The 55636-nt window shown below is 69.7% G+C and carries 57 protein-coding genes and 2 tRNA genes (2 of these 59 running past the window's edge); 19 read left to right on the top strand and 40 right to left on the bottom strand.

Annotation, left to right across the window (positions count from 1 at the left end):
• A protein-coding gene (locus AB0P08_RS06155; RefSeq protein ID WP_259954571.1) for a MurR/RpiR family transcriptional regulator crosses the window boundary here: on the bottom strand, positions 1–459 show its 5' portion. It extends 231 nt beyond the left edge of the window; the window shows 459 of its 690 coding nt (coding positions 1–459); its start codon is at positions 457–459; its stop codon lies off the left edge, out of view.
• Positions 456–1232 carry a hypothetical protein gene (locus tag AB0P08_RS06150; protein ID WP_259954569.1) on the bottom strand — a complete coding sequence of 259 codons (777 nt, stop codon included), beginning with the start codon at positions 1230–1232 and terminating at the stop codon, positions 456–458. The genes AB0P08_RS06155 and AB0P08_RS06150 overlap by 4 nt, the downstream gene beginning before the upstream one ends.
• Positions 1233–1325: 93 nt before the next feature.
• Here AB0P08_RS06150 and AB0P08_RS06145 point away from each other — a divergent pair, with 93 nt between their 5' ends.
• The 8 genes from AB0P08_RS06145 (at position 1326) to AB0P08_RS06110 (ending at position 10870) form a co-directional block, all read left to right on the top strand.
• Positions 1326–2474: a M20 family metallopeptidase gene (locus tag AB0P08_RS06145; RefSeq protein WP_363588805.1), complete on the top strand. Its 1149-nt coding sequence runs from the start codon at positions 1326–1328 to the stop codon at positions 2472–2474.
• Positions 2475–2788: 314 nt separating this feature from the next.
• Positions 2789–4594, top strand: coding sequence for an ABC transporter substrate-binding protein (locus AB0P08_RS06140; protein ID WP_363588803.1), 1806 nt, complete (start codon positions 2789–2791; stop codon positions 4592–4594).
• Positions 4595–4666: 72 nt separating this feature from the next.
• A complete protein-coding gene (locus AB0P08_RS06135; RefSeq protein WP_363588801.1) occupies positions 4667–5710 on the top strand; it encodes an ABC transporter permease in 1044 nt (347 codons plus the stop codon).
• Positions 5707–6621 (top strand): ABC transporter permease, encoded by a 915-nt coding sequence (locus tag AB0P08_RS06130; RefSeq protein ID WP_363588799.1) that lies wholly within the window; start codon positions 5707–5709, stop codon positions 6619–6621. Before AB0P08_RS06135 ends, AB0P08_RS06130 begins: the two co-directional genes overlap by 4 nt.
• Before the next feature lies 1 nt (position 6622).
• Positions 6623–8272 (top strand): ATP-binding cassette domain-containing protein, encoded by a 1650-nt coding sequence (locus AB0P08_RS06125; RefSeq protein ID WP_363588797.1) that lies wholly within the window; start codon positions 6623–6625, stop codon positions 8270–8272.
• The gene (locus AB0P08_RS06120; RefSeq protein WP_363588795.1) at positions 8269–9231 is read left to right on the top strand and encodes a S66 peptidase family protein; all 963 of its coding nucleotides are present in this window, start codon (positions 8269–8271) and stop codon (positions 9229–9231) included. The genes AB0P08_RS06125 and AB0P08_RS06120 overlap by 4 nt, the downstream gene beginning before the upstream one ends.
• Positions 9228–10061: a serine hydrolase gene (locus tag AB0P08_RS06115; protein WP_363588793.1), complete on the top strand. Its 834-nt coding sequence runs from the start codon at positions 9228–9230 to the stop codon at positions 10059–10061. The genes AB0P08_RS06120 and AB0P08_RS06115 overlap by 4 nt, the downstream gene beginning before the upstream one ends.
• A complete protein-coding gene (locus AB0P08_RS06110) occupies positions 10058–10870 on the top strand; it encodes a serine hydrolase (protein WP_280564040.1) in 813 nt (270 codons plus the stop codon). Before AB0P08_RS06115 ends, AB0P08_RS06110 begins: the two co-directional genes overlap by 4 nt.
• Positions 10871–10966: 96 nt before the next feature.
• Here the strand turns inward: AB0P08_RS06110 and AB0P08_RS06105 are convergent, their stop codons facing one another.
• Positions 10967–12016, bottom strand: a complete 1050-nt coding sequence (locus AB0P08_RS06105; RefSeq protein ID WP_363588791.1) for a P1 family peptidase — start codon at positions 12014–12016, stop codon at positions 10967–10969.
• Positions 12017–12173: 157 nt separating this feature from the next.
• Between AB0P08_RS06105 and valS the strand changes: the two genes are divergently transcribed.
• Both valS and AB0P08_RS06095 read left to right on the top strand, forming a co-directional pair.
• Positions 12174–14768, top strand: a complete 2595-nt coding sequence (gene valS, locus AB0P08_RS06100) for a valine--tRNA ligase (RefSeq protein ID WP_363588789.1) — start codon at positions 12174–12176, stop codon at positions 14766–14768.
• Positions 14768–14977: a hypothetical protein gene (locus tag AB0P08_RS06095; protein ID WP_363588787.1), complete on the top strand. Its 210-nt coding sequence runs from the start codon at positions 14768–14770 to the stop codon at positions 14975–14977. Before valS ends, AB0P08_RS06095 begins: the two co-directional genes overlap by 1 nt.
• 85 nt (positions 14978–15062) lie before the next feature.
• Here the strand turns inward: AB0P08_RS06095 and AB0P08_RS06090 are convergent, their stop codons facing one another.
• From AB0P08_RS06090 to tdh, 4 genes are read right to left on the bottom strand one after another with little or no spacing between them, the layout of a single operon-like run.
• Positions 15063–15281 (bottom strand): hypothetical protein, encoded by a 219-nt coding sequence (locus tag AB0P08_RS06090; RefSeq protein WP_363588786.1) that lies wholly within the window; start codon positions 15279–15281, stop codon positions 15063–15065.
• A complete protein-coding gene (locus AB0P08_RS06085; protein WP_187661728.1) occupies positions 15278–15892 on the bottom strand; it encodes an ArsR/SmtB family transcription factor in 615 nt (204 codons plus the stop codon). Before AB0P08_RS06085 ends, AB0P08_RS06090 begins: the two co-directional genes overlap by 4 nt.
• A gap of 55 nt (positions 15893–15947) precedes the next feature.
• A complete protein-coding gene (locus AB0P08_RS06080; protein ID WP_292796601.1) occupies positions 15948–17126 on the bottom strand; it encodes a glycine C-acetyltransferase in 1179 nt (392 codons plus the stop codon).
• The gene (gene tdh, locus AB0P08_RS06075) at positions 17126–18169 is read right to left on the bottom strand and encodes an L-threonine 3-dehydrogenase (RefSeq protein ID WP_187661729.1); all 1044 of its coding nucleotides are present in this window, start codon (positions 18167–18169) and stop codon (positions 17126–17128) included. The genes AB0P08_RS06080 and tdh overlap by 1 nt, the downstream gene beginning before the upstream one ends.
• A gap of 81 nt (positions 18170–18250) precedes the next feature.
• Between tdh and AB0P08_RS06070 the strand changes: the two genes are divergently transcribed.
• Genes AB0P08_RS06070 through AB0P08_RS06060 form a run of 3 tightly spaced genes read left to right on the top strand, consistent with a single transcriptional unit; the run spans position 18251 to position 21761 of the window.
• On the top strand, positions 18251–19183 hold the full coding sequence (locus tag AB0P08_RS06070) for a LysR family transcriptional regulator (RefSeq protein WP_363588784.1): 933 nt from the start codon (positions 18251–18253) through the stop codon (positions 19181–19183).
• A 9-nt stretch (positions 19184–19192) separates the two neighbouring features.
• On the top strand, positions 19193–21244 hold the full coding sequence (locus tag AB0P08_RS06065; protein ID WP_363588782.1) for a M3 family metallopeptidase: 2052 nt from the start codon (positions 19193–19195) through the stop codon (positions 21242–21244).
• A gap of 19 nt (positions 21245–21263) precedes the next feature.
• A complete protein-coding gene (locus AB0P08_RS06060; RefSeq protein ID WP_363588780.1) occupies positions 21264–21761 on the top strand; it encodes a GyrI-like domain-containing protein in 498 nt (165 codons plus the stop codon).
• A 65-nt stretch (positions 21762–21826) separates the two neighbouring features.
• Here the strand turns inward: AB0P08_RS06060 and clpX are convergent, their stop codons facing one another.
• From clpX to AB0P08_RS06005, 11 genes are all read right to left on the bottom strand, one after another.
• Positions 21827–23095: an ATP-dependent Clp protease ATP-binding subunit ClpX gene (gene clpX / locus AB0P08_RS06055; protein ID WP_187661733.1), complete on the bottom strand. Its 1269-nt coding sequence runs from the start codon at positions 23093–23095 to the stop codon at positions 21827–21829.
• A 117-nt stretch (positions 23096–23212) separates the two neighbouring features.
• A complete protein-coding gene (locus AB0P08_RS06050; RefSeq protein WP_363588778.1) occupies positions 23213–23737 on the bottom strand; it encodes a hypothetical protein in 525 nt (174 codons plus the stop codon).
• A 103-nt stretch (positions 23738–23840) separates the two neighbouring features.
• Positions 23841–24692, bottom strand: a complete 852-nt coding sequence (locus AB0P08_RS06045; protein WP_259954546.1) for an aldehyde dehydrogenase family protein — start codon at positions 24690–24692, stop codon at positions 23841–23843.
• Positions 24689–26131 carry an aldehyde dehydrogenase family protein gene (locus AB0P08_RS06040; RefSeq protein WP_363588776.1) on the bottom strand — a complete coding sequence of 481 codons (1443 nt, stop codon included), beginning with the start codon at positions 26129–26131 and terminating at the stop codon, positions 24689–24691. The genes AB0P08_RS06045 and AB0P08_RS06040 overlap by 4 nt, the downstream gene beginning before the upstream one ends.
• A 10-nt stretch (positions 26132–26141) precedes the next feature.
• Positions 26142–27143 carry a deoxyribose-phosphate aldolase gene (gene deoC / locus AB0P08_RS06035; protein WP_025105015.1) on the bottom strand — a complete coding sequence of 334 codons (1002 nt, stop codon included), beginning with the start codon at positions 27141–27143 and terminating at the stop codon, positions 26142–26144.
• Positions 27140–28075, bottom strand: coding sequence for a sugar-binding transcriptional regulator (locus tag AB0P08_RS06030; protein ID WP_060921184.1), 936 nt, complete (start codon positions 28073–28075; stop codon positions 27140–27142). The genes deoC and AB0P08_RS06030 overlap by 4 nt, the downstream gene beginning before the upstream one ends.
• Positions 28076–28229: 154 nt before the next feature.
• On the bottom strand, positions 28230–28871 hold the full coding sequence (locus AB0P08_RS06025; protein ID WP_025105017.1) for an ATP-dependent Clp protease proteolytic subunit: 642 nt from the start codon (positions 28869–28871) through the stop codon (positions 28230–28232).
• Positions 28872–28888: 17 nt separating this feature from the next.
• Positions 28889–29476: an ATP-dependent Clp protease proteolytic subunit gene (locus AB0P08_RS06020; protein WP_025105018.1), complete on the bottom strand. Its 588-nt coding sequence runs from the start codon at positions 29474–29476 to the stop codon at positions 28889–28891.
• A gap of 81 nt (positions 29477–29557) precedes the next feature.
• The gene (locus tag AB0P08_RS06015; RefSeq protein ID WP_025105019.1) at positions 29558–30052 is read right to left on the bottom strand and encodes a tetratricopeptide repeat protein; all 495 of its coding nucleotides are present in this window, start codon (positions 30050–30052) and stop codon (positions 29558–29560) included.
• A gap of 72 nt (positions 30053–30124) precedes the next feature.
• Positions 30125–31588 carry a trigger factor gene (tig, locus tag AB0P08_RS06010; protein ID WP_363588774.1) on the bottom strand — a complete coding sequence of 488 codons (1464 nt, stop codon included), beginning with the start codon at positions 31586–31588 and terminating at the stop codon, positions 30125–30127.
• A gap of 60 nt (positions 31589–31648) precedes the next feature.
• Positions 31649–31722, bottom strand: a tRNA-Pro gene (locus tag AB0P08_RS06005).
• 94 nt (positions 31723–31816) lie between these two features.
• Here AB0P08_RS06005 and AB0P08_RS06000 point away from each other — a divergent pair.
• Both AB0P08_RS06000 and AB0P08_RS05995 read left to right on the top strand, forming a co-directional pair.
• A tRNA-Gly gene (locus AB0P08_RS06000) sits at positions 31817–31890 on the top strand.
• 71 nt (positions 31891–31961) lie between these two features.
• The gene (locus AB0P08_RS05995) at positions 31962–33191 is read left to right on the top strand and encodes a hypothetical protein (RefSeq protein WP_363588772.1); all 1230 of its coding nucleotides are present in this window, start codon (positions 31962–31964) and stop codon (positions 33189–33191) included.
• A gap of 56 nt (positions 33192–33247) precedes the next feature.
• Here the strand turns inward: AB0P08_RS05995 and AB0P08_RS05990 are convergent, their stop codons facing one another.
• From AB0P08_RS05990 to AB0P08_RS05910, 17 genes are all read right to left on the bottom strand, one after another.
• Positions 33248–33601 (bottom strand): RNA polymerase-binding protein RbpA, encoded by a 354-nt coding sequence (locus AB0P08_RS05990; RefSeq protein ID WP_025105022.1) that lies wholly within the window; start codon positions 33599–33601, stop codon positions 33248–33250.
• A complete protein-coding gene (secG, locus tag AB0P08_RS05985; RefSeq protein ID WP_025105023.1) occupies positions 33601–33849 on the bottom strand; it encodes a preprotein translocase subunit SecG in 249 nt (82 codons plus the stop codon). Before secG ends, AB0P08_RS05990 begins: the two co-directional genes overlap by 1 nt.
• Positions 33850–33929: 80 nt before the next feature.
• Positions 33930–34721 (bottom strand): triose-phosphate isomerase, encoded by a 792-nt coding sequence (tpiA, locus tag AB0P08_RS05980; protein WP_025105024.1) that lies wholly within the window; start codon positions 34719–34721, stop codon positions 33930–33932.
• Positions 34712–35926, bottom strand: a complete 1215-nt coding sequence (locus AB0P08_RS05975; RefSeq protein WP_363588770.1) for a phosphoglycerate kinase — start codon at positions 35924–35926, stop codon at positions 34712–34714. Before AB0P08_RS05975 ends, tpiA begins: the two co-directional genes overlap by 10 nt.
• A gap of 10 nt (positions 35927–35936) precedes the next feature.
• On the bottom strand, positions 35937–36947 hold the full coding sequence (gene gap / locus AB0P08_RS05970; protein WP_363588768.1) for a type I glyceraldehyde-3-phosphate dehydrogenase: 1011 nt from the start codon (positions 36945–36947) through the stop codon (positions 35937–35939).
• Between the two features lie 115 nt (positions 36948–37062).
• Complete coding sequence (locus tag AB0P08_RS05965) at positions 37063–37689, bottom strand: superoxide dismutase (protein WP_025105027.1); 627 nt, start codon at positions 37687–37689, stop codon at positions 37063–37065.
• Between the two features lie 164 nt (positions 37690–37853).
• The gene (whiA, locus tag AB0P08_RS05960; RefSeq protein WP_187661744.1) at positions 37854–38831 is read right to left on the bottom strand and encodes a DNA-binding protein WhiA; all 978 of its coding nucleotides are present in this window, start codon (positions 38829–38831) and stop codon (positions 37854–37856) included.
• Between the two features lie 63 nt (positions 38832–38894).
• Positions 38895–39767 carry an RNase adapter RapZ gene (rapZ, locus tag AB0P08_RS05955; RefSeq protein ID WP_187661745.1) on the bottom strand — a complete coding sequence of 291 codons (873 nt, stop codon included), beginning with the start codon at positions 39765–39767 and terminating at the stop codon, positions 38895–38897.
• 35 nt (positions 39768–39802) lie between these two features.
• Positions 39803–41707 (bottom strand): excinuclease ABC subunit UvrC, encoded by a 1905-nt coding sequence (uvrC, locus tag AB0P08_RS05950; protein ID WP_187661746.1) that lies wholly within the window; start codon positions 41705–41707, stop codon positions 39803–39805.
• Entirely contained in the window at positions 41707–44595 is a 2889-nt protein-coding gene (uvrA, locus tag AB0P08_RS05945) for an excinuclease ABC subunit UvrA (RefSeq protein ID WP_187661747.1), read from the bottom strand. Before uvrA ends, uvrC begins: the two co-directional genes overlap by 1 nt.
• Positions 44596–44604: 9 nt before the next feature.
• A complete protein-coding gene (locus AB0P08_RS05940) occupies positions 44605–45180 on the bottom strand; it encodes a hypothetical protein (RefSeq protein WP_363588766.1) in 576 nt (191 codons plus the stop codon).
• Positions 45177–46484, bottom strand: coding sequence for a DUF58 domain-containing protein (locus tag AB0P08_RS05935; RefSeq protein ID WP_363588764.1), 1308 nt, complete (start codon positions 46482–46484; stop codon positions 45177–45179). The genes AB0P08_RS05940 and AB0P08_RS05935 overlap by 4 nt, the downstream gene beginning before the upstream one ends.
• Positions 46481–47452: an AAA family ATPase gene (locus AB0P08_RS05930; RefSeq protein WP_363588762.1), complete on the bottom strand. Its 972-nt coding sequence runs from the start codon at positions 47450–47452 to the stop codon at positions 46481–46483. Before AB0P08_RS05930 ends, AB0P08_RS05935 begins: the two co-directional genes overlap by 4 nt.
• Complete coding sequence (locus AB0P08_RS05925; protein ID WP_363588761.1) at positions 47449–47922, bottom strand: hypothetical protein; 474 nt, start codon at positions 47920–47922, stop codon at positions 47449–47451. The genes AB0P08_RS05930 and AB0P08_RS05925 overlap by 4 nt, the downstream gene beginning before the upstream one ends.
• 2 nt (positions 47923–47924) lie before the next feature.
• On the bottom strand, positions 47925–48140 hold the full coding sequence (locus AB0P08_RS05920; protein ID WP_363588759.1) for a DUF4129 domain-containing protein: 216 nt from the start codon (positions 48138–48140) through the stop codon (positions 47925–47927).
• Between the two features lie 6 nt (positions 48141–48146).
• The gene (locus AB0P08_RS05915; RefSeq protein WP_363588757.1) at positions 48147–48671 is read right to left on the bottom strand and encodes a hypothetical protein; all 525 of its coding nucleotides are present in this window, start codon (positions 48669–48671) and stop codon (positions 48147–48149) included.
• Between the two features lie 62 nt (positions 48672–48733).
• Positions 48734–49177, bottom strand: coding sequence for a MarR family winged helix-turn-helix transcriptional regulator (locus AB0P08_RS05910; RefSeq protein ID WP_187661752.1), 444 nt, complete (start codon positions 49175–49177; stop codon positions 48734–48736).
• Between the two features lie 45 nt (positions 49178–49222).
• On the opposite strand from AB0P08_RS05910, the gene AB0P08_RS05905 reads away from it, so the two are divergent.
• Positions 49223–49465, top strand: coding sequence for a hypothetical protein (locus tag AB0P08_RS05905; protein ID WP_187661753.1), 243 nt, complete (start codon positions 49223–49225; stop codon positions 49463–49465).
• A 10-nt stretch (positions 49466–49475) separates the two neighbouring features.
• Here the strand turns inward: AB0P08_RS05905 and AB0P08_RS05900 are convergent, their stop codons facing one another.
• The 3 genes from AB0P08_RS05900 to coaE all read right to left on the bottom strand — a co-directional run bounded on the left by AB0P08_RS05900 (position 49476) and on the right by coaE (position 52575).
• The gene (locus tag AB0P08_RS05900; RefSeq protein WP_363588755.1) at positions 49476–49820 is read right to left on the bottom strand and encodes a TfoX/Sxy family protein; all 345 of its coding nucleotides are present in this window, start codon (positions 49818–49820) and stop codon (positions 49476–49478) included.
• 11 nt (positions 49821–49831) lie between these two features.
• Positions 49832–51904 carry an excinuclease ABC subunit UvrB gene (gene uvrB, locus AB0P08_RS05895; RefSeq protein ID WP_187661755.1) on the bottom strand — a complete coding sequence of 691 codons (2073 nt, stop codon included), beginning with the start codon at positions 51902–51904 and terminating at the stop codon, positions 49832–49834.
• A gap of 71 nt (positions 51905–51975) precedes the next feature.
• Positions 51976–52575 (bottom strand): dephospho-CoA kinase, encoded by a 600-nt coding sequence (gene coaE, locus AB0P08_RS05890; RefSeq protein WP_363588753.1) that lies wholly within the window; start codon positions 52573–52575, stop codon positions 51976–51978.
• Positions 52576–52701: 126 nt separating this feature from the next.
• Between coaE and AB0P08_RS05885 the strand changes: the two genes are divergently transcribed.
• The 3 genes from AB0P08_RS05885 to AB0P08_RS05875 are packed head-to-tail and all read left to right on the top strand — an operon-like array spanning position 52702 to position 54340.
• Positions 52702–53259: a hypothetical protein gene (locus AB0P08_RS05885; RefSeq protein WP_363588751.1), complete on the top strand. Its 558-nt coding sequence runs from the start codon at positions 52702–52704 to the stop codon at positions 53257–53259.
• 35 nt (positions 53260–53294) lie between these two features.
• On the top strand, positions 53295–53810 hold the full coding sequence (locus tag AB0P08_RS05880; RefSeq protein WP_315637577.1) for a signal peptidase I: 516 nt from the start codon (positions 53295–53297) through the stop codon (positions 53808–53810).
• On the top strand, positions 53807–54340 hold the full coding sequence (locus AB0P08_RS05875) for a hypothetical protein (RefSeq protein WP_280564107.1): 534 nt from the start codon (positions 53807–53809) through the stop codon (positions 54338–54340). The genes AB0P08_RS05880 and AB0P08_RS05875 overlap by 4 nt, the downstream gene beginning before the upstream one ends.
• A gap of 25 nt (positions 54341–54365) precedes the next feature.
• Here AB0P08_RS05875 and AB0P08_RS05870 read toward each other — a convergent pair whose 3' ends face one another.
• Complete coding sequence (locus AB0P08_RS05870; RefSeq protein ID WP_363588749.1) at positions 54366–54938, bottom strand: CoA-binding protein; 573 nt, start codon at positions 54936–54938, stop codon at positions 54366–54368.
• On the bottom strand, positions 54935–55636 hold the 3' portion of the coding sequence (locus AB0P08_RS05865) for an O-acetylhomoserine aminocarboxypropyltransferase/cysteine synthase family protein (RefSeq protein WP_187661761.1). 603 nt of this gene lie beyond the right edge of the window; only the last 702 of its 1305 coding nucleotides appear in the window; the start codon falls outside the window, past its right edge; its stop codon occupies positions 54935–54937. The genes AB0P08_RS05870 and AB0P08_RS05865 overlap by 4 nt, the downstream gene beginning before the upstream one ends.

Below are 55636 nucleotides of genomic sequence, written 5' to 3'. Positions count from 1 at the left end.
CTCACTGTCCGTGATGACGACGAGCTGGCCGCCCGCCTCGTGGAAGAGCCGCCCGAGCCGCACGGTCTCCTCGCGGTAGCGCCGCAGGGAGAACGCGATGAGCACGTCGCTGGCCCGCACGTCCGTGAGCACGGTGAGCGGCTGCAGCGCGTGCCCGTCGACGAGGAACACGTTCGACAGCGTCGCCGAGAGATCCGCATTGAGCAGTTGCGCGTACGCCGCCGCCTTGCCCTCGCCTGCCACATACCGTCGTCGGGCACCGAGCAGCAGCGCGGCGGCCTGCGGGACCTGGGCCGATCGGCTGAGCTCCTCGAAGGTCTGGGCGAGCGTGCGCTGCTCGGTCTCGATGATCCGCGCCTGGATGCTCTCGGCGGAGAGGTTGGTACGGATGCGCTCGCCGTAGCGGTCCCGCGGAGAGACGAGGTCGCGATCCTCCTGGTCGTGGTCGTGGTCGTTCATGCCGTGCCCTCCCCGGGTGTCGCGCGGTAGACCGCCGTGTCGTCGTCGAGGCGCACGGCCCCGACGAGGACGTCCCCGCGGCGGAACGCCGCAGTCATCGTCCGCTCCAGATCCCGCCGCAGCACCGCACGATCCTCGGCGTCGAGCTCGCCGGGGCGGGTCGGGATCGCGATCCAGGTGCCGCCGTCCGCCGCCACGGCTCGCCCCCAGTCGTCCGGCCCGAGCTCAGGCGGGACCGGGAGGGTGCGGCGGGTCGGGTGATCGGCGGCGTCCAGATCCCAGGAGACCACCAGGCGGTCGGTGTCGGGACGGGCGTAGTAGTCCCGTTCGTACGCGATGCCGACGGCGCCTAGCGAGCTCAGGTTGAAATGGGCGTTGCGCGAGAGCAGCGGATCGAACGTCCACCGCATCGTCCGCTGCCCCCAGCGCAGAGCCACCGCGCGCTGCGCGAACTTGAGTGCCTGGCCGACGCCCCGCCCCTGGTGCGCGGCGTCGACGGCCGCCGCCTGCGAATAGTGGAACGACGCACCGGCGGTGTCGCAGCCGGCGAAGCCGTAGGCGAATCCGATCAGCGTTCCGTCGTCGGCGAAGGCGCCGACCGCGGAACCACCGTTGCGGGCGAGGGCGGTGAGCAGGTTGGCGTTGAGCGCGTACTCGTTCTCCGTGTAGGCGAAGACGCGGGCGTACAGCGCGGCGGCCTCACGGAACTCGGCGTACTGGGTGAGTTCGCGGCAGCCGTGGGCGACACCGGCGGCCACCGAAGAAAGAGGCACGATACGTTTCCTAAGATCGAGAAGTCCTGCTGCTCTGAGCGATGCTATCGGCGGGTTGCGGGGTGATCAAGGGGCAAGATACGGTTCGTAACCGTGACGACTCCTTCGGCAGTGCGCGACGCGGACCATCCTTCCGACGACATCATCGCACTCGTGCGCGAACTCGTGCTGCTCGAGACGCCGAGCCGCGACGTCGAGGCGAGCGGCCGTATCGCCGACCTGCTGTCCGCGTGGTTCGCCGGCGTCGGCGGCACCGTCCAGCGGGTCCCGCACGAGCTCGGGACGGATCTCGTCATCGACGTCCCCGGCGCCGGAGACCCGGTGCTCCTCATCGGCCACACCGACACCGTGTGGCCGGTCGGCACGCTGGCGCACGACCTGCCATGGAGCGACGAGGGCGATGTCGTGCGCGGCCCCGGCTCCTACGACATGAAAGCCGGCATCGTCGTGATGCTGGAGACGCTGCGCCGCCTGCAGCCCCTGCCGCTCGCACAGCGGCGGGCCGTGCGGATCGTGCTGGTCGCGGATGAGGAGATCGGCTCGCCGGTCTCGGGCCCTCTGCTCGCGGAGCGGGCTCGAGGTGCGGCCTGCGCCATCGGGTTCGAGTCCCCGCATCCCGACGGCGCCCTCAAGGTCGGCCGCCGCGGCAGTGCCCGGGTGCGCATCGCCGTCACCGGACGCGCGGCCCACGCCGCGCTCGACCCGGAGCACGGCGTCTCGGCGATCGACGAACTCGTCGACCAGCTCCTGCGGGTCCGCGCGATCGTCGCCGACCCGGATCTGCCGAGCCCGGTGCTCTGCAACGTCGGGGTCATCGACGGCGGGGCCCGCACAAACGTGGTGCCGGCGCAGGCCGCGGCCGAGATAGGACTCCGCTTCCTCGACCCGGACTCCGAGGAGCGCGTCCTCGCCGCTCTCCGCGGTCTGACCCCCGTGCGCCCTGGCGCCCACGTCGAGGTCGCCGTGCTCAGCGCCCGACCCGCCTGGCGTGCCTCCGCGGCGGACGCCACCTTCCTCGAGCGGATCGCCGAGGCCGGGGCCGCGCTCGGTCAGCACGTCGACGGCCGCCCCGCGGCCGGCGCGGGCGACACCAACCTCCTCGGCGGCCGCGGGCTCCCGACGGTCGACGGCTTCGGCCCGCGGGGTGGCGGCGCGCACGCGGTGGACGAGCACTTCCTGCGTTCCTCCCTGCACGAACGCATCGCCCTCCTGCGCGCCGTGCTCACCATCCCGACGGAGTGACGATACGATTCCGATTCCCATGCCCGAGCGGAACCGACCCGGGATACGTTCCGGATGTCTGGGACGTGTGACCACCGTCCGCCTCGGCGATCTCTCCGGGCGCATCCTGGCATCCGCGTGTTTCCGCTGTGTTACACCCCCTCGACGGCCGGCGATCTTTCGGGGTGGCGACACTTTTCTTCCGCGATACGCATCGAATGTCTTGACCGGGCGGCCGTCTTCCGCTTGCATGGTCAGCACCGACCCGGCTTCACTGTGGATCCGGGCGGCGCCCGAAGGGACCTTCCATGCGTCTTGCCCCCCGCTCCAGAACCGTGCGAAGTCTGACCGCCGCCGCGATCGCCTCCGCGCTCCTCCTCGCCGCTCCGGTCGGCGCCGCCCAGGCGCAGTCCGCCAGCGCCGCCACCGAGTCCCCGGCGTCCGAGACGACGCTCCGGATCGCCACCTCCGGATTCGTGGACACGTTCAACCCGTTCATCTCGATCTATCTGACGCCGACGAACATCATCCGGTACGTCTACGAGTCGCTCGTGCAGAACGACGCCGAGGACGGCTCCCCCACGAAGGGCCTCGCGGACTCCTGGGAGGCGACGGACGGCGGCCAGACGTGGACCTTCACCCTCCAGGACGACCTCGTCTGGTCCGACGGTGAGCCCATCACCTCCGCCGATGTGAAGTACACGTACGACCAGATGATGACGGTCCCCGCCCTCGGCACCGCCAACGGCAACCTCGTCTCGAACTTCGACACCGTCGAGACCCCCGACGACAAGACCGTCGTGATCACCCTGAAGACGCCGCAGGCCCCGAACCCCGGCTCGGAGATCCCGATCGTCCCGAAGCACATCTGGGAGGCGGTCGACGACCCCACCACCTTCACCAACGACGCCGACGTCGTCGGCTCCGGCCCGTTCGTCCTCGACAGCTACTCGGCCAACCAGTCCATCGTGCTGAAGGCGAACGAGAACTTCTGGCGCGGCGCCCCCAAGATCGACGCGATCCAGTACGTGTACTACACGAACTCCGACGCCCAGGTGCAGGCGCTCAAGGCGGGCGACGTCGACCTCGTCACCGGCCTCACACCGACGCAGTTCTCGGCGCTCGACGGCGTCGACGGCGTCACCACGCACTCCGGCGAGGGCCGCCGCTACCACTCGATCAGCATCAACGTCGGTCAGCAGACGCGCGACAACGTGCCCTACGGCACCGGCAACGCCGCGCTGAAGGAGCTCGAGGTCCGCCAGGCCATCCGCCTCGGCACCGACACGGCCACCCTGCTCGACAAGGTGCTGGACGGCGAGGGCACGCTCGCCACGAGCTTCATCCCGGCGTCCTTCCCGAAGTGGCACCTCTCCGACGACGACGACGTGATCGTCGGCTTCGACCCCGAGGCCGCACAGGCGAAGCTCGACGAGGCCGGCTGGGTTCCCGGCGCGGACGGCATCCGCGAGAAGGACGGTCAGCGCCTGAGCCTGCGCCTGCTGACGGATGCGGACGATGCCAACGAGCAGTCCATCTCCGACTTCTTCGTCCCGTGGATGAAGGACATCGGGATCGAGATCGCGGTCGAGTCCACCGACTCCGACACGATCAGCGCGAAGGCCACGTCCGGCGACTACGACCTGTACTTCAGCGGCTGGTCGGTCAATCCCGACCCCGACTACCAGCTGGGCATCAACACCTGCATGAATCTGCCGACCGCGACCGACGGCACCGGCGGCACCACGCAGGACGGGTACTGCAACCCGGAGTTCGACGAGATGTACGCCGCGCAGCGCTCCGAGATCGACCCGGAGAAGCGCCAGGAGATCGTGCACGACATGCTCGCGCTGAACTACACCGACACCGCGCAGGTCGCGACCTGGTACGCCAACTCGCTGGAGGCCTACCGCTCCGACCGCTTCACGGGCTTCACCCTGCAGCCGAAGGACGGCGGCATCATCGCCAACCAGGCCGGCTACTGGGGCTACCTGACCGTCGAGCCCGTCGAGGGGGCGACCGCCGGCGGCACCGGCACGAACACCGGACTCATCATCGGAGGCGTCGTGGTGGGGGTGGTCCTGATCGGAGGACTCATCTTCTTCCTGATCCGTCGCCGCAACATCGCCGACGTCGAATGAGTCCGGCGAGACGCCGCGGGTGGCGGGCTCCCGCCCCCGCGGCGTCTCCCGGTCCGCTGTAAGGAGACCCCCATGTCCAACGCGGTTCCCCCGTCCACCTCCGCCATCGCGACGAGCGCCGCGGCCGAGGAGCAGCCGAAGGGCGTCGGCGCCCTCCGCTACTTCCTGGTCAAGCTCGGCGGCGCGGCCATCAGCCTGGCGATGGTGATCCTCCTCGGATTCTTCGCCTTCAAGATCCTGCCGGGCGATCCGGTCGCCTCGATCGCCCGTGAGCGCGGCATGAGCGCCGAGCAGGCCGACCAGCTGCGCGAGCAGCTCGGTCTGAACAAGCCCCTGTGGCAGCAGTTCGTCGACTACCTCGGCAACGTGTTCACCCTGAACTTCGGCACGAGCTACGTCTACCGCACCTCCGTGTCCGAGCTCATCGGCCAGTACTTCTGGAACACGATCCTCCTCACCGGCACGGCGGCGATCATCGCGATCGCGCTCGGTCTCTGGCTCGGGCAGAAGGCGGCCTGGAAGCACGGCTCCACCTTCGACCGCATCGTCTCCGGCACCTCGCTCGTGTTCTGGTCGGTACCGACCTTCTGGCTGGCGCTGCTGCTCCTGATGGTCTTCGGCGGCACGCTGCACTGGTTCCCGACCGGAGGCATGGTCTCCCCCAACCCGCCCACCGATCCGGTCGGCGCGGTCCTGGACGTGATCTCGCACATGGTGCTCCCGGTCATCACGATGGTCGCGGTCGTCTACGCGCAGTATCTGATGGTGATGCGCAGCTCGCTCCTCGAGGAGATGGGCGCCGACTACCTCACGACCGCGCGGGCCAAGGGCCTCAGGGAAGACCTCGTCCGCCGGCGGCACGCCGTCCCCAACGCCCTGCTGCCGACGGTGACGCTCGTCTTCATGCACATCGGCGGCCTCATCGCCGGGGCGGTCACGGTGGAGACGGTGTTCTCCTGGCCCGGGCTCGGGAAGCTGACCTTCGAGGCCATCTCCGGACCCGACCTCCCGCTCCTGCAGGGCACCTTCGTGGTGTTCTCCACGATCATCATCGCGATGAACCTCATCGCGGACCTCATCTACCGTCAGCTCGACCCGAGGGTGAGGCGCGCATGACCACAGCATCCCCGACCATCCGTTCACCCCGTGCTCTGGCGTGGCACCGCCGCGGCACCGCGTTCGTCGACTTCTGCCGGCAGTTCGCCCAGCACCGGGCGGGCATGGTGGGCCTCGTGTTCCTCCTGATCGTGGCCCTCATCGCGATCTTCGCCCCCGTGATCGCCCCCGCCAACATGCTCGACGTCACGAAACTCGTCGACGTGCAGCGCTTCGCGCCGCCGTCCTGGGAGCATCCCCTCGGCACCGATCATCAGGGTCGCGAGATCTGGGTCCGCATGGTGTGGGGCGCCAGGGTGTCCCTGCTCGTCGGCCTCGCCGCCACGGCGATGTCGATGATCATCGGCACTCTCGTCGGCCTCTCGGCGGGCCACTTCACCGGCTTCTTCGGCGGGCTGATGATGCGCATCATCGACTTCTTCCTCGTGCTGCCGTCGCTGATCCTCGCGATCGTGCTGTCGTCGGTGCTGAGCCGCGGCGTTTGGACCATCATCATCGCGATCGGCCTGACCTCGTGGGCCGGTACCGCCCGCGTCGTCCGGGCGCAGACCCTGTCCGTGGAGTCGCGCGACTACATCGAGCGCTCCCGGGCTCTCGGTGCGGGCCACTGGCACATCATCATGAAGCACCTCCTGCCCGGGGTGCTCCCGCTCGTGCTCGCCAACACGACGCTGACGGTCGGCTCGGCGATCATCTCCGAATCCACCCTGGCGTTCCTCGGCCTCGGCGACACCACGCTGCAGTCCTGGGGCTCGATCCTGAAGAACGCGATGGACGTCTCCGCGGCGACCAGCGGCTACTGGTGGTACGTGCTCGTGCCCGGCATCGCCATCGTCCTCGTCGTGCTGTCGTTCACCCTGATGGGCCGTGCCGTCGAGAACATCACCAACCCGACGCTGAGGAGCCGCTGAGATGCCCGACCTGATCTTCGACGACGTCTCCATCACGTACCGCACCTCCGGGCGGTCCGGTCGGGACGAGGTGGCGGCCGTGCGCAACGTCTCGCTCACCCTCCCGGCAGGGCAGACCCTCGGCATCGCCGGCGAGTCCGGTTCCGGCAAGTCCACGCTCGCCATGAGCGTTCTCCGGCTCCTGCCGCGCAACGCCCGTCTCAGCGGCCGTGTGCTGCTGGGCGACGAGGATGTCGCCTCGTTGTCCTTCGGGCAGCTGCGCGCCGTGCGCTGGGCGCAGACGTCCATCGTGTTCCAGGGCGCGATGCACTCGCTCAACCCGGTGCGCACCGTCGGCTGGCAGCTCCTGGAGGCGCTCGAGCTGCACGCCTCGGAGCGTTGGAAGGGCGAGAAGGCACGCAGAGAACGCGTGCGCGAACTGCTCGACATCGTCGACCTGCCGCAGCAGAAGAGCGAGTCGTACCCGCATGAGCTCTCCGGCGGCCAGAAGCAGCGCGTGATGATCGCGATGGCCCTCGCCTGCGATCCCGAGGTCATCATCGCGGACGAGCCGACCACCGCGCTCGACGTGATCGTGCAGAAGCAGATCCTCGACATGATCTCGCGTCTCGTGGAGGAGCGCGGCATCTCGATGCTCATGATCAGCCACGACCTGTCGGTGCTCGCCACGGCCTGCGACCGGATCGCCATCATGCGCGACGGGGAGCTCGTCGAGGTCGGCGAGAGCCACGCGGTCTGCACCAGCCCGCAGGAGGCGTACACACGTCAGCTCGCCGACGCCTTCCCCACGATCGGCGACCCGGCCTCCCGGATGGCCCCGGTGACCCGGCACGGTCGTGGCGCGGACGAGGTGCCGGAGATCACGCACGGCGACGAGGTGCTGCTGGAGGCCCGCGGCGTCAACGTCACCTACCGCTCCGGCGGGCGCCCGGTGCATGCGGTCCGCGACGTCGACCTCTCCGTGCGCACAGGCGAGATCGTGGCGCTCGTCGGCCAGTCCGGCTCGGGCAAGTCGACCCTCGCCCGCGCGCTGATGGGCTTGCAGCCTGCCGACCCGGGGTCGCAGATCCGCTTCGACGGCGCACCCCTTCCGTCGAAAGGACGCGACCTCGCGCGGTTCCGCTCGCAGGTGCAGCTCGTGCTGCAGGACCCGTGGGCCGCGCTGAACCCGAAGCACAGCGTGTACGAGTCCGTCGCCGAGGGGCTGCGTGTGCAGCGCTTCGCCGGCGACGAGCGCGAACGCGTGGCGCAGAGCCTCGCCGACGCGGAACTCACCCCGCCGGAGCGCTACTTCGGCGCCATCCCGCAGGAGCTCAGCGGCGGGCAGAGGCAGCGCGTCGTCATCGCGGGGGCCCTCGCCGTGCAGCCGCAGATGCTCATCGCGGACGAGCCCGTCGCCTCGCTCGACGCGTCCGTGCGCGGGGAGATCCTCGGGCTCCTGCTGGAGCTGCGCCGCCGCCTCGGGCTCTCCGCCCTCGTCATCACGCACGACCTCGGTCTCGCCTGGAACATCGCCCACACCGTCGCGGTGATGTACCACGGGCAGATCGTCGAGCTCGGCCCCACCGAAGAGGTGCTGCTGAACCCGCAGCACGAGTACACCAGGCACCTGCTGTCCGCGGCGCCGCGCATCGAGGAGAAGACGGCATGAGCGTCAGGACGGAGGCGGCGGTGTCGCCCTATCTCGACACAGCGCCCCTGCAGCCCGGCGACACCGTGGCGATCGTCTCGCCCTCCGGTCCCGGTAACGAGGAGAACACCCAGCGCGCCGTCGGCTACTACGAGTCCTGGGGCCTGAAGGTCCGGGTGGGAGAGCATGTCCTCACGCCGCACCCGCGCGCGTCGTACCTTGCGGGGCCGGACGAGCTCCGCCGCGCCGACCTCGTCGACGCCTGGCTCGATCCCGAGGTGGACGCCGTCGTCACGGCCCGGGGCGGCTACGGGGCCCTGCGGCTCCTCGACGGCATCGACTGGGCCGACATGCGCCGTGGGGCGCTGCGCCGGGACGGGCGCCCCAAGCTCCTCACGGGCTCGTCCGATGTGACCGCCCTGCACGAGACGTGGCGCGCGCATCTCGACGTCGCGACGCTCTTCTGCCCGATGGCGGGGAACAACGTCTTCCGCGACTCGGACCAGGTGCGCGACGACGTGCAGCGCTGGCTCTTCGAACCATGGCGCGGACGCGAGCTCATCGGCCCGAAGACCGAGATCATGACGGCTGGTCGCGCCGAGGGACGCTTCACGGGCGGCAACCTCAGTCTGCTCGCCGCCGGACTCGGCGCCCCGGAGGCGGACGTCCCCGCCCCCGGCATCCTTTTCCTGGAGGACATCACGGAGGAGCCGTACCGCCTCGACGGGTTCGTGACGCAGCTGCGTCGGGCAGGCCGTCTGGCGCAGGCGACGGGCATCGTGCTCGGCTCCTGGCATGAGTGCGGCGACCTCGACCTGGTCCACGCGCTCATGCGGGACGAGTTCCAGGACGCCGGCGTCCCCGTGCTGTGGGAGCAGGGCTTCGGCCACGACCCGCACGCCCTCACCATCCCGCTCGGTGTGGACGGGGTGCTGGACGCGACCGGCGACGAGCCCCGCCTCACGGTGGGACGGCCATGATCGCTCTTCCGCCGCTCGACCGCCGTGTCACCTGGTCGATCCGGCTCGTCGACGCCGGCAGCGGGGAGACCCTGGCCGAGCACGAGCCGCACACGCAGTGCGAGACCGCGAGCATCGGCAAGATCTTCCTGCTCCTCGAGGTCGCTCGACGGCTGGAGGCGGGCACGCTCGCGGACGACGACCGGATCGAGATCCCGGACGAGCACCGCGTCGAGGACTCCGGGCTGCTGTACCGCATGCACGATCAGCGCATCACGGTCCACGATGCGGCGCTCCTCGTCGGGGCGGTGAGCGACAACCTCGCCACGAACGCCCTGATCCACCTCTGCGGTCTGGAGGAGGTGCGGGCCGTCGCTCCGGCACTCGGATACCGCGACACCGCCCTGCACGACTACATCCGCAACGAGCGCTCCCCCGACCTGCCCTGGACGCCGTCGTTCGGCACCGCGGCCGAGCTGTCCGACGTGATGCGCCGGCTCGGGGCCGGCGAGGCGTTCTCCCCCGCGGTGAGCGCCCGGGTGCTGGACTGGCTCGCCGCCGACACCGACACGTCGATGACCGCAGACGCCTTCCTCCTCGACCCCCTCGCCCACGTCGAGGCGGAGTATCAGGGCATGGTGCTGCGCCACAAGACCGGCAGCGTGAGCTTCGCCCGCGTCGACGTCGGGCTGCTGCGGGGCCCGAGGGCCGCCGTCGCGTATGCGGTGGCGGCGAACTGGAAGGACTCCGCGGCCGATCTCCGCGCGCCCGTGCTCGACGGCATGCGCGCCGTCGGCGAGCTCATCCGTGCGCACGTCACCGGACGCGCACGAGAGGAGGAGGACGCATGAGCACGATCGACGTGGAGCTCCCCGACGAGAACGGCACGGTGTGGTCGGTGCTCGTCCAGGACGTCGACTCGGGCGAGGTGCTGCTGCGCCATGACCCGGAGACGGTGCAGGACACCGCGAGCGTCGGCAAGATCTTCCTCCTGCACCGGCTCCTCACCGAGGTCGACGCGGGCACGCGCACCCTCGAGGACCGGGTCACCCGGCGGCCGGTCGAGGCCATCGAGGACTCCGGTCTCTGGTACCTGCTCCAGGCATCCGAGCTGTCGCTGTACGACGTGGCCGCTCTCATCGGAGCGGTGAGCGACAACGCCGCGACCAACACGCTGGGTCGCGTCATCGGCATCCCGACCGTGCAGGAGCACACCCGCGCGCTCGGCTACACCGCCTCCGCACTCGACGACATCGTGCGGTGGCCGATCCCGCCCGGTGCACCCCGCACGCTGTCGCACGCGAACGCCGCGGAGCTCGTGCGCTTCATGTCGCGGCTCGCCGACGGCACCGACCTCTCCCCCGCCTCGGCCGACACGCTGCGCCGCTGGCTGGGCGCGGGCATGGACCTGTCGATGGTCGCCTCGGCGTTCGACCTCGACCCGCTCGCGCACTGGGGCTTCGACCGCGGCGTCTGGCTGCTGAACAAGACCGGCACGATCTCCCGCGTCCGCGCCGACACCGGGATCGCGATGTCCCCCAGCCGCCGGATCGCCTACGCCGTGCTGGCCAACTGGGACAGAGGAGCCGACGGACGCGGTCCGGTGCTGGCCGCGATGCGTCGCATCGGCGAGGGCATCCAGGCCGCGCTCGCCGACTGACCTCGGTTCACAACTCAGGACCTCCGGCGGCGGTCGGTACGACGCGCCGCTCCCGCGGCGCCGCCGACCCGGTTTCTCCTGAGTTGTGAACGCGGGTCAGACGGCCCCGGCACGAGCCAGACGCTCCCGCACCCGGTCGATCGGCACCGCGTGCGCCGTCCGCCCCTCGGGGCCCACGGTGGTCTCCGCGGCGAGCACCGAGTTGATCAGCGCCTCCTCGACAGCGTCCATCGTCGCGGCGAAGAGCGGCGAGAGGTCGTCATCCGCCGCAGGACCGCCCGACGCCGGGTCGTGCACGGAAAAGGCGATCGCGTAGTCGCCGCTTCCCTGTGCGTAGTCGGCGCCCACGCCCCGCATCGCGAACACGGCGCGGTGGGCCACCCGGCCGAGCTGACGGCCGTCGACGGGCGCATCCGTCGCGACGACGATCATGCACGAGTTGCCGACGGGCTGTGCCGGCTCCTCGGCGAGCAGCTCCTCCGCGGGCAGCGGCACCCCCGCGATCCGCAACGTGCCGCTGAAATTCGTCTGCACGAGAGCCCCGACCGTGGACGCGCTCCTCGCGACATCGACCAGACGGGACGCCGTGCCGATGCCGCCCTTGTAGCCGAGGGCGACGGTTCCGGCGCCGGCACCGACGCACCCCTCCGCGACCGGACCCGGTGCCGCCGCGGCCAGGGCCGCCGTCACCTCTTCCTCGCCCACGGCCCGCCGGCGGATGTCGGAGAGGAATCCGTCGTTCGTCTCGCCCACCACCGGGTTCAGGGTCGTCGTCCGCGCATGCGCCGGCGTCGTCAGCAGGTGCCCGAGCAGAGCGTCCGCGACGCGGAACACGGACAGCGTCGAGGTCAGCAGGATCGGCGTCTCCAGAGCCCCGAGCTCGCGGAGCTGCGTAGCACCCACGAGCTTGCCGTAGCCGTTGCCGACCGAGAGGTTCGCGGGAAGGCTGCGGCGCTCGGCGGTGAGGGCGTCGGGGACGATGGCCGTCACTCCCGTGTGCAGACCGTCGCCGTGCAGCGTGGCGTGCCCCACCCGCACGCCGGGGACATCGGTGATGGCGTTCGCCGGGCCGCGCGCGAAGGCGCCGGACGGGACCCCGAGGTCGGCGAGACGGGGACGGGAGGACGAGGACGACGGCGGTGTCATGCTCCGATCCTCCCAGCGTCGGAGGGGCCGGCCGCAGTGCCGCGCCGGACGCTCCCGCGGGTCGAGCGCCCCTCCCGTGCGCTCGGTAGACTGGGCGGCACCACCCACACTCAGGCACGCTCACACAGTGCCGCATACATCGCTCGAGGAGACCTCCATGTCCGCCATTCCCGACAAGCCCGCACTCGAAGGTCTCGAAGCGAAGTGGGACGCCGCCTGGGCGGAGCAGGGTACGTACCTGTTCGACCGTCTGCGCGCCGCCGAGCTCGGCCGTGAGGGCGTCTACTCGATCGACACCCCGCCGCCCACCGCCTCCGGCAGCCTCCACATCGGTCACGTGTTCTCCTACACGCACACCGACGTCAAGGCGCGGTACGAGCGCATGCGCGGCAAGACCGTGTTCTACCCGATGGGCTGGGACGACAACGGCCTGCCCACCGAGCGCCGTGTGCAGAATTACTACGGTGTGCGCTGCGACCCGTCGCTCCCCTACGACGCCGACTTCACCCCGCCGTTCGAGGGCGGCGACAACAAGTCGAGCCGCGCCGCCGACCAGCAGCCGATCAGCCGTCGCAACTTCATCGAGCTGTGCGAGCGCCTCACGATCGAGGACGAGAAGCAGTTCGAGGCGCTGTTCCGTCAGCTCGGGCTGAGCGTGGACTGGACGCAGACCTACCGCACCATCTCCGACGACACGATCCGGCAGAGCCAGCTCGCCTTCCTCCGCAACATCGAGCGCGGCGAGGCCTATCAGGCCCTGGCGCCGACGCTGTGGGACATCGACTTCCGCTCCGCGATCGCGCAGGCCGAGCTCGAGGACCGCGACCAGCAGGCGGCGTACCACACGATCGAGTTCCCCTTCGCGGACGGTTCCGGCTCCATCGCGATCGACACCACGCGCCCGGAGCTCCTCCCCGCGTGCATCGCGATCGTGACCCACCCCGAGGGACCGCACAAGCACCTCATCGGCACGAAGGTCCGTACGCCCTACTTCGGCGCCGAGATCGAGATCCACGGCCACCACCTCGCCCAGCCCGACAAGGGCACCGGCGCCGCCATGGTCTGCACCTTCGGCGACGTGACCGACATCATCTGGTGGCGCGAGCTGCGCACCGCTGCCGGCGAGTCCCTGCCGAACATGACCACGATCGGTCTCGACGGCCGCTTCCTCCCCGAGGCCCCGTCGATCGTGGCCGACGCCGACGCCCGCGCCTGGTACGCGGAGAACGTGGCCGGCAAGACCGTCTTCAGCGCCCGCAAGGCGATCGTCGAGAAGCTGCAGGAGACCGGCGACATGACCGCCGTCGGCAAGCCCTTCCAGCACGCCGTGAAGTTCTTCGAGAAGGGCGACCGCCCGCTCGAGATCGTCTCGACCCGGCAGTGGTACATCCGCAACGGCGCCCGCGACGGCGAGCTGCGCGACCAGCTCCTCGCGCACGGTACCGAGCTGGCGTGGCACCCCGACTTCATGCGGGTCCGCTACGAGAACTGGGTCGGCGGCCTCACCGGCGACTGGCTCGTGTCCCGGCAGCGGTTCTTCGGTGTGCCGATCCCGCTCTGGTACGCGCTGGACGAGAACGGCGAGCGCGACTACGACCGCGTGCTCACCCCGGACGCGGCCGCGCTGCCCATCGACCCGACCACGGATGTGCCGGCCGGCTACACCGAGGCCCAGCGCGGCGTGCCGGGCGGGTTCGACGCCGAAGCCGACATCCTCGACACCTGGGCGACCTCGTCGCTGACCCCGCAGCTCGCGGGCGGCTGGCAGCGCGACGAGGAGCTGTGGCAGCTCACCGCGCCGTTCGACCTGCGCCCGCAGGGACAGGACATCATCCGCACCTGGCTCTTCTCGACCATGCTGCGCTCCACCCTCGAAGACGGCCGCGCCCCGTGGAAGAACGCCGCCATCTCCGGCTTCATCGTCGACCCCGACCGCAAGAAGATGTCGAAGTCGAAGGGCAACGTGGTCACCCCTGCCGACGTGCTCGATGCCCACGGCTCGGACGCGGTGCGGTACTGGGCGGCTTCCAGCCGCCTCGGCATGGACGCGGCCTTCGACCCGCAGAACCCGACCCAGGTGAAGATCGGCCGGCGTCTGGCGATCAAGGTGCTCAACGCCGCGAAGTTCGTGCTGTCGTTCCCGGTGCCCGCGGGCGCTCAGGTGACACACGCGCTCGACGCCTCGATGCTCACGGCGCTCGACGCGGTGGTGGCCGAGGCGACCGCGGCCTTCGACCGGTATGACGCGGCCAGGGCGCTCGAGCTGACCGAGGCGTTCTTCTGGACGTTCTGCGACGACTACCTGGAGCTCGTGAAGGAGCGCGCCTACAACCAGAACGACGTGGGCCAGGCCTCGGCCGCCCTCGCGCTGCGTCTGGCGCTGTCCACGCTGCTCCGCCTGCTCGCACCGGTGCTCTCCTTCGCCACGGAGGAGGCCTGGTCGTGGTTCGAGGAGGGCTCCGTGCACACCGCAGCGTGGCCCGAGAAGCTCGGCATCGAGGGCGACCCGGCCGTGCTGGCCGCCGCCAGCGAGGCGCTCATCGGCATCCGGCGCGCGAAGACCGAGGCGAAGGCGTCGCAGAAGACCCCGGTCTCCCGTGCCGCCATCGCCGCACCCGCCGCGAAGGTCGAGGCCTTGCGCGCCGCGGCGGACGACCTCCGCGCTGTCGGCCGCATCGCCGAGCTCGAGATCTCCGAGGCGGAGGAGTTCGCGGTCACCGCGATCGAACTCGCCCCGGTCGAGGCTTCCTGATGCAGCTCGGCACGCGCTGGGCCACGGGGGCGCAGCCCCCCGCGTCCGTCCCCGAGGCGTTGCGCCCCGCGATCGCCGGGGTCGAGTCCCAGGGCCTCACCGGCCACTGGACCCTCACCTGGCTCGAGGGCCGCGCGATCGCGGAGCTCGACGCCGGCTGGGAGGTCCTCCAGACCCCCTCCGGCGAGGTCATCGCCCGCCCCTTCTGATCGCCGAGACCCCGCTTCATCGTCGAGACCCCCTCCTCCCCACGCGGATAGGAGGGGGTCTCGACGCGTATCCGGGGTCTCGGCGTCAGCGGCGCGGGGCTCCGAGCTGCGCGAGGAGATGGTCGACGGCGTGCGGGTCATGCCGGCGGGCCTGCTGTTCGCGGAGGAGGTCGAGGGCGAGGGTCCGCCGCTGGGCCCGACGCTCGATCCGGTGCTCGACCACGGCGGTGACCCGGTCGGCGAGGCGCAACAGGCCGCGCTCCGCGCGCGTGGGACTGACGAGGTGCAGGGTGGCGGCGGTCATGATGCGTCCGTCGTCTCGGCCGTGGCGGCGCCTCCAGGCGTGGGGAGGTCGAAGATCTCGGCACGGAGGGAGACACGGCGCACGTCCGGGCCCTCCTGACCGCGGTACTGCGCGATCGCCTTCTCCACGACGGCCTCCAGTTCCGCCCGCAGCGACATCGCCTGCTCCGCGGTCATGTCGAGGTGCGTGGTGATGGTCAGACCCACGTCACGCCACCCCTCGGGGATGTCGGCATCGGAGCGGTTGAGGTACTGCATCAACGTCTCGTGCCGGAGCCGGAAGAACTCGGACGTCACGATCTGCGCCGCGGCACGGTTGGCCGGCGACATCTGCTCGTCCGGTCCCGGCACGTCGATGCGGCCCTTCGGGCGCTCCCACCACCGCTCCCGCGCCGTGCCACGACCTTCCACTTCGCGGATGAGGTCATGCGCGGCGAGGGCGCGGAGGTGGTAGCTGGTGGATCCCGAGGTCTCGCCCACGAGCGCCGCGAGAGAGCTGGCCGTCTGAGGGCCACGGGAGGCGAGCAGATCGAAGATCTTGACCCGCAGCGGATGCGCCAGCGCCTTGAGCGCTCCCGCATCCAGCGTCCGTACCTGCGTCTCATTCGTCATGCATGCAAAGGTACGCTTGCAAACAACTCTTTGCAAGCTTTTCTTTGCAACGCGGTCAGCTCACCGCATCCCGCGCCGCGACGAAGGCCGTTACACAGCGCTCGACCTGCTCGGCGGAGTGCGCGGCGGAGAGCTGCACCCGGATGCGCGCCTTCCCCCGCGGCACCACCGGGAAGCTGAACGCCGTCACGTAGACGCCCTGGTCCTGCATCGCCGCGGCGATCCGGGCTGTGAGCGCGGCATCACCGAACATGACCGGCACGATCGGGTGCTCTCCGGGAAGCAGATCGAAGCCTTCCTCCGCCATCCGGGTGCGGAACAGGGCTGCGTTGTCCCGCAGCCGCGCCCGCAGGTCCGCCGATCCCTCGACGAGGTCGAGTGCGGTCAGGGTACCGGCCACGATGGCCGGAGCGAGGGTGTTCGAGAACAGGTACGGACGGGAACGCTGACGCAGCAGCGCGACGATCTCCGCGTGGGAGGCGACGTACCCCCCGGAGGCGCCGCCCAACGCCTTGCCGAAGGTGCCGGTGTAGATGTCGACACGATCTGCGACGCCGCACAGCTCCGGCGTCCCCCGCCCGTTCTCCCCGACGAAGCCGACCGCGTGCGAGTCGTCCACGAAGACGAGGGCGTCGTACCGCTCGGCGAGGTCGCAGATCTCAGCGAGCGGGGCGATGTAGCCGTCCATCGAGAAGACGCCGTCGGTCACGATCACGCGGAACCGGGCATCGGCGGCCGCCCGCAACTGCTCCTCCAGATCCGCCATGTCGCGGTTGCGGTACCGGAGTCGGCGCGCCTTCGAGAGGCGGATGCCGTCGATGATGGACGCGTGGTTCAACTCGTCCGAGATGATCGCGTCCTCCGCGGAGAACAGCGTCTCGAAGACACCGCCGTTGGCGTCGAAGCAGGACGAGTAGAGGATCGCGTCGTCGGTGCCGAGGAAGTCCGCCAGCCGACGCTCGAGTTCGAGGTGCTGCTCCTGCGTGCCGCAGATGAAGCGCACGCTCGCGAGCCCGTACCCCCACTCGTCCAGGGCCGTCCGGGCCGCAGCGAGGATGCGGGGGTCGTCGGCGAGCCCGAGGTAGTTGTTCGCGCAGAAGTTGAGCACCTCGGCGCCGTCGGCCGTGATCTCCGCCCGCTGCGGACCGCGGATGCCGCGCTCATGCTTGGTGAGCCCGGCCTCCTCGATCCCCGCCAGCTCCCGCGCCACATGGTCCTTGAAGGTCGCGTACATCACAGCTCCGTCCAGTCGAGGATGATCTTGCCCGTGCCGGCGGACTCCGCCGCCGCGAATCCGCGCTCCCAGTCGCGCGCCGGCACGACCTCGGCGATCACGCGGCCGATGGCCGCCCGCAGTGTCGCACTCGTCTGCAGCATCGCCCCCATGGCGTTCCAGGTCTCGAACATCTCGCGACCATAGATGCCGGTGATGGTGAGCATATGCGTGACGAGCTTGCCCCAGTCGATGTCGAACCCGGTCGACGGCAGCCCGAGCATCGCGATCCGTCCGCCGTGGTTCATGTTGTCGATCATCGCCGGGAGCGCCGATGCCGCACCGCTCATCTCGAAGCCGATGTCGAAACCCTCGCGCATGCCGAGCGCCCGCTGCGCGTCGCGGATCTCCTGGCGGGAGACGTCGACGACGTCGTCTGCTCCCATCCCTCGCGCCATCTCCAGGCGCGGGCCGCTCACGTCGGTCCCCACGATGAAGCGGGCACCGGCATGCCGGGCGACGGCGATCGCCATCAGGCCGATCGGGCCGCAGCCGGTGACGAGGACGTCTTCGCCGACCAGAGGGAAGCGGAGGGCGGTGTGCACGGCGTTGCCGAGCGGGTCGAAGATCGCGCCGAGCTCCGGAGCGACCTCGGCGTGGTGGACCCACACGTTGGTCGCCGGCAGCGAGAGGTACTCGGCGAAGGCACCGTCGCGTTGCAGACCGAGCCCGATGGTGCGGATGCACATCTGCCGCCGTCCGGCACGACAGTTCCGGCAGGTGCCGCAGACGATGTGTCCTTCGCCGGAGACCCGGTCGCCGACGGCGATGTCATGGACGAGCGATCCGACCTCGACGACCTCGCCGTAGAACTCATGTCCCGGGATGAGGGGCGCGGAGATCGCGGAGGCCGCCCAGTCGTCCCATCGCCGGATGTGCAGATCGGTCCCGCAGATGCCGGTGCGGAGGACGCGGATGACGACCTCGCCGGGGCCGGCGGTGGGATCGGGTCGCTCCACGAGCGCGAGGCCGGCGCCGGGTTCCTCCTTGAACAGAGCCTTCATTCTCCGATCCCATCGCATACGTCGCTGTAGAACAATCGGCACCTTCTGCATCGTCTCTATAGCCAGGTCTACACTATCGACGTGGAACTCCATCAGCTCCAGATCCTCCGCGAACTCGGAGCCCTCGGCAGCGTGACGGCTGTCGCCGACACGCTCCGGGTCACCCCGTCCGCCGTCTCGCAGCAGCTCGCCGCGCTGCAGCGCTCCTTCCCCGCCCCGCTCACCCGTCGCCAAGGCCGCACGCTCGTGCTGACCTCTGCCGGCGAGGTCCTCGCGGCGGCCGGCGCCGAGGCCATCGATGCCATGGCCGCAGCGCGGCACGCGCTGGACGACTTCGAGGGCGCGGCGACCGGAGAGGTGAGCATTAGCGGGTTCCACAGCGTCGGTCAGGCGCTCTTCGGCCCGCTCGTGCGGGAGCTCTCCGGGAAGGAGGACGCGCCGACGGTACGCCTGACGGACGAAGATGTCGCGCAGAGCGAGTTCCCTGGGCTCACCGCGCGGTACGACCTCGTCCTCGCGCATCGGATGGAGCACTCCGCGCCGTGGCCGACCGCAGGCATCCGCGCTGTCGGTCTCGTCCGCGAGCCCCTGGACGTCGCGGTCGCCGCCGCACATCCTCTCGCCGGTCGCCGCACCCTCTCACCGGACGAGGTCGCCGACGAGCACTGGGTGACGAGCCGCGTGGGCTACTCCCCCGACGACGTGCTCCGTGCCGTCGCCGCCGTCGCCCGCCGCCCAGTCGAGGTCCGCCACCGCATCAACGACTACGGCGCGGTGTCGGCGGTTGTCGCGGCCGGCGGCGTCCTGGGAATGCTCCCCCGGTTCACCTCGCGCAGCGTCGACGATCGCGACATCGTACGCATCCCCCTGCGCGGCGTGAGCACGCACCGCATGATCGACGTCCTCGCGCGCCCGGAGAACCTGCGCCGCCGCTCGGTCCGTGTCGTCGTCGACGCCCTGCGAGAGGTGATGACCCGTCTGAGCACGGAACGTTCCGGGGATGGCGGTGGCTAGGCTCGGAGGATGAGCGACGCCACGAATCCGCTGCTGCAGCCGTCGACCCTCCCCTTCGGGCTCCCGGACTATCGGGCCATCCGCCCGGAGCACTACCTTCCCGCCTTCCGAGCCGGTTTCGCGGAGCAGCTCGCGGAGGTCGCGAACATCACCCGCGTGCGGTCGATGCCGACGTTCGAGAACACGCTCGAGGCGCTGGAGCGGTCGGGCGATCTCCTCGACCGGGTGGCGCACGCCTTCTACACGGTGAGCTCCGCCGACGCCACGCCGGAGATCCAGGCGATCGATGAAGAGCTCGCTCCGCTCATGGCCGCCCATGAGGACGGGATCACGCTGGATGCGGCGCTCTACGCCCGCGTGGCCCACGTGTACGACCAGCGTGAGGCGCTCGGCCTCGATTCCGAGCAGCGGTATCTCGTGGAGCGCTACCACCGAGAGATGACGCATGCCGGCGCCGGGCTCGACGACGACGCGAAGGCGCAGCTCACGGGTCTGAACCAGAAGCTGTCCGTGCTCACGAACACGTTCGAGCGGAACCTGCTGAGCGATACGAACGACCTCGCCGTGGTCTTCGACTCCGCCGCCGAGCTGGAGGGCCTGAGTGCGGGCGAGCTCTCGGCCGCGGCGCGCGCCGCGGCCGACCGTGGGCTCGACGGCCGCTACCTCCTCACCCTGCCGCTGTTCACCGGCCATCCGGTCCTCGCCCGGCTCGCGGTGCGGGAATCCCGTCGCCGGATCATGGCGGCGTCGCGCACGCGGGGCTCGCGCCACAACGGCAACGACAACCGCCCGGTGCTGCGCGAGATCGTGCGCCTCCGCGCCGAGCGCGCGCGCCTCCTCGGATATCCGTCGCATGCCGCGTACATCACCGCCGACGAGACGGCGGGCTCCCCCGAGGCCGTCGAGCGGATGCTGCGCCGGCTGGCTGCGCCGTCCGCCCGGAACGCCCGCGCCGAACGGGACGCGCTCCAGGCGATCGTCGACGAGACCGAGCCGGAGCCCTTCCCCGTGGAGGCCCACGACTGGGCGTTCTACACCGAGCGCGTGCGCACTGCCCGCTACGACATCGACACCGCCGCCCTGCGCCCCTGGTTCGACGCGGAGCGCGTGCTGCAGGACGGCGTGTTCTTCGCGGCGACCCGCCTGTACGGGGTGACGTTCCACGAACGGCACGACCTCGCGGCCTATCACCCGCAGGCCCGCGTGTTCGAGGTGCGCAACGCCGACGACTCTCCCCTGGGCCTCTACGTGCTCGATCTCTACACCCGCGACTCCAAGCGCGGCGGGGCATGGATGAACGCGATCGTCAGCCAGTCCCGGCTGCGCGGCAGCGCCCCGGTCGTGGTGAACAACCTCAACGTCCCGCAGCCCGGGGACGGCGAGCCCACGCTGCTGACGCTCGACGAGGTGACGACGCTGTTCCACGAGTTCGGGCACGCCCTACACGGCCTCTTCGCCACGGTGACGTATCCGCACTTCGCCGGGACCAACGTGTTCCGCGACGTCGTCGAGTTCCCCAGTCAGGTGAACGAGATGTGGATTCTCTGGCCGGAGGTCCTGGACCACTACGCCCGGCACCACGAGACCGGCGAGCCGCTGGATCCCGCCATCGTGCAGCGGCTGCGGGCGACTGCGACGTTCGATCAGGGGCACGCGACCAGCGAGTACCTCGCCGCAGCGTGGCTGGATCAGGCGTGGCACCGGCTCTCCACCGAGGACGCGGTGGAGGATGTCGCCGCGTTCGAGGCCGCAGCGCTGGCCGACATCGGGCTGGATGACCCCGCCGTGCCGACCCGGTATTCCTCCACGTACTTCGCGCACGTCTTCTCCGGCGGTTACAGCGCGGGGTATTACTCGTACATCTGGAGCGAGGTTCTCGACGCCGACACCGTCGAGTGGTTCCGAGAGAACGGCGGGCTCACCAGGGCCAATGGGGACCGTTTCCGCGACCGGCTGCTCGGGGTCGGCGGCTCGAAGGACCCGCTGGCCGCGTATCGAGACTTCCGCGGACGGGATGCGGAGATCGAACCGCTCCTGAAGCGCCGTGGACTGGACTCCTGAGTCGTGAGACCCTGAGCGCATGGACGCATTCCCCGACGCTCCCTTCGGCCCGGCGGACAGCCTGGAGCTGGACGCCGTTCCCCTCGCCGTCATCCGGCACGAGGGCATCCGCCTCGCCGACCTCCGCGACGCTTTCGACACCGGCTACGGGGCGATCGCCGCGGCCTTCGCCGCCGGCAGGCTGATCCCCACCGGACCGGCGCTCGCGATCTATCACGGCGATCCGATGGGCGTGTTCGATCTGGAGCTCGGCTTCGCGGTGCAGGCCCCACCGTCCGACCCGATCGCCACCGGCGACGGAACCGCCATCGTGGCGTCGGCCCTGCCGACCGGGCAGGCCGTCGCGACCACCGTCTTCGGCTCCTACGACGGTCTCGGCGCCGGATGGGCCGGGCTGGTCGCACGCGCCGCGGAGGCCGAGCTGCACCCACGCGGCCTCTGGATCGAGGTCTACGTCTCGGACCCGGATGTCGCTCCCGACGAACTCCGCACGGACCTGCTCATGCCGGTGGCGTGAGCAGGCACGCCTGCGATCTGCTCACCGCGTCCGCGGCGCGTGTCTGACCCGCCGGCGCCCGGCGTTCAGGCGCTCTTGCGCTTGCGCTCCATCACGATGGTGGGCGGGGCCCCCTCGTCGACGGCGGCACGGGTGATGATCACCTTCGCGACGTCCTCCGCAGACGGGATCTCGAACATCACCGGACCGAGCACGTCCTCCAGGATGGCACGGAGACCACGGGCACCCGTCTTGCGCTCGACCGCCAGATCCGCGATCGACCGCAGCGCGTCCTCCTCGAACTCCAGCTGGACGCCGTCGAGCTCGAACATGCGCTGATACTGCTTCACGAGCGCGTTGCGCGGCCCCGTGAGGATGTCGATGAGCGCGGCCTGGTCGAGTGGCGACACGTTGGTGACGACGGGCAGGCGCCCGATGAACTCCGGGATGAGCCCGAACTTGTGGAGGTCTTCCGGGAGCACTTCGCTGAAGAGGTCGAGGTCCTTGCCCTTGTCGTGCAGCGGAGCGCCGAAGCCGACGCCGTGCTTGCCGACGCGCGCGGAGACGATGTCCTCCAGCCCGGCGAAGGCACCGGCCACGATGAAGAGCACGTTCGAGGTGTCGATCTGCAGGAACTCCTGGTGCGGGTGCTTGCGACCGCCCTGCGGCGGCACCGAGGCGACCGTGCCCTCGATGATCTTCAGCAGCGCCTGCTGCACACCCTCGCCCGACACATCGCGGGTGATCGACGGGTTCTCGGCCTTGCGGGCGATCTTGTCGACCTCGTCGATGTAGATGATGCCCTGCTCGGCGCGCTTCACGTCGTAGTCCGCGGCCTGGATGAGCTTGAGGAGGATGTTCTCGACGTCTTCGCCGACGTAGCCGGCCTCCGTCAGCGCGGTCGCGTCGGCGACGGCGAACGGCACGTTGAGGCGCTTGGCGAGCGTCTGCGCCAGATAGGTCTTACCGCAGCCCGTCGGGCCGATGAGCAGGATGTTGCTCTTCGCGATCTCGATCTCTTCGGCCTTCTGCTCGGCCGGCTGCAGCGTGCCGTGGGCGCGGACGCGCTTGTAGTGGTTGTAGACGGCGACGGAGAGGGCGCGCTTCGCGGGCTCCTGTCCGACGACGTACTCCTCGAGGAACGTGAAGATCTCGCGAGGCTTCGGAAGCTCGAACTCGGCCACGCCCTCGGCGGACGACTCCGCCATGCGCTCTTCGATGATCTCGTTGCAGAGCTCGACGCACTCGTCGCAGATGTACACGCCGGGTCCGGCGATGAGCTGCTGCACCTGCTTCTGGCTCTTTCCGCAGAACGAGCACTTGAACAGGTCAGCGCTTTCACCGATGCGGGCCATGCGCGTCCTCCTCGGGGGGATCAGGATCGTTCTTCGAGCCTAACCGCTGCATACGACACCGGGCCGCATTGGCGACGAGTCGTTCGGCGGGTCCGGCGGATGACGGTGTCTCCGCCGTCATTCCGCGGGGAGGCAGCCGCCGTCCATGATGTATCCCCCGACATCGATCCGGACGTCGTCCGGACGCACCTCCCCGAAGACGCAGCCGCCCTCGGGACCGTCGGCACCGAACGCCACCGCGCGCGCATCTCCCCGTGCGACGTGATGGACGAGGCCGACCTCGCGCAAGGCGTCCTCGACGGAGGTCACAGAGATCGTGCTCTCCGCGCGCAGTGCTTCGAGACGCACGCGGAGGTCCGCCACCGGCTGCTCGGCGGCCGCCCGCGCCTCGGCCGACGTCTCCATCCGCTCACGATGCCGGTCGTTCTGTTCCATCGCGTGTTCCGGGTCGTACGGCGCACACTCCGGCGGAAGCTCGGCGCCGTCCACCTGCGGGCAGGCGACGGTCGGAGTCACGGTCGGCGTCGGCTCTCTGGCGGTGACGTCGGCCGGCGCCGCTGCGCAGCCGCCGAGAAGCAGGATCGCCGCCAGCACGAGCGTCACTCGCCCGGGGCGGGCGCGGACGCCGGAGGTCGCCATCATGCCGCCATGAAACCACAGCACCGGCGTCACGCGCACGCTGCTCGAACGACGAGGGCCCCGCCGCGCGGTACGCGACAGGGCCCTCAGCCATCCTGACGTGTCGTCAGACCATGCTCTTCGTGTGCCAGACCGTCTTGACCTCGGTGAAGGCGGCGATCCGCTCCGGCGACGCGACCACGTCGCCGGGGGCGAGCACGCGCTTCAGCGTGTCCGCTGCGGCGATCTGCATGTCGACCCACTCCAGCGCACCGGCGCCGGCGAGGTCGAGGGCGTTCACGTCCTGGTGCGAGGCGAGCCAGGGGGCGATCTCGGCCGGCGAACCGGTGAGCACGTTCACCACGCCGCCGGGGACGTCGCTGGTCGCGAGCACCTCGGCGAGACTGATCGCGGAGAGCGGGTACTGCTCGCTCGCGACCACGACGACGGTGTTCCCGGCGACGAGGGCCGGGGCGACGACAGAGACCAGGCCGAGCAGCGCCGAGTCCTGCGGCGCCACGATGGCGACCACACCGGTGGGCTCTGGCACCGAGATGTTGAAGTACGGACCGGAGACGGGGTTCGCGTTGCCCGCCACCTGGGCGTACTTGTCGCACCACCCGGCGTACCAGACCCAGAGATCGATCGCCTCGTCGACCTGCGCCGTGGCCGCCGAGGACGAGATGCCCTCCTGCGCCACGATCTCGTCGACGAATTGTGCGCGACGTCCCTCGAGCACCTCGGCGACGCGGTAGAGCACCTGGCCGCGGTTGTAGGCCGTCGCCCCCGACCAGCCCTTGACGGCGGCGCGCGCGGCGACGACCGCATCGCGAGCGTCCTTGCGGGAGGCCTTGGCCGCGTTGGCGAGGAAGGCGCCCTTGCGGGAGACGACCTCGTACGTGCGTCCGGACTCGCTGCGGGGGAAGGCCCCGCCGATGGCGAGCTTGTAGGTCTTCGGAACGGTCAGTCGCTTGCTCATGCTGCGGCTCCCTTGAGGTAGGCGGTGAGCCCCTGGCGACCGCCCTCGCGGCCGAATCCGGACTCCTTGTAGCCGCCGAACGGGCTCGACGGGTCGAAACGGTTGAACGTGTTCGCCCACACGACGCCCGCACGCAGCCGATCCGCGACCGCGAGGATGCGCGAGCCCTTGTCGGACCAGATGCCGGCGGAGAGACCGTACGGGGTGTTGTTGGCCTTCGCGATCGCCTCGGCGGGCGTCCGGAAGGTGAGGACCGACAGCACCGGGCCGAACACCTCGTCGCGGGCGATGCGGTGCGAGGCCTCGACCCCGGTGAAGATCGTCGGAGCGAACCAGAAGCCCTGCTCCGGGATCGCGCAGTCGGCAGTCCAGCGCTCCGCGCCCTCGGCCTCGCCGATGTCGCTCAGCTCGCGGATGCGGGCGAGCTGCGCGGCGGAGTTGATCGCGCCGATGTCCGTGTTCTTGTCGAGCGGGTCGCCGAGACGCAGCGTCGACAGCCGGTTCTTCAGCCGGTCGACGACCTCGTCGTGGATCGACTCCTGCACCAGCAGGCGGCTGCCCGCACAGCACACGTGGCCCTGGTTGAAGAAGATGCCGTTGACGATGCCCTCGACGGCCTGATCGATCGGCGCGTCGTCGAACACGATGTTCGCGGCCTTGCCGCCCAGCTCCAGCGTCAGCTTCTTGTTCGTCCCCGCCACGGCACGGGCGATGTCGCGACCCACACCCGTCGAGCCGGTGAAAGCGACCTTGTCGACGTCCGGATGACGGACCAGGGCGGCACCGGTCGCCCCGGCTCCGGTGACGATGTTCACCACACCGGCGGGAAGATCGGCCTGCTGCAGGATCTCGGCGAAGATCAGTGCCGTCAGCGGCGTGGTCTCGGCCGGCTTGAGCACGACCGTGTTCCCGGCCGCCAGCGCGGGCGCGAGCTTCCACGCGAGCATCAACAGCGGGAAGTTCCACGGGATGACCTGACCGGCGACGCCCAACGCACGCGGGTTCGCGCCCAGACCGGCATAGTCGAGCTTGTCAGCCCAGCCCGCGTAGTAGAAGAACCAGGACGCGACGAGCGGCACGTCCACATCGCGGCTCTCCTTGATGGGCTTGCCGTTGTCGAGGCTCTCGGCGACGGCGAGCTCGCGGGCGCGCTCCTGCACGAGGCGGGCGATGCGGAACAGGTACTTGCCCCGGTCGCGGCCGCTCATGCGCGACCAGACCTTGTCGTAGGCGCGACGGGCCGCGGCGACGGCGCGGTCGATGTCCGCGTCGTCGGCGGAGGCGATCTCGGCGATCTCCTTCTCCGTCGCCGGGGAGATGGTGCGGAAGGGGGTGCCGGAGCCGTCGACGAACTCGCCGTCGATGAACAGCCCGTAGCTGTCCTTGAGGTTCAGCACCGCCGTGGACTCCGGAGCCGGAGCGTATTCCAGGAATGACATGTCGGGTGTCCTAGTCGATCGTGACGTAGTCGGGGCCGGAGTAGTGGCCGGTGGTGAGCTTCTGGCGCTGCAGGAGCACGTCGTTGAGCAGGCTCGAGGCGCCGAAGCGGAACAGGTGCGGCTGGAGCCACTCCTCCCCCACGGTCTCGGCGACGGTGACGAGGTACTTGACCGCGTCCTTCGACGAGCGGATGCCGCCGGCGGGCTTCACGCCGATGCGCTCCCCCGTCCCGCGATACCAGTCGCGCACCGTCTCCAGCATGAGCAGCGTGGTCGGCAGCGTCGCCGCCGGCTGCACCTTGCCCGTCGAGGTCTTGATGAAATCGCCCCCGGCGAGGATCCCGAGCCAGGAGGCGCGCTTGATGTTGTCGTACGTGTTCAGCTCGCCGGTTTCGAGGATCACCTTGAGCGAGGCGTACGAGCCGTCCTCACGGCGGCACGCTTCCTTGACCTGGGCGATCTGATCGAACACCAGCCCGTAGCGGCCGGACAGGAACGCACCGCGGTCGATGACCATGTCGATCTCGTCGGCGCCCGCGGCGACCGCTTCCGCGGTGTCGGCGAGCTTGATCGCGAGGGAGGACCGGCCGCTCGGGAAGGCGGTGGCCACCGCGGCGACCGAGATGAGGCCGTCGTCGGGGTCGCCGTGCAGGCTGCCGAGAGCCTCGACCGCTCCGGCGACCATGTCGCCGTAGACGCACACGGCCGCCACCCGAGGCGTGGACGGATCCGCCGCATCCGGGTTCTTCGCCTTGGCGACGAGCGAACGGACCTTGCCAGGGGTGTCCGCCCCCTCCAGGGTGGTCAGGTCGATCAGCTTGATGATCGTGTCGAGTGCCCATGCCTTCGACGTCGTCTTGATGGAGCGCGTGCCGAGGCCGGCAGCGCGCTGCTCCAGCCCGACGGCGTCCACGCCGGGGAGGCCGTGCAGGAAACGACGGAGGGTCGCGTCGTCCGGCTCACCGCCGAGGACGTCCACCGCCGTCCTGCGGCTGAGTTCTGTCGTCGTCACTGTTCCTCCAACAATGCTCGTGCTGTGGTCTCATCGGTCACCAGGACCCCGCACAGGCCGCTGGTCACGACCGTGCGCGCGATGTCGTGCTTGGCGGGGCCCGCCGTCACGAAGATGGCCCGCGCGGCACCGCGCAGGCGGTCGAGCGAGACGCCGACCGTGCGGGCGTCCAGCTGCGGGTCGACGATGTTGCCCTCGGCGTCGACGTAGCGCCCGAGGACGTCGCCGACGGCACCGCGACGTGCCAGCTCCTCCACGTCGGCGGCCGTGAGATAGCCGTTCTCGACGTGGGCGGAGGTCGCATCGCACGGTCCGGCGGTGAACAGGAACGCCTGGGCGTCCGCCGCCTCCTCCAGCACGGCCGCGACGGTGCGGTCGCCTTCGATGGCCTGCTTCGTCTCGACGTGCTCCAGGATCGCGGGGCTCGGCAGCAGCGAGACCTGGCCGGACGCGCGCTGGGCGATGGTCACCGCGAGTCCTGCGGCCCCTCCCGAGCGCCGGTTGAGGCTGACACCGCCGTTGAGCTGCACGACGGTGACGCCGTTCGCCCAGCCGTCGGGCAGGGCCTCGGCCACGGCGCGGAGGGTCTTGCCCCAGCTCACGCCGAGCGTGCGCGGAACCGGACGGAGGGCGGTCAGGAAGTCGGCGGCCGCCTGAGCGACGCGCTCCAGGGTGCCCTCGTCGCCCTCCGGCGAGGGGACGACCACCGCGTCGGTCAAGCCGAACCGCTCCACGAGCTCGCGTTCGAGGCCGAGCCGACGGGCGCGCGGGTGGACGATCTCGATGCGGACGATGCCGCGCTGACGCGCCTGCGTAAGGAGGCGCCCGACCTTCCAGCGGGAGATCTTCAGGAGACCACCGATCTCGTCCTGCGTCTTGTCCTCGTCGTAATACAGCTCGGCGACCCGGACCATGAGCAGATCTTCTTCCACGGTGTCCTCCTTCCTCCTCCAGGGTAGGCCGGATTCAGCGTTCGCGCACCCATCTGCTCATATGCGCAGTCCCGCCATCCTCCCGCGCGCATTCGCCGGAGACGCGAGAAGGACGCCCGTCGATTCGACGGGCGTCCTTCTCTGCGGGTGCGGACTACGCGCGCTTGCGCGAGGTGAGCACCTGGTCGACGATGCCGTACTCCAGCGCCTCGTTGGCCGAGAGGATCTTGTCGCGATCGATGTCGCGGTTGACCTGCTCGACCGGCTTGCCGGTGTGACGGGCCATGGTCTCCTCCAGCCAGGTGCGCATGCGGAGGATCTCCGCCGCCTGGATCTCGATGTCGGAGGCCTGACCGTGGCCGGCCTCCCCCATCGCCGGCTGGTGCATCAGCACGCGCGCATTCGGCAGGGCGAGACGCTTGCCGGGGGCACCGGCCGCGAGCAGCACGGACGCGGCCGAGGCCGCCTGGCCGAGCACGACGGTCTGGATCTGCGGCGCGACGTACTGCATCGTGTCGTAGATCGCCGTCATCGCGGTGAACGAGCCACCGGGCGAGTTGATGTACATGGTGATGTCGCGCTCGGAGTCCTGGCTCTCCAGGACGAGGAGCTGTGCCATGACGTCGTCGGCCGACGCGTCGTCGACCTGCACGCCGAGGAAGATCACGCGGTCTTCGAACAGCTTGTTGTACGGGTCCTGGCGCTTGAAGCCGTAGGCGGTGCGCTCCTCGAACTGCGGCAGCACATACCGGCTGGAGGGCAGGTTTCCGGCGGACTGGAACGTGGGTGTGTACATGGTGTCCTCTCGAATCCTCACTCGACGCCCGTGCCGCCGCCGCCGGTGACGTCGCTGGCGTGCTCGCGGATGTGGTCGACGAAGCCGTACTCGAGGGCCTCCTCCGCCGTGAACCAGCGGTCGCGGTCGCCATCGGCGTTGATCTGCTCGACGGGCTTGCCGGTCTGCGACGCGGTGATCTCGGCGAGGCGCTTCTTCATCGACAGGATGAGCTGCGCCTGGGTCTGGATGTCGCTCGCGGTGCCGCCGAAGCCGCCGTGCGGCTGGTGCAGCAGCACGCGGGCGTTCGGCGTGATGTAGCGCTTGCCCTTGGTGCCGCTCGTCAGCAGCAGCTGGCCCATGGACGCGGCCATGCCGATGCCGACGGTGACGATGTCGTTCGGCACGAACTGCATCGTGTCGTAGATCGCCATGCCCGCGGTGATCGAGCCGCCGGGCGAGTTGATGTAGAGGTAGATGTCCTTCTCGGAGTCTTCGGCGGCGAGAAGGAGGATCTTCGCGCAGATCTCGTTGGCGTTGTCGTCTCGCACCTCCGAGCCGAGCCAGATGATGCGGTCCTTCAGCAACCTGTCGAAGACGCTTGTCGCGACGAGGGGTTCAGCCATGTCAGCTCCTGCTTCCGTGTTTCAGTGATTCGAATCTACCGGCGCGCGCACAGCCCCTAGGTCGTGTTCGCCGTCGGCATATCAGGTGTCGCTGCCGGCGATCTCGTGCGCGTACGCCGTCATCGACCGGTGGTAGCGCGGCAGGTGCGGGACGAGCGCGAGGATGGCCACCGACAGGCCCTGCGCGGGCCGGCCGGCACTCGCGAGGATGAGGGCGTGCACCACCGCGACCGCGTCCCGATACGGACCGTCCGCCGCGATCTCCTCCTCGGCGCGGATCACCCGCAGCGCCTCGTCGTAGTCTCCGAGGTTGCGCAGCGAGCTCGCGAGCTGGATCACGCACTGCGGGCGATGCTCCTCGTCGAGGCCGAGCGCCAGGGCGCGACGGTACAGCTCCACGGCCTCCGCCGGGCGTCCCGCGGAATCGCGGGCACCGGCGCGCTCGAACTCGGCCCTGGCGTCGTCCGCACCCCGCTCGGCGGCGAGGGCGTCGATGCGCGCGATCGTCTCGTCGCCGACCTCCTCTCCGGAGGCCTCCGCCCACACCTGCTCGATGCGGTCGTCCCAGCTCGTCATCCCGTCGTCCTTCCCTCGATGAGAAAGAGGGCGGATGCCGCAGCACCCGCCCTCTTCACTCGACCGTGCCGATCACTCGGCGGTGTCGGCGTCCTTCTTGGCCGGAGCCTTCTTCGCCGCCGGCTTCTTGGCGGCGGGCTTCTTCTCCGCAGCGGGCTTCTCGTCCGCGTCGGCATCCTTCTTGGCGGGAGCCTTCTTCTTCGCGGCCGGCTTCTCCTCGGCCTCGGCGGGCTTCTCGTCCTCGGACTCGGCCTCGTCGTCGGTCACGACGAAGTCGGAGAGGTCGACGGCCTTGCCGTTGGTGTCCACGACCTTGACCTTGCCCAGGGCGATCGCGAGCGCCTTGTTCCGGGCGACCTCGCCGACCAGCGCGGGGAGCTGGTTCGAGGACTGCAGCGCCTCGACGAACTCCTGCGGCGCCATGCCGTACTGCGCGGCGGACTGGATGAGGTACTGCGAGAGCTCCTCCTGCGAGACCTGCACGTCGGCCTGCTCGGCGATCGTGTCGAGCAGCACCTGCGTGCGGAACTGCTTCTCGCTGGCCTCGGTCACCTCGGCGCGGTGCACGTCGTCCTCGAGACGGCCCTCGCCCTCGAGGTGGTTGTGCACCTCGTCCTCGATGAGCTGCGGCGGGACCGGGATCTCGATCTGCGCGAGCAGCGTCTCGACGAGCTTGTCGCGGGCGGCGGAGCCCTGCGTGAAGACGCCCTGCTGCTCGACGCGCTCGCGCAGGCTGTCGCGCAGCTCTGCGATGGTGTCGAACTCGCTCGCGATCTGCGCGAACTCGTCGTCGGCCTCGGGAAGCTCGCGCTCCTTGACGGCCTTGACGGTGACGGAGACCTCCGCCTCCTTGCCGGCGTGGTCGCCACCGACGAGGGCGGAGCGGAAGGTGGTGTCCTCACCGGCGGTGAGCGACTCGATCGCGTCGTCGATGCCCTCGAGGAGCTCGCCGGAGCCGATCTCGTAGGAGACGCCCTCGGCGCGGTCGATCTCGCTGCCGTCGATGGTGGCGACGAGGTCCAGCTCGACGAAGTCGCCCTTGGCTGCGGGGCGGTCGACGGGGATGAGCGTGCCGAAGCGGGCGCGCATGTTCTCCAGCTCGGCGTCGAGGGCGGCCTCGTCGGCCTCCACGGCGTCGACCTCGAGGGTGATGCCCGCGTAGTCGGGGAGCTCGATCTCCGGGCGCACGTCGACCTCGACGTCGACGAGCAGGTCGCCCGAGAAGTCCTTCTCGTTGGGCCACTGCGTGATCTCGGCCGACGGACGACCGACGATGCGGAGCTTGTGCTCGGCGGTCGCCTCGCGGAAGAACTTGTCCAGGCCCTCGTTGACGGCGTGCTCGATGACGGCGCCGCGGCCGATGCGCTGGTCGATGATCGGAGCCGGCACCTTGCCCTTGCGGAAGCCGGGGATCTGGACGTCCTGCGCGATGTGCTCGTAGGCGTGCGCGATGCTCGGCTTGAGGTCGTCCGGGGTGACCGTGATGGTGAGCTTGACCCGGGTCGGGGTCAGCTTCTCGACGGTGCTGTTCGCCATGCTGGTGTGTTCTCCTTGTGGTTTCCGCGCGGAACGCGGCTGAAAGGTCGTGGGGTCGAGTCGGGGCGACAGGAGTTGAACCTGCGACCTCCCGCTCCCAAAGCGGGCGCTCTACCAAGCTGAGCTACGCCCCGGGGAATCCGCACGCAGATTCAGCCCCATCGAGTCTAACGGACAGGAGCACGCCCGACCGTCCGCTATGATCGATGGAGTCCGGACTCCGGTTCCGGGGGTGTAGCTCAATGGTAGAGTCTCAGTCTTCCAAACTGATTGCGCGGGTTCGATTCCCGTCACCCCCTCCACGTCGTCACCTCGGTCGAATACGCTGACAGGATCAGCTCCCGACCGGAAGGCCTGCCGAGATGAGCGCCTCGTGACCGCCCCTCCGCCGTCGGTTGCCGCGACCGCCATGGTGCCGGCTCCGGGTGGGCATCGCCTCCCGGCCGTCCTCTCCTCCCCGTCCGGCGTCCCCCGGCCGCCGCGCGACCGGCGATCGCTCAGGGGCGTCCTCGCCGGCACCGTCGGCACGGTCGCGGTGTTGACCGGTCTCGGCATCACGCAGCTCGTCGCGAACCAGGGATACGACGAGGCCGCCAGCGGGGTCGAGGACGCCACCCGATCGGTGACCGCCCAGCAGACGGAACTCCGGCAGCGGACCGCCGATCTGATCGCGGCGACGGATGCCGGCCATGTCATCATCGACACCGGCGCGCCCGCCCTCGCCGTTCCCGAGGACCTCTGGGCGGCCCTGGACTCCGCCGTGGCGGAGGGCGAGACCACCGGCGGCGAGGCCGAGGACGTCCTCGCGACGCGGCTCCCGGCCGACGAGACGAAACCCGGCTGGTTCTGGGACCTCTTCGCCGCGACGAGCCGTCTCGCCGAGGACCAGCGCATCCTGCGCGACGTCGCCGAGTCGATGGACAGCGCCTCCACGTCCGCCGCCGCGAGCGTGGACGCGGTCCGGACGAACGGCGTGGCCGTGCTCACCACCGCGGCCGAGGCCGCCGGCGCCTTCGAGAGCGCGCATCCGTCGACCCGCAACGCCGCCGTGATCGCTCTGCGCGGAGCCGCCGCGGATGCTCTCGCCGTCACCGAGGTCGACGACGCGGCTGCGGCCGCCTACGTCGCCCTGCAGAAGGCGGCCACCGATGTCGTCGCGGCCGAGGACGCGGAGCTCGCGGAGAAGGCGGGCCCACTGCGGAACGCCCGGCTCGAGGTCGAGGCCTTCGCCCGCTCGCTCGCGCCCGGCGTCCTGTTGGAGTTCGACTGGGCACCCGTCGTCAACGGCGCCGGGTACAACGGCAGCATGGGCGGCTACACCACCTGGTGGTGGGACGAGCCGGGACGCGCGGTCATCGAGCTATCGAACTCGGTCGCGGAGCAGTGGCCCGCAGAGCGCAGCAGAGCGCTCGTCGCCCACGAGGTGGGTCATGCCATCAGCGTGAAGTGTCAGGACATGTACGACTCGTCCACGCAGGACAGCATCGAGAAGTGGGCGACGGCCTGGGCCATCAGCATGGGCTTCACGGACGACGCCAACGGCGTATGGGCCTACGGGTATCCCCCGCAGAACTACATCGACGCCGCGGCCGGCTGCCGCTGAGACGGAAGAAGCCGCCGTGATCATCACGGCGGCTTCTCCTCTCACTCAGTCGGCGGTCACTGACCCCGACGCTCGCGCAGCTGAGTGAGGGCGTCCTCCAGGAGCTGGACGGCCTCTTCGTCCGTCCGGCGCTCCTTCACGTAAGCGAGGTGCGTCTTGTACGGCTCGGCCTTCGCGACGGCGGGAGGGTTCTCCTTGTCGCGCCCGGCCGGGAGACCCGACTGCGGGTGGTCGATGATCTCCGGGATCTCCTCCTCGGGGAGGCCGGCGGCGAAGTAGCGCACCGTCTCGTTGCCGAGGCCGTCCCAGTACGACACCGCGATGCGGTCGGCGTGATAGCCGTGGTCCTGCTCCCCCATGGGACCGGAACCGACACGGGTACCGCGGATCGCGTTTCCACCGGTAGCCATCAGATCACCTCGAACTTCGTGATGAGGCCGAGCGCCACGATGGCGATGAACCACGTGAGCGCCAGGACGACGGTGAAGCGGTTCAGGTTCCGCTCCGCGAGACCGGAGGAGCCGACCGCAGTGGTCATGCCGCCGCCGAACATGTCGGACAGGCCGCCACCGCGACCCTTGTGCAAGAGGATGAGGAGAGTCAGCAGGACGCTGGTGATGCCCAGCACGACCTGCAGGACGAACTCGAGAATTGCCACGGAAAGAGCCTTTCGCTGGGGCCGGAGCGCCCCCGTAACGGTCAAGTATACGGTGCAGCGGGGCCGGAGCCCCGCCGCACTCACACGCCGACGTGCTTCTCGAAACGGATGATCGCCGCGAACTCGTCGACGACGAGGCTCGCGCCGCCGACCAGAGCGCCGTCCACGTCGGGCTCGCGCATGAAGCTGGCGATGTTCGCCGCCTTGACGGAGCCGCCGTAGAGGATGCGGGTGCGCGCAGCCGCCTCGTCGCCGAGGACCTTCGCGATCACGCCGCGGAGCGCCGCGCACACGTCCTGCGCCTGCTGCGGCGTGGCCGCCTGACCCGACCCGATGGCCCAGACCGGCTCATACGCGACGACGATGTCGGCCGAGGGCGAGACGCCCTGCAGCGCGGCCTCGAGCTGTCCAGCCGGAACCGCGCTGGCGCCGAACTTCTCCAGGTCCTCCGCCGTCTCACCGACGCAGATCACCGGGGAGAGGCCGTGCTTGAGAGCAGCCTTCACCTTGCCGGCCACGATCTCGTCGGACTCGGCGTGGTACTCGCGACGCTCGGAGTGCCCGATGATGACGTACTTCGCGTCGAGCTTCGCCAGGAACGCCCCGGAGATCTCGCCGGTGTACGCCCCGGAGTCGTGCGCCGAGACGTCCTGCGCACCGAACGCGAACGGGATCTTGTCCGCGTCGATCAGCGTCTGCACGCTGCGGATGTCGGTGAAGGGCGGGAAGACCGCCACCTCCACGGATCCGTCCTCGTGCTTGGCGTCCTTCAGCGTCCAGTGCAGCTTCTGCACGAACGCCACCGCCTGCAGGTGATCCAGGTTCATCTTCCAGTTGCCCGCGATCAGCGGGGTACGGGAGCTCACGCCCATCCGAGGACCTCCAGCCCAGGTAGTTTCTTGCCCTCGAGGAATTCGAGGCTCGCGCCGCCGCCGGTCGAGATGTGCCCGAACTGGTCGTCGGTGAATCCGAGCTGACGGACGGCTGCGGCGGAGTCGCCGCCACCGACCACGCTGAGGCCGTCGACCTCGGTCAGCGCCTGCGCGACCGCCTTCGTCCCTGCGGCGAAGGCCGGGAACTCGAACACGCCCATCGGGCCGTTCCAGAACACGGTCTTCGATCCGCGGATGACCTCGGCGAAGCGCGCCGCGGTGTCCGGCCCGATGTCGAGGCCGATGCCCGACGAACCGAACGCCGTCTCCTCGATCGCGTCCGCGGCGGCCACCTCGTGGTCCCCGTCGGCACCGAAGGACGCGGCGACGACCACGTCGGTGGGGAGCACGAGCTCCACGCCGCGCTCGGCCGCCTCGGCGATGTATCCGCGCACGGTCTCGAGCTGGTCCTCCTCGAGGAGGCTCGACGCGACGGCATGCCCCTGCGCCTTCAGGAAGGTGAAGAGCATGCCGCCGCCGACCAGGATGCGGTCGACCCGCGGGAGCAGGTGCGAGATGACTCCGAGCTTGTCGCTCACCTTGGACCCGCCGAGCACCACCGCGTACGGCCGCTCCGGATTCTCCGTCAAGCGGTCGAGCACGTCGAGCTCGGTCGCGATCAGGAGGCCGGCCGCCGAGGGCAGCAGCTTCGCGAGGTCGTAGACGCTCGCCTGCTTGCGGTGCACGACGCCGAAGCCGTCGGACACGAGCACGTCGCCCAACTCCGCGAGCTGGGCCGCGAAGGCACCACGCTCTGCCTCGTCCTTCGAGGTCTCCCCCGGGTTGAACCGGAGGTTCTCGATCACGACGACCTGGCCGTTCTCGAGGGACGCCACGGCGTCCTTCGCGGCTTCGCCGACCGTGTCGCCCGCGAAGGCGACCGGTGCGCCGAGCAGCTCGGACAGTCGCTGCGCGACCGGCTCCAGGCTGAACTGCGGATCGGGCGCGCCGTCGGGGCGTCCGAGGTGCGAGCAGACGACGACGCGGGCGCCCGCGTCGATGAGGGTCTTCAGGGTCGGCAACGAGGCGCGGACACGGCCATCGTCCGTGATGATCCCGTCCCGCAGGGGGACGTTCAGATCACAACGGACGATGACGCGCTTGCCCTCGAGCGAACCCAGTGAGTCCAGGGTGCGCAGAGTCATGTGTCGGAGCTCAGATGCGCTCGGCGACGTACTCGGTCAGGTCGACGAGACGGTTGGAGTAGCCCCACTCGTTGTCGTACCAGCTCGAGACCTTGATCAGGTTGCCGCTGACGTTGGTGAGCGTGGAGTCGAAGATCGACGAGTGCGGGTTGTGCACGATGTCGCTCGACACGATCGGGTCCTCGTTGTACTGCAGGTACCCGGCCAGGCGACCCTCGGCCGCGGCCTTCTTGTAGGCCTCGTTGACCTCGTCCACCGTGAGGTTCTCGCGGTCCGTGATGAGGGTGAGGTCGACGATCGAGCCCGTGGGGACCGGCACGCGGTACGACGAGCCGCTGAGCTTGCCGTTCAGCTCGGGCAGCACGAGGCCGATGGCCTTCGCAGCACCCGTCGAGGCCGGCGTGATGTTGATCGCGGCGGCGCGGGCGCGGCGGAGGTCCTTGTGCGGGCCGTCCTGCAGGTTCTGGTCGGCGGTGTACGCGTGGGCCGTCATCATGAAGCCGCGGTCGATGCCGAAGGCGTCGTTGAACACCTTGGCCAGCGGCGCGAGGCAGTTCGTGGTGCAGGAGGCGTTGGAGATGATGTGGTCCGTCTCCGGGTTGTACGTCTCCTCGTTCACGCCCATGACGATGGTGCGGTCGTCACCCGTGGCCGGAGCCGAGATGAGGACCTTCTTCGCACCGGCCTCGATGTGCTTGCGCGCGGCGTCGGCGTTGGTGAAGAAGCCGGTGGACTCGATGACGATGTCCACGCCCAGCTCGCCCCACGGGAGGTTGGCGGGGTCGCGCTCTGCGAAAGCCTTGATCTCCTTGCCGTCGACGGTGATGCTGTCGTCGTCGTACGTGATCTCGGCGTCGAGGACGCCGCTGACCGAGTCGTACTTCAGCAGGTGCGCCAGGGTCTTGTTGTCGGTGAGGTCGTTGACCGCGACGATCTCAAGGTCTGCTCCCTGCGCGAGAGCTGCGCGGAAGTAGTTGCGTCCGATGCGGCCGAAGCCGTTGATACCGATCTTGACAGACACTCAGGTCTCCCTGTTTCTCATGCGCCGAGCGCCGCCGTCGAGCGTGCGCCATGCGCGGGTTTTTTGGCTGAGATGGCGCCCCGACGAGCCGTGGGCCCGCCGGGACGCGACCCGATTACGACAGTACCAGCAGGCCGTTCGTCTGCTGACGGGCGACCTCGAGGCGCTGGGCGACGTTCTCCCAGTTGGCGATGTTCCACGCGGCCTTGACGTAGTCGGCCTTCACGTTGAGGTAGTCGAGGTAGAAGGCGTGCTCCCACATGTCCAGCTGGAACAGCGGGATGGTGCCCTGCGCGGTGTTCGACTGCTGGTCGAACAGCTGCTGGATGATCAGGCGCGAGCCGATCGAGTCCCAGCTCAGCACTGCCCAGCCGGAACCCTGGATGCCGGTGGCGGCGGCGGTGAAGTGCGCCTGGAACTTCTCGAAGGAGCCGAAGTACTCGTCGATGGCGGCCTTGAGCTCGCCCTCGGGCTGGCCGCCGCCGTTCGGCGAGAGGTTGGTCCAGAAGATCGAGTGGTTGACGTGCCCGCCGAGGTTGAAGGCGAGGTCCTTCTCGAGCTTGTTCACGTTCGCGAGGTTGCCGCTCTCACGGGCCTCGGCGAGCTGCTCCAGGGCCGTGTTGGCGCCCGCGACGTAGGTCGCGTGGTGCTTGTCGTGATGCAGCTCCATGATCTTGCCGCTGATGTGCGGCTCGAGAGCGGCGAAGTCGTAGGGAAGGTCGGGGAGCGTGTAGGTTGCCATATCGCATTCATCCAATCCGCGCCGCGCCGCGGCGCTTGCCGATGCTCCGCGTCGCCGATGTGCGACGGAGAGCGGACGACTTTCATCCTACTGACGACAACGCACCGGGTGTCCGGATCCTTCCGGGGGTTGACACGCCGTCCCGGGAGACGGTGGCAGCCGGGTCAGACGTCGAGCCCCGCGGGGACCGCGGCCTCGGTCCCCGGGATGCCCTCCTGCTGCGCGCGCTTGTCGGCCATCGCCAGCAGGCGGCGGATGCGGCCGGCCACGGCGTCCTTCGTGAGCGGAGGGTCGGCGTGGTGGCCGAGCTCGTCGAGGCTGGCGTCGCGGTGCGCGAGGCGGAGCTCGCCGGCCACGCGGAGGTGATCGGGCACCTCATCGGCCAGGATCTCGAGGGCGCGCTCGACCCGGGCGCATGCCGCCACGGCGGCCTGCGCGGAACGGCGGAGGTTCGCGTCATCGAAGTTGACGAGTCGGTTCACACCGGCGCGCACCTCACGGCGCTGCCGCAGCTCCTCCCACGCGAGAGCGGTGCGCTGGGCACCCATCTCGCTGAGGATGGTGCGGATGGCCTCTCCCTCGCGCACGACGACGCGAGGAAGCCCGCGGACCTCACGCGCCTTCGCGGCGACACCGAGGCGGTGAGCCGCGCCCACGAGTGCCATGGCCGCCTCGGACGACGGGCAGGCGACCTCGAGCATGGCGGAGCGGCCCGGCTCGCTGAGCGAGCCGGCGGCGAGGAAGGCACCGCGCCAGAGTCCGGCGACCTCGGCGCGGGAACCCGTGGTGAGGCGGTTCGGGAGCCCGCGGACCGGGCGGCGTCGCTGGTCGAGAAGCCCCGTCTGGCGGGCCAGCGTCTCCCCCTGCGCGATGACGCGGACGGCCCACCGGGCACCGTCGTTGGCGGTGCTCGACTGCACCTGGGCGATCTCCGGACGGACGCCGTAGATCTCGGCGAGGTCTCGGGCCACACGACGGGCGAGGGTCTCGGCATCCACCTCCGCCTCCACCGCCACCCGGCCGGCGATGGAGTGCAGGCCACCGGCGAACCGGAGGATGGCCGTCACCTCAGCGACGCGCACCGTGGGGGGTGCATTGCGGATGCTGACGAGCTCAGCCTTGACGTCGGTGGTTAGTGCCACGAGACTCCTTCACGTTCACGCGCCGGGTCGCGACGCAAACCTCCAGCTTACTCGGTCGGGGGCCTATTCCCTGCCGAGGTCACGGTGGCGGACGTTGACCGCGACGCCCGGGATTCCCGCCAGTCGACGGGCGAGCTCCTCGGACATGGCGACCGAACGGTGCTTGCCGCCCGTGCACCCGATGGCGATCGTGGAGTGGCTCTTGTTCTCGCGCTGGTACCCCTCGAGGACCGGCACGAGAGCCTTCGCGTAGGCGTCGAGGAACTCCTCCGCGCCGTCGCGGGAGAGCACGTACTCCCGCACCGTCTCATCCTGTCCGGTGAGACCGCGCAGGTCCTCGTTCCAGTACGGATTCGGCAGGAAGCGCATGTCCGCCACGACGTCCACATCGGTGGGAAGCCCGTATTTGAACCCGAAGCTGAGAAGCGTGACGCGGTGCCGGGCCTCGCCCTCCTCCGAGAAGATGTCGGACACCTTCGTCGCCAGCTGATGGATGTTCAACGCCGTCGTGTCGATCACGAGGTCTGCCGCCTCGCGGATCGGCGCCAGCCGGGTGCGCTCGATGCGGATGCCGTCGAGAAGCGTCCCGTCGCCCTGCAGAGGGTGCGGACGACGCACCGCCTCGAAGCGTCGGACGAGCACGTCGTCGGAGGCGTCGAGGAAGAGCACGCGGATCGATCCACGGGTGCGCAGCACTCGCGCCACGCCGGGGAAGTCGTCGAAGAGGTTGCGACCGCGGACATCGACGACCGCGGCGACCTTCGGCAGCGAATCCCCGCCCATGCCGGTGAGGTCGAGCAGCGGTCGGAGGATCTGCGGCGGCAGGTTGTCCACGACGTACCAGCCGAGATCCTCCAGCGCGTTCGCGACCGTGGTGCGACCGGCGCCGGACATCCCGGTGACGATGAGGAACTCGCCCTTCTCCCCGTCAGACATCACTCACTGCTCCTTCTCCCCCTCGGCCTCCCAGCCTAGCGAGTGGACAGGTGCGTATGGATGTTCTGAGCCAGCACCGGGCCGATCCCCTGGACCTCCTGGATCTGGTGGGGTTCGGCGGCGCGCAGCGCGGTGACCGAGCCGAAGTGCTTGAGGAGGACCTTGATCCGTGAGGCCCCGAGACCGGGGACCTCGGCGAGCACCGTCGTGATGTCCTTCTTGCGCTTCTTCCGCTGATGGACGATGGCGAAGCGGTGGGCCTCGTCACGAAGCCGCTGAAGCAGGTAGAGCGATTCGCTGGTCCGCGGAAGGATGACGGGGAAGTCGTCGCCGGGGAGCCATATCTCCTCCAGGCGCTTGGCGATGCCGCACACGGCGATCTCGGTGTGCCCGGCGTCGCGGAGGGCCCGCGCGGCGGCCTCGACCTGGGGCTGCCCGCCGTCCACGAGCAGCAGCTGCGGCGGATAGGCGAAGCGAGGCTTGCGGCGTACCCCCGCCTCGCCGACGTCTTCCGCGACCACCTCGTCGGTGGTGGGATCGACGGTCTCCTGCTCCTCCGGGCGGTCGAGGTAGGCGAGCCGACGACGCAGCACCTGGTACATGGAGTCGGTGTCGTCGGTCGTCTCCGCGATGTTGAAGGTGCGGTACTGGTCCTTCCGCGGAAGACCATCTTCGAACACGACCATGGACGCCACGACATTCGTGCCGCCGAGGTGCGAGATGTCGAAGCACTCGATCCGGAGCGGCGCCTCCTCCATACCCAGCGCCTCCTGCAGATCGGTGAGCGCCTGGGTACGGGCGACGTAGTCGCTGGTACGCCGGGTCTTGTGCCGGATCAGCGCCTGCTGCGCGTTCAGCGTGGCCGTGCGCATGAGATCAGCACGCTGACCACGATGCGCCACCGCGATCTCGACCTTCCGGCCTCGGCGTTCCCGCAGCCACACCTCGAGCTCGGACGCATCGTCGGGGAGCACGGGCACCAGGATGCGACGCGGCACGTCCTGAGCTTCCCCGTACGCCTGCTGGAGAACCTGCTCCACGAGCTCTCCGCCCGTGATGTCGATCTCCTTCTCGATCGTCAGAGCACGCACGCCGCGGACACGACCTCCGCGGATGACGAAATGCTGCACGGCGGCCGCGAGTTCGTCCTCGGCGATACCGAACAGGTCCGCGTCCTCGTCCGCGGGCAGCACGAGAGCGCTCTTGCCGAGCACGGCCTCGATCGCCGAGAGCTTGTCGCGGTACTTCGCCGCCGCCTCGTAGTCCATGGCGGCCGACGCGGCGAGCATGCGCTGGGTGAGTTCCCGGGTGAACCGCTCGTCGCCACCCGCCATGAAGGCGACGAAGTCGTCGACCATGGCCCGGTGCTCCTCGATCGACACCGTCATCGAACACGGCCCGCCGCATTTGCCGATCTGCCCCGGGAAGCACGGGCGTCCCGTCTGCATCGCCCGCTTGTAGCTCGCGTCGCTGCACGTGCGGATCGGGAACGCCTTGATCATCAGGTCGATGGTCTCGTGCACCGCCCAGACCTTCGGGTACGGGCCGAAGTAGCGGGCGCCGGGGATCTTCCGGTTCCGGGTCACGAGCACGCGCGGCGCCTCGTCCCCCATCGTCACGGCCATGAACGGGTACGACTTGTCGTCCCGGTACTTGACGTTGAACGGCGGATCGAACTCCTTGATCCACATGTACTCGAGCTGCAGCGAGTCGACGTCCGTGGGCACGACCGTCCACTCCACCGACGCCGCGGTCGTCACCATCCGGCGCGTGCGCTCGTGCAGCGTCCGCAGCGGAGCGAAGTAGTTCGACAGCCGCTGACGGAGGTTCTTCGCCTTGCCGACGTACAGCACGCGGCCGTTGGCGTCACGGAACCGGTACACCCCCGGGTCGGTCGGTATCTCGCCGGCCCGGGGTTTGTACGGCAGGACGTCGGCCATCAGCTGGCCTTCCGCGCAGAGCGCCCCTCACCCAGGATCTCGGCGAGGAACTGGCCGGTGTGGCTCTCCTCGACCCGCGCGATCTGCTCCGGCGTGCCGGTGGCGAGGATCGTGCCGCCGCCGGAGCCGCCCTCGGGACCGAGGTCGATCACCCAGTCGGCCGACTTGATCACGTCGAGGTTGTGCTCGATCACGATGACCGTGTTGCCCTTGTCGACCAGACCGTTCAGCACCTCGAGGAGCTTGCGCACGTCTTCGAAGTGCAGACCCGTCGTCGGCTCGTCGAGCACGTAGATGCTCCGACCGTTGCTGCGGCGCTGGAGCTCGGTCGCGAGCTTCACGCGCTGCGCCTCACCGCCGGAGAGCGTGGTCGCCGACTGCCCGAGGCGGACATATCCCAGCCCCACATCGACCAGCGTCTTCATGTAGCGGTGGATGGCCTGGATCGGCTCGAAGAACTCGGCCGCCTCCTCGATCGGCATCTCCAGCACCTCGGCGATGTTCTTGCCCTTGTAGTGCACAGCAAGGGTGTCGCGGTTGTACCTCTTGCCGTGACACACCTCGCAGTCCACGTACACGTCCGGGAGGAAGTTCATCTCGATCTTGATCGTGCCGTCACCGGAGCAGGCCTCACAGCGTCCGCCCTTGACGTTGAAGCTGAAGCGCCCGGGCTGGTAGCCGCGGACCTTCGCCTCGGGTGTCTCGCTGAAGAGCGTGCGGATGCGGTCGAAGACGCCGGTGTAGGTCGCCGGGTTCGAGCGCGGGGTGCGGCCGATCGGTGCCTGGTCGACGTGCACGACCTTGTCGAGGTTGTCGAGCCCGGTCACGCGCGTGTGCTTGCCCGGCACCGTCCGCGCCCCGTTGAGTCGCGAGGCGAGCACCTGGTACAGGATGTCGTTCACGAGGGACGACTTCCCGGATCCGCTGACGCCCGTGACCGCCGTGAGCACGCCGAGCGGGAAGTCGGCCGTCACGTTGCGGAGGTTGTTGGCGCGTGCGCCCACGACGCTCAGCATGCGCTTCTTGTCGATCTTCCGGCGCTTCGCCGGCATCGGGATCTCCCGACGGCCGGAGAGGTAGTCGCCGGTCATGGAGTCGGTGTCGGCGAGCAGCGCGGAGTAGGGCCCGGAGTGGACCACGGCGCCGCCGTTCACGCCGGCGCCCGGACCGATGTCGACCACCCAGTCCGCCGCCTCGATCGTCTCCTCGTCGTGCTCGACGACGATCAGGGTGTTCCCCAGGTCGCGCAGAGTGAGCAGTGTCTCGATGAGTCGACGGTTGTCGCGCTGATGAAGGCCGATGGAGGGCTCGTCCAGCACGTAGAGCACCCCGGTCAGGCCGGAGCCGATCTGCGTCGCGAGCCGGATGCGCTGCGCCTCACCACCCGACAGGGAGCCTGCGGAGCGGCTCAGGTTGAGGTACGACAGCCCCACCTGAAGGAGGAAGTCGAGACGCAGGCGGATCTCACGGAGCACCTGGGCGGCGATCTTGGCCTCGCGCTCGGTGAGCTGCAGCTTCTCCATGAACGCCCGGGCGTCCGCGAGACTGAGGTGCGAGACCTCGGCGATGGAGTGACCGTGCACCTGCACGGCCAGCACCTCGGGCTTCAGCCGGTCGCCGTTGCACACGGGGCACGGAACCTCGCGGAGGTACTCGCCCCACCGGCTGCGCTGCGTGTCGGATTCGGCCTGCAGGTACTGGCGCTCGATGTAGGGCACCACGCCCTCGAAGCCGGACGCGTACCGCATCTCACGGCCGTAGCGGTTCTTCCACTTGACGGTGACCTTGTAGTTCTCTCCGCGCAGCACCGCTTCCTTGACGTCGGAGTGCAGGTCCCGCCACGGGGTGTCGAGGGAGAAGTCGAGGTCTCGCGAGAGTCCCTCGAGCAGCCGCTCGTAGTACTGGAAGAGCCCCTTGCCCTGGGTGGTCCAGGGGATGATGACGCCTTCGCGGATCGAGAGGTCCTCGTCACCGAGCATCAGGTCCACGTCGACGGACATGCGCGTGCCGAGGCCCGAGCACGCGGGGCAGGCGCCGAACGGCGCGTTGAAGGAGAACGTGCGCGGCTCGATCTCCGTGAGGGTGAGCGCGTGTCCGTTGGGGCACGCCAGCTTCTCCGAGAAGGTCTGCCACGCGTCGTCGCCCTCGCCGTCCACGTAATTGATCTGCACGACGCCACCGGCGAGCCCGAGGGCGGTCTCCACGGAGTCGGTGACGCGCCCGAGGATGTCCGGCGAGGCGACGAGACGGTCGACGACCACGGCGATGTCGTGCTTGTAGCTCTTCTTGAGCGTCGGCGGCTCGGCCAGCTGGATGAGCTCGCCGTCGACGATCGCGCGCGAGTAGCCCTTCGCCCCCAGCTCGCGGAAGAGGTCGACGAACTCGCCCTTCTTCTGCGAGACGATCGGCGCCACGACCTGGTACCGGGTTCGCTCCGGAAGCTCCATGAGCTGGTCGGCGATCTGCTGCACCGTCTGGCGCTGGATCTTCTCGCCGCAGACCGGGCAGTGCGGCACGCCGATACGCGCCCAGAGCAGGCGCATGTAGTCGTAGATCTCGGTGATGGTGCCGACCGTCGAGCGCGGGTTGCGGTTCGTCGACTTCTGATCGATCGACACCGCCGGGCTCAGCCCCTCGATGAAGTCGACGTCCGGCCGGTCGACCTGGCCGAGGAACTGCCGGGCGTAGGCGCTCAACGACTCGACGTACCGGCGCTGCCCCTCGGCGAAGATCGTGTCGAAGGCGAGGCTGGACTTCCCCGATCCGGAGAGGCCGGTGAAGACCACCAGCGAGTCGCGGGGGATGTCGATGTCGACGTTCTTGAGATTGTGTACGCGGGCGCCGCGGACACTGAGTTTTCCTGGGGAAGCAACGGGGACGATGGGCACCGAACAAGTCTACGAGGGGCCACGGACATCGGCTCCGAGAACGCCGTACGCGCCTGGTGCGGACGCCGCCGCGCCCGCCCGTCTCGCCGCACGGAGGGCGACCAGGATCCCGCTGAGCAGCGCCGCCGCGGCGAACGGAGCCAGGATCACGACCTCGGGGGTGCCCGGCCGCTCGGCGAGCAGCCAGACGCCGAACGCCAGCGGCTGCGCGATCAGCTGAACGGCGAGGAAGCGGCCGGCACTCGGAAGCAGGACGGACAGGGCCACGCCCGAGGAGAGCGGCACCACGAGGCTCAGCGACGCGCATACATGCAGGGCATGCACGAACAGCAGAGCCAGGGCGGTCCGGGAGGGATCCGGTTCCGAGAGGATCACGCCGAACGGGAGGCAGGCCAGCGCCACCCAGGCGGCGAGACTGCGGGGGATCGCGACGGCGACGGCAGCGGCGAGCACCGCGATGCCCTGCCACAGCGGGAAGGGGATCAGGAGCAGTGCTCCCCCGGCGGCCAGGGCGACCACTGCCAGCCGGAGGACGGCCCCCGGGACCGCGACACCGGCGCGGAAAGAGCGGACGGCGCGAGTCATCGGCGCCCCTTCCCGCGACGCGCAAGACGGCGGGCGGCACGGCGCATCGCGGCATCGACACCACCGGACCACGGCACCACCTCGATGCCGGCATGTCTCAGCTCGGCCAGGACGTCGGTGCGCTCGGCGAGCAGAGTGCGCAGGGCGATCCGCTGCTCGCGACTGAGGCGGCTCTCCTCGGGAGTCGGAAGCACATCGACGGCGACGACGGCGTGGCCGGCGGCGCGCCAGCTGGTCGCCAGCCGTGCCGCCACCCCGTCGACGAACGTCGAGAGCACGAAGACGATCGACCCTGGCGGCACGGCCGGGGACCGCCGATAGGACGGATCGGTGCCGATGCCGGTCGCGGCGATCGCGCGGCGCACACGGGCGAGGTGCCGGGCGCCACCGCCGGAGGGCAGCGAGAAGCCGTCCGGAGAGAGCGCGTGATAGGCCACGCGGTCGCCCACGCCGATCGCCGCGGTGGCGATGGCGAGGGCCGTTTCCCGCGCGAGATCGAGTGAGGTCACTCCGGAGCGATCGGGGTCGCCGCTCCCCCACGCGGCCACGGCGGCACCGAGATCTTCGGCGGTGTCGATCGCGAGCACGACCGACGAGTCGCTCAGCGCGTCGTCCCTGCGCACCAGGAGATCTCCTGGTCGACGTGCGGCGCGGGCGGTCGCGCGCCAGTCGACCCGACGGAGCTCGTCTCCGGGGACGAAGGGCTGGATATCCCGGAAGTCGCCACCCTGCCCCGGGCGGGAACCCGGATGCGACCCGTGCAGTCCGGTGAGCCGCGGCGCCACCGGGAGGCTGCCGATCCGCACCGCGCGCGGCGGCGCGTTCCAGGCGAGCGCCGTCCGAGGGACGATATCGGAGACCCACGCGCCGTCGAGACTCGACCCCCGCAGGGTCACGGCGAGCGGCTCACTCGGACCCGAATGCTGCAGCACGCCGCGCGCCGTGAGACAGGCCGTTCCCGGTCGGACATCCACGAGACCGGTTCGCCGCCCGTCCTGATCCACGGCGATCTGCACCGCATCCGCCGCCAGCACCACATCCGCGGCGGTCTGCACTTCCGGGCGATCGACGCTGCCGGCGGCGTGCGCGCGCAGAGCGATTCGCGCTTCTCCGGGGCTCGGGCGGCGGAGGAGCGCCCACGCGGCGGCCAGCGCCAGCGGCAGGCCGATGGCGACGACATCCGGACGGGAGAAGGCGAGCCCCACCGCGGCGATGATCGCCGCGCCGCCGATGCCGAGAGCGATGACCGGCGTCCGCCGCCAGGCGACCGCGGTCGCCGTCTGCACCGCCGCCTCGTCCGTCACGGGGCCGCCGCGACGGTCGGAGGCACGGCCGTCCGCGCCAGGGCCGCGTCGACGACCGTCCGCGGGTCCACTCCCTGTGCCCAGGCCTGCGGCGTCAGGGTCAATCGATGCGCGAGGACCGGCACCGCGACGCGCTTGAGGTCGTCCGGCCGTACATATGCCCGCCCGTCCAGCGCGGCGAGCGCGCGTCCGAGGAGGACGAGCGCCTGCGAACCACGCGGGGAGGCGCCGACGGCCACCGTCGCCGCCTTGCGTGTCGCCCGCGTGAGCTCGACGCCGTATCGCACGACATCGCGGTCGACGTGGATGCCCTCGACCGCTGCGTGGATCCGCCGCAGGCCGTCGGCGTCCACCACGGGCTCGACCTCGATATCCGGGCTCTGCCGCTCCACACGGTCGAGGATGATCCGCGCTTCCTCCTCCGGCTGCGGGTACCCCACCGCGAGCCGCACCATGAAGCGATCGAGCTGCGCCTCCGGCAACGCGTACGTCCCCTCGTACTCGATCGGGTTCGATGTGGCGATCACGTGGAACGGACGCGGGAGCGGAAACCTGTTGCCCTCCACCGTCACCTGGTGCTCGGCCATCGCCTCGAGCATCGCCGACTGTGTCTTCGGCGTCGTCCGGTTGATCTCATCCGCAAGCAGCAGTCCTGTGAAGATCGGACCGGGGCGGAAGGCGAAGTCCCCGGTGGAAGGTGCGTAGACGTACGACCCGGTGACATCGCCCGGCAACATGTCGGGTGTGCACTGCAGCCGACGGAAGTCCAGCCCGAGCGCACCCGCGAGGCTACGCGCGGCGAGCGTCTTGCCGAGGCCGGGAACGTCCTCGAAAAGCACGTGGCCGCCCGCCAGGATCGCGGCCAGCGCGATCGTCAGGGGCTCGTCCATCCCGACGACGGCCGTCTTGACGCCCGCGAGCACGCGGCGTCCGACATCGGCGATCTGCGTGGTTTCGTCGGTGGTCATGCTGTCTCCTCCGTGTCGATGGGGATGCGGTCGAGGGCGTCGAGGACGCGCTGGATGTCCACGCGTTGCACTTCTCGCGCATGCAGGGAGGCGCGGACACCGTCTCCCAGCACCGCGTCGATACGCGGGTGGTCCTGAGGGTCATCGAGGTCGAGCCCGAGATGCGCGAGGCGCCGACGGACCACGCCCTGCACGCGTCGGACGACGACATGGCCCGCGACGCCGGTGCGGGTGTTGATCGCCCACGCCAACCGCGACACGTCCGAGCCACGGCCCTCCGCTCGTGGCGCCTCCGGCGGCCACACGACCACCTCGTCGACGAAGGCCTGGCGGGTGGCCGCGACGATGGCGAGCAGGATGAGGGTCCATGCGACGGCGAAGGGGGCGGGCACTCCCAAGATGAGCATCACGATGAGAAGACCAGCGGCGATGAGGGCGCTGAGGAGAGCCAGGACGATCCTCCCTCTCATCGTCACCCCGCCTTGATGCCGCGAAGCGCGTCGGCGGCGCTCCGCCGGTCGCCTTCGTCTGCGACCAGCCCGCCGAAGCGCACCTGCTCATAGAGGCGTTGCAGGACCGCGACCTCCGCGGCGATGCCGTGGCGCCCGCCGATCACCCTGGCGGTGAATTCTGCCGGCGTCTCCGTCGGAGCGCGCCCCTGACCGGCGTCCGCGGCGGATTCCTCCAAGCCGATTCACGCCGCGACGATCGCGTCACCGGGTACTGGTCGTTCGATGACCGTGCGAAGCGCATCGGAGACCCCGCGGCGGATGGTCACTTCGTCAGGGAGGATATCCGGCGACGTGGGGCTGGCACCCGGCCCGGCAGCCGCGGCATCGCGGCGTGCGAGCGGACGGTCCCGCCACAGCCGCACGAGGAATCGGATGAGCTGGCGAACGACCACGACGACGAGCGCGAGGACGGCCAGCCCCAGCACGAGACCGAAGACCATGCCGAGCACCTGCGCGAGAAGCGGATCCTCCCATGATTCCGGAGGCAGCGGTGTCTCCGTCGCCGTCGGGGCGGGGAGCACGACGTTCTCCTGGGGCGGCGATGTGCTCTCGGCCTCCGTCGACGCGAACTGCGGGGTGCCCTGCACGGCCGCGGCGAACATGAGGAGACCGAACAGTCCGGCGACGGCGGCGAGGCCGAGGAGCATCGGCGGCCCCGGTCGACGCACGCGCTCCGGCGCGGGGACCGGAGGCTCGGGGCGCGACATGCCTCCCACCCTAGGGGTGCGCATGCGGGCACCCGCGCTTCATATCGGATGCCGCGGAACGGTCAGGGGTGGGCGGGGCGGGGCCCCGCGAAGGCGCCCAGTCCGTCCCGCAGTGCTGCCACCTCGTCGATGTCCATCCCCACGGCGGCCATCACCTGCCGCGGCACGTCCACCGCCCTGGCACGCAGGGCGGCACCGGCGTCCGTGAGCGTGATCTCGAGTCGGCGTTCGTCCTCGCTGCTGCGCTGGCGGGCCACCAGGCCGTCGGCTTCGAGTCGCTTGACGAGGGGCGACGCCGTCGCGGGCTCCAGCGCGAGGTCGGCGGCGAGGTCGTTGAGGGTTCGCGGAGCCCGCTCCCAGAGGGCGAGCATCACCAGGTACTGCGGATGGGTCAGCCCGAGCGGCTCGAGGATCGGCCGGTAGATCGCCACCACGTTCCGCGCCGCCGTGACCACGGCGAAGCAGAGCTGGTTCTCGAGGCGGAGCAGATCATCGGTGTCGGTCACGATCCCGACTATACATCTGCACGAATCATTAGTACACTAATCAACATGTCACGCGACTCCAGCCGGCCCCCTCTTCGCACCCGCATCCGCGAAGCGGGGGGCCTCTATGCCTGGGTGAACACCAACCTCGTGCGTCTGGCGGGCCCTGCCTCCGTCGGGCCCTACGAGAAGACGCCGCCGCCGAGCGCCGCGGAACGCGCCGAACGCGCATGCCCGCTCTGCGGAGCACCGATGACGGAACACGAGATCGACCGCTCCGGGCCGAAGACCCTGGTGCACTGCCCGTAAACCGCTCGGGTCAGTCGCCGTCCGCGGTGGCGGCCCCCACTGACTCTCGGGCCATGTCGATCCACATCATCAGCGCCGCATCATCGGTGATCGCGGACGCGGCGACGTCGATCCAGCCCGACCCCATGGTGCGCGATCCCATCACGGCCCGCGCAGCACCCGGCTGAGTCACCGCGATGGCTCCGTTCTCCTCATCCACGCGGACGAGGAGCGTGCCGTCCTTCCGCGCTCCGACGAGGATGCGGCCCTCGTCGAGGAACGCCCTGGTTCCGAACATCCGTCGCTCCTCGATCGAGGGGTCAGCGCCGAGCAGCGCCCGGACTCGGTCCGCGAGTTCCTCTCCTGCGGCGTCCATCTGGTCTCCGTCTACGCGTGCCCGGCCCGCTCCATCGAGCGGAGCTCCTTCTTCATATCCTGCACCTCGTCACGCAGGCGCCCGGCGAGCTCGAACTTCAGCTCCGCGGCAGCGGCGAGCATCTGATCGGTGAGGTCCTGGATGGTGGCTTCGAGCTGCTGCGCTCCCTCGGCAGCGATGCCGGTGCGCCGCAGGTTCGGCGTGGGCGACTTGCCCTTGCCCGACGCACGGCCTCGCCCGGACATCAGCTCCGCCGTGTCCTGCCCCTCGCGCGCCAGCACCTCGGTGATGTCGGCGATGCGCTTGCGCAGCGGCTGCGGATCGATCCCGTGCTCTTTGTTGTACGCGATCTGCTTCTCGCGCCGACGGTCGGTCTCCTCGATGGCTTTGGCCATGGAGTCGGTCATGTTGTCCGCATACATGTGCACTTCGCCCGAGACGTTACGCGCTGCCCGGCCGATGGTCTGGATGAGTGACGTCCCGGAGCGGAGGAACCCTTCCTTGTCGGCGTCGAGGATCGCGACGAGCGACACCTCCGGGAGGTCGAGTCCCTCTCGGAGCAGGTTGATACCCACCAGGACGTCGTACACACCGGCGCGCAGCTCGCTGAGCAGTTCGACGCGGCGCAGGGTGTCGACGTCGGAATGCAGGTAGCGCACCCGCACGCCGTGTTCCCCGAGGAAGTCGGTCAATTCCTCGGCCATCTTCTTCGTGAGGGTCGTGACGAGGACGCGCTCGTCCCGCTCCACGCGAAGCCTGATCTCCTCGAGCAGATCGTCGATCTGTCCCTTCGACGGCTTGACGATGATCTCCGGGTCGACCAGTCCCGTCGGGCGGATGATCTGCTCCACCACACCGTCGGCGATGCCCATCTCGTACTTGCCCGGGGTCGCCGACAGGTAGACGGTCTGCCCCACGCGGTTCTTGAACTCGTCCCAGCGCAGCGGTCGGTTGTCCATCGCGCTCGGCAGGCGGAAGCCGTGGTCGACGAGCGTGCGCTTGCGGGAGGCGTCACCCTCGTACATGGCACCGATCTGCGGCACCGTCACGTGCGACTCGTCGATGACGAGCAGGAAGTCGTCGGGGAAGAAGTCCAGGAGCGTGTGCGGGGGCTCCCCCGGCATGCGCCCGTCCATGTGGCGCGAGTAGTTCTCGATACCGGAGCAGAAGCCGAGCTGCTGCAGCATCTCCAGGTCGAACGTCGTCCGCATCCGGAGGCGCTGCGCCTCGAGGAGCTTACCCTGCCGCTCGAACTCCTTCAGCCGCTCCTCCAGCTCGTGCTCGATCGTGCCGATCGAGCGCTGGATGACGTCGGTGCCCGCGACATAGTGCGAGGCGGGGAAGATCGGCACGGCGTCGAGCTTCTCGATGACCTCGCCCGTCAGCGGATGCAACGAGTACAGCGCCTCGATCTCGTCGCCGAAGAGCTCGATGCGGATGGCGTGCTCCTCGTACACCGGGATGATCTCGATCGTGTCGCCGCGGACCCGGAAGTTGCCCCGCGAGAAGTCGACGTCGTTGCGGTTGTACTGCATCGCGATGAACTGACGGATCAGGGCGTCGCGGTCGTACCGCTCCCCCACCTGGAGCGCGACCATGGCGCGCAGGTACTCCTCCGGCGCCCCCAGGCCGTAGATGCAGGACACGGTCGACACCACGACCACATCGCGGCGGCTCAGCAGTGAGTTCGTCGTCGAGTGGCGAAGGCGCTCGACCTCCGCGTTGATCGAGGAGTCCTTCTCGATGAAGGTGTCCGTCTGCGGGACGTAGGCCTCGGGCTGGTAGTAGTCGTAGTAGGAGACGAAGTACTCGACGGCGTTGTTCGGCATGAGCTCACGGAACTCGTTGGCGAGCTGAGCGGCGAGGGTCTTGTTGTGCGCCAGCACGAGTGTGGGGCGCTGCACCTGCTCGACGAGCCAGGCCGTGGTCGCGGACTTGCCTGTTCCGGTGGCGCCGAGCAGCACGATGTCGGTCTCGCCCGCGTTGATGCGGGAAGCCAGATCGGCGATCGCCTGCGGCTGATCACCGGCAGGGGCGTACTCGCTGATGACCTCGAAAGGGCGGACACTGCGGGTGGGCTGCATACCTCAAGCGTATGCCGCCCCTCCGACATCGGGGCCGGCCGGGTCGGAAGCCTCCGGCGGGCGGCTGTCCTTCAGCGCGCGCGGAGCCGGTCCCAGAGCGCGTCCGTCTGAACCAGGGTGTGCTCGATCGACCCCGAGGTGTCGATCACGACATCGGCGATCGCGAGCCGCCGTTCGTCGGAGACCTGGGCGGCGATCCGGTCGCGCGCGGCCTCGGGGGTCATTCCGCGCAGGCCGACGAGCCTCTCGAGACGGACGTCCTCCGGCGCATGCGCGACGACGATCTCATCCCAGGGGTCATCGACACGAGCCTCCACCAGGAGCGGAACGTCGTACACGACGACAGCCTCCGGGTCGGCGTGGAACGCCGCATCGAAACGGCGCTGGGACTCTGCCCGCACCGCAGGGTGCACGATGGCGTTCAACTGAGCGAGCCGGTCGGGGTCGGCGAACACGGTCGACCCGAGGGCAGCCCGGTCGAGGGATCCGTCCTCGGCGATGACGGTGTCTCCGAACGTCCGCGCGATCGTGCGGAGCACCTCGGATCCCGGAGCTTGGACCTCGCGCACGATCTGATCCGCGTCGACGACGACCGCGCCGAGCTCGGTGAGCCGGTTCGCGATGGTGGACTTCCCCGACGCGATGCCTCCGGTGAGAGCGATGAGCGGCATCCGACCATCCTGCCACGCTCCGGGCCCGGGGCCGCACGACGCGGAAACGGAACAATCGGGAAAGCTTCGGCCCCTCTTGAGGAAGACTTGACAGTCCCCTGAGGTGTGCTGCGTAACGTCGAAACCATGACGAACACGGATGCCTCCACACGCCCTGACCGCACCGAGCGACGCTCCCGGCGACGCCCGATCATGGCGTTCGCGCTGGCCGTGCTCGCGACCGGCGGCATCGGCGCGGCGCTCACCAGCGCCGCGTGGACGGACAACACCTTCTTCAGCGCCCCCGCCGCGGGAGCCACCTTCAACCTCCAGGGTTCCGTCGACGGAACCACCTGGAAGGAGTCGGCGGCCAAGAACAGCATCGAGCTCGTCGTCCCCGCCGAGAAGCTGGCGAACCTGCTTCCCGGCGAGACCCGCACCATCAAGCTCTGGGTGAAGAACGTCAGTTCCGTCAACGCCGCGCTCACCTCCACCGTCGAGTACGCCCCCGGCACCACGGCGACCGACTTCACGGTCAAGCCGACCGCCACGATCACCGGACTCGCGGCGTCGCTGACCTCCTCGGGGTCCACCGCCACCGATGAGTTCGAGCTCGTCGTCACCACTCCGGCGGACTGGGCGACCAGCAACCAGGGCAAGACCGGCACGATCCTCGTCACGGTCTCCGCGACCGCGACCAACTGACCACCCACCGCCGCAGCCGAGACGAAGGACGAATCGTGGTGCAGCTCCTCCGCCGGCTCGCCCTGCCCGTTCTCTGGACGCTGGCCGTCATGGGGGTGGGCTGCGGCGTCGTCTGGGGCGCCACGGCCATCGGAGTCATCCAGCCGCTCGTCGTGATCTCGGGCTCGATGGAGCCCGAGATCATGACGGGCGATCTCCTCATCGCCACGAAGGTCCCCGCCGACTCTCTGGAGGTGGGTGACGTCGTCAGCCTGCCGAGCGCGCTGACCGACTCCCTGGTGACCCATCGCATCACCGCCATCGAAGCCGCCGATGGCGCGCGCACCATCACCATGAAGGGCGACGCCAACGAGTTCTCCGACGCTCTCGACTATCCGGTGACCGGCGACGTGTGGAAGCCGGCGGTGCAGCTTCCCGGGTGGGGAACCGCGATCATGCGGATGACGACGCCCGCTGTCGCCCTCCCGTTGCTCCTCGGGCTCCTGGGGCTGCTCGGTCTCAGCATGATGAGCCCCGTGGAGCACCCGGCGCGGAAGCCCCTGACGACGTGACCCCGGCGCGACGACTCGTGTTCCCGCTGGCCGGCTTCGTCTTCGCGGTGGTGGTCGTCTTCGTGTCGCTCGCACAGGCGAGCGTTCCCACCACCAGCGCGGCGTGGACGGACCGCGCGGTCGTCAAGGGAACGGTGACGGCGGCATCCGCCTGGTTGTCCCCGTTCACGGGGAACACGTGCAAGGCGTACAGCAGCCCCACGGCCGCCCCCACCACCTGCGCGATCACGGCGATCCGCTACGAGGAGATCAGCGACGCCTCCGGCCACTTCTACATCAGCACGAACGCCCCGGGCGGGTCGCACCACGTCGACGTCGACGTGGATCTGAAGAAGGCGACGGGCCTTCCCCGGACGTGGACCTCGTGGAACGCTGCGGGGGTGCTCCCGGGCAGTCACGTCACGCCGGACCCCGCGTGGACGTGCTCCTCGTTGCCCCGGCTCACCGGACGCAGCCTCGACTGGCACCTCACCGACCTTCAGGTCCCCGTGACGCTGCACCGCACCACGGCGGACACGATCTGCACCTGAGCCTCCTGGGCGCGGCGCAGCCCCATCAGCGCGCGAGCAGCTGCCGTCGGGAGCTGATCACGCCGGTGTCGAAGCCGGCGAGATGCAGTCCGCCGTGGAAGCGGGCGTGTTCGATCTTGATGCAGCGGTCCATGACGACCGAGAGGCCCGCCGCCTCGGCGAGCGCAGCGGCCTCCTCGTTCCAGGAGCCGAGCTGGAGCCACAGGGTCTTCGCCCCGCCGTCGATGGCCTCCTGCGCGACCCCCGGGAGGTCGTCGTGACGACGGAACACGTCCACGATGTCAGGCCGCACGGGCAGGGCGCTCAACGACGGGTAGACCGGCTGTCCGAGGATCTCGGTCTCCCTCGGGTTCACGAGGTAGACGTCGAAGTCCGTGCTGGACAGCAGGTAGGTCGCGACGAAGTACGAGGCCCGCGACGGATTCCCGGAGGCACCGACGATCGCGATGGATCGTGCCCGGCGCAGCAGCCCGAACCGCTGCGGCTGCGAGGGTCCGGTCCACGTGCGGCCCGGTTCGACGGTGACGGGAAGCGCGCAGCTGGTCGCGTCCGTGGTCGCAGGAAGGGTGCAGGCGTCGCCGGCGGAGGTCGTGCTCATCGGTGGGCTCCCGTCGCGAGGGTGAGGGCCTGATCGAGGTCCCAGATGATGTCCTCCGCGTCCTCCAGGCCGACGGAGATGCGGATCAGGTCGGGGCGCACGCCGGCGGCGACGAGCTGTTCCTCGGTGAGCTGGCGATGCGTCGTGGAGGCCGGGTGGATGACCAGGGTGCGGGCATCGCCGATGTTGGCGAGATGGGACGCGAGCTGCAGGTTCTCGATGAACGCCTCGCCCGCAGCGCGGCCGTCCTCGGCGGCGACCCCGAACGCGAACACGGATCCCGGTCCCAGCGGCAGGTACCGGGCGGCACGCTCATGATGCGGATGACCTTCGAGTCCTGCCCAGGTGACGTAGGACACGCGGGGGTCTGCCGCCAGCCACTCGGCGACGACCCGGGCGTTGGCGAGGTGAGCGTCGATGCGCTGGGGCAGCGTCTCCACGCCCTGCAGGAGCGTGAACGCCGACTGCGGGCTCAGCGCCGGTCCGATGTCGCGCAGCTGCTCGGAGCGCAGCTTGGTGAGGAACCCGTACTCCCCGAAGTTGCCCCACCAGGAGATTCCGCCGTAGGAAGCCACCGGTTCGGTCATCTGGGGGAACTTGCCGTTGCCCCAGTCGAAGGTGCCCTTCTCGATGACCACTCCGCCGAGGGTCGTCCCGTGACCGCCGAGGAACTTCGTGACCGAGTGGATGACGATGTC

It is taken from the genome of Microbacterium meiriae (assembly GCF_040686935.1).
GTDB lineage: Bacteria > Actinomycetota > Actinomycetes > Actinomycetales > Microbacteriaceae > Microbacterium > Microbacterium meiriae.
The sequence above is the reverse complement of the archived record's forward strand: the minus strand, read 5'-3'. Positions and strand labels throughout refer to the sequence as shown.

Excerpts from the sequence above, each read along its gene's own strand:
- tdh (WP_187661729.1), bottom strand. The coding sequence starts at position 18,169 with ATGAAGGCTCTGTTCAAGGAGGAACCCGGCGCCGGCCTCGCGCTCGTG.
- AB0P08_RS05905 (WP_187661753.1), top strand. The coding sequence starts at position 49,223 with ATGTCACGCGACTCCAGCCGGCCCCCTCTTCGCACCCGCATCCGCGAA.
- coaE (WP_363588753.1), bottom strand. The coding sequence starts at position 52,575 with ATGCCGCTCATCGCTCTCACCGGAGGCATCGCGTCGGGGAAGTCCACC.
- AB0P08_RS05870 (WP_363588749.1), bottom strand. The coding sequence starts at position 54,938 with ATGAGCACGACCTCCGCCGGCGACGCCTGCACCCTTCCTGCGACCACG.
- AB0P08_RS06050 (WP_363588778.1), bottom strand. The coding sequence starts at position 23,737 with ATGATGGCGACCTCCGGCGTCCGCGCCCGCCCCGGGCGAGTGACGCTC.
- AB0P08_RS06085 (WP_187661728.1), bottom strand. The coding sequence starts at position 15,892 with ATGACGAATGAGACGCAGGTACGGACGCTGGATGCGGGAGCGCTCAAG.
- AB0P08_RS06095 (WP_363588787.1), top strand. The coding sequence starts at position 14,768 with ATGCAGCTCGGCACGCGCTGGGCCACGGGGGCGCAGCCCCCCGCGTCC.
- AB0P08_RS06045 (WP_259954546.1), bottom strand. The coding sequence starts at position 24,692 with ATGAGCAAGCGACTGACCGTTCCGAAGACCTACAAGCTCGCCATCGGC.
- AB0P08_RS05965 (WP_025105027.1), bottom strand. The coding sequence starts at position 37,689 with ATGGCAACCTACACGCTCCCCGACCTTCCCTACGACTTCGCCGCTCTC.
- AB0P08_RS05930 (WP_363588762.1), bottom strand. The coding sequence starts at position 47,452 with ATGACCACCGACGAAACCACGCAGATCGCCGATGTCGGACGCCGCGTG.
- AB0P08_RS06125 (WP_363588797.1), top strand. The coding sequence starts at position 6,623 with ATGCCCGACCTGATCTTCGACGACGTCTCCATCACGTACCGCACCTCC.
- AB0P08_RS06080 (WP_292796601.1), bottom strand. The coding sequence starts at position 17,126 with ATGTACGCGACCTTCAAGGACCATGTGGCGCGGGAGCTGGCGGGGATC.
- AB0P08_RS05940 (WP_363588766.1), bottom strand. The coding sequence starts at position 45,180 with ATGACTCGCGCCGTCCGCTCTTTCCGCGCCGGTGTCGCGGTCCCGGGG.
- tpiA (WP_025105024.1), bottom strand. The coding sequence starts at position 34,721 with ATGGGCGTGAGCTCCCGTACCCCGCTGATCGCGGGCAACTGGAAGATG.
- AB0P08_RS06120 (WP_363588795.1), top strand. The coding sequence starts at position 8,269 with ATGAGCGTCAGGACGGAGGCGGCGGTGTCGCCCTATCTCGACACAGCG.
- AB0P08_RS06020 (WP_025105018.1), bottom strand. The coding sequence starts at position 29,476 with ATGGCTGAACCCCTCGTCGCGACAAGCGTCTTCGACAGGTTGCTGAAG.
- AB0P08_RS06040 (WP_363588776.1), bottom strand. The coding sequence starts at position 26,131 with ATGTCATTCCTGGAATACGCTCCGGCTCCGGAGTCCACGGCGGTGCTG.
- AB0P08_RS05915 (WP_363588757.1), bottom strand. The coding sequence starts at position 48,671 with ATGTCGCGCCCCGAGCCTCCGGTCCCCGCGCCGGAGCGCGTGCGTCGA.
- AB0P08_RS06130 (WP_363588799.1), top strand. The coding sequence starts at position 5,707 with ATGACCACAGCATCCCCGACCATCCGTTCACCCCGTGCTCTGGCGTGG.
- AB0P08_RS06090 (WP_363588786.1), bottom strand. The coding sequence starts at position 15,281 with ATGACCGCCGCCACCCTGCACCTCGTCAGTCCCACGCGCGCGGAGCGC.
- uvrC (WP_187661746.1), bottom strand. The coding sequence starts at position 41,707 with ATGGCCGACGTCCTGCCGTACAAACCCCGGGCCGGCGAGATACCGACC.
- AB0P08_RS06115 (WP_363588793.1), top strand. The coding sequence starts at position 9,228 with ATGATCGCTCTTCCGCCGCTCGACCGCCGTGTCACCTGGTCGATCCGG.
- tig (WP_363588774.1), bottom strand. The coding sequence starts at position 31,588 with ATGGCGAACAGCACCGTCGAGAAGCTGACCCCGACCCGGGTCAAGCTC.
- rapZ (WP_187661745.1), bottom strand. The coding sequence starts at position 39,767 with ATGTCTGACGGGGAGAAGGGCGAGTTCCTCATCGTCACCGGGATGTCC.
- clpX (WP_187661733.1), bottom strand. The coding sequence starts at position 23,095 with ATGGCCCGCATCGGTGAAAGCGCTGACCTGTTCAAGTGCTCGTTCTGC.
- uvrB (WP_187661755.1), bottom strand. The coding sequence starts at position 51,904 with ATGCAGCCCACCCGCAGTGTCCGCCCTTTCGAGGTCATCAGCGAGTAC.
- AB0P08_RS05990 (WP_025105022.1), bottom strand. The coding sequence starts at position 33,601 with ATGGCTACCGGTGGAAACGCGATCCGCGGTACCCGTGTCGGTTCCGGT.
- AB0P08_RS05975 (WP_363588770.1), bottom strand. The coding sequence starts at position 35,926 with ATGACTCTGCGCACCCTGGACTCACTGGGTTCGCTCGAGGGCAAGCGC.
- AB0P08_RS05925 (WP_363588761.1), bottom strand. The coding sequence starts at position 47,922 with ATGAGAGGGAGGATCGTCCTGGCTCTCCTCAGCGCCCTCATCGCCGCT.
- AB0P08_RS06015 (WP_025105019.1), bottom strand. The coding sequence starts at position 30,052 with ATGACGAGCTGGGACGACCGCATCGAGCAGGTGTGGGCGGAGGCCTCC.
- AB0P08_RS06025 (WP_025105017.1), bottom strand. The coding sequence starts at position 28,871 with ATGTACACACCCACGTTCCAGTCCGCCGGAAACCTGCCCTCCAGCCGG.
- AB0P08_RS05900 (WP_363588755.1), bottom strand. The coding sequence starts at position 49,820 with ATGGACGCCGCAGGAGAGGAACTCGCGGACCGAGTCCGGGCGCTGCTC.
- AB0P08_RS05885 (WP_363588751.1), top strand. The coding sequence starts at position 52,702 with ATGACGAACACGGATGCCTCCACACGCCCTGACCGCACCGAGCGACGC.
- AB0P08_RS06105 (WP_363588791.1), bottom strand. The coding sequence starts at position 12,016 with ATGACACCGCCGTCGTCCTCGTCCTCCCGTCCCCGTCTCGCCGACCTC.
- AB0P08_RS06135 (WP_363588801.1), top strand. The coding sequence starts at position 4,667 with ATGTCCAACGCGGTTCCCCCGTCCACCTCCGCCATCGCGACGAGCGCC.
- valS (WP_363588789.1), top strand. The coding sequence starts at position 12,174 with ATGTCCGCCATTCCCGACAAGCCCGCACTCGAAGGTCTCGAAGCGAAG.
- AB0P08_RS06110 (WP_280564040.1), top strand. The coding sequence starts at position 10,058 with ATGAGCACGATCGACGTGGAGCTCCCCGACGAGAACGGCACGGTGTGG.
- AB0P08_RS06065 (WP_363588782.1), top strand. The coding sequence starts at position 19,193 with ATGAGCGACGCCACGAATCCGCTGCTGCAGCCGTCGACCCTCCCCTTC.
- AB0P08_RS06060 (WP_363588780.1), top strand. The coding sequence starts at position 21,264 with ATGGACGCATTCCCCGACGCTCCCTTCGGCCCGGCGGACAGCCTGGAG.